This window comes from Pedobacter sp. JY14-1, from assembly GCF_029269825.1.
Classification (GTDB): Bacteria; Bacteroidota; Bacteroidia; order Sphingobacteriales; family Sphingobacteriaceae; genus Pedobacter.
Map to the genome: position 1 here is coordinate 575761 of NZ_JARJHU010000005.1, position 57671 is coordinate 633431.

Here is a 57671-nt window from a genome sequence, read left to right on the forward strand (position 1 = left end):
AACCCAATGAAACAGTCGGATATAGCCGTAGAGGGGTATTGCCCGAAGGAGGTACGATCGCCACGGTAAAGATCGGCTATGCAGATGGCTACACCCGAAGGTTTGGCAATGGCGTGGGGCAAATGCTCATTAACGGCATAAAGGTTCCTACCGTTGGCTCTATTTGTATGGATATGTGCATGCTCAATGTAACGGGCCTGGATGTGAAAACGGGCGACGAGGTCATCGTCTTTGATGGCAGGCATACCATTGCCGACCTGGCCGAACAAATCGGAACGATCCCTTACGAGATCCTGACCAATATTTCACAGCGGGTGAAAAGGGTCTATTTTTATGAGTAGTTCCTGCTTTGCTGCAGATTGATTAATTTCGCAGAATCAACTAAATCATGCCATGAACAAGATCGGAAGGACCTTACTGAACTACTTTATCAAGGGTTTGCTGATTGTACTGCCGGTCGCGGTCAGTGTGTTCATTGTAGTATGGGCCGTAACTACAGTTGACGGCTGGCTGAACATCAATAACATTATCGGCGATCACCCGGAACTGGGCGAAAGCAGGAATATTCCCGGGCTCGGCCTTTTCCTGGTTATTTCCATTATTGTACTGGCAGGTGTGATCGTAACCAATTTCGTAACTGCACCGATGTATGACTGGTTCCAGCGAATCCTGGACAGGTTACCGCTGGTAAAGTTCATTTATTCTTCCATAAAGGATCTTACTGAGGCCTTTGTAGGTGATGAAAAAAAATTTAATCACCCGGTGCTGGTAGAAGTGGAAGGCGGCCTTAAAAAGATCGGTTTCCTGACTCAGTCAGATCTGCAAAAGATCGGGCTCCCCGGCGAGGTTGCGGTATACTTTCCCTTGTCCTATTCTTTTGCCGGCCAGCTTTGCATTGTCCGGCGCGAAAAAGTGACCGAGCTGAATATGAGTGCGGCCGATGCCATGAAACTGGTAGTAAGTGGCGGCGTAAGCGGTCTTTAAAACGCGATCTGACTTCAATTTCTGAAAATTCTTCAAAGTCTGAGCCTCACAGTAACAAAAAATCCTGCCATCAGACCAGTACCCGTTGCGGGATAAAAACTACGGTCTTTTAGTAAATTCAGATGCCTGTCCGGTTAATTAAAAAAATTATTTAAAAAAAGTATACCAAATTAGTAGACTTTATATATATTTGTACTGTCAGCGCCGGATAGCCTGATCTTGTAAAAAAAGAGTCATGTGGCCGAGTGGTTAGGTAAGGGTCTGCAAAACCTTTCACGGCGGTTCGAATCCGCCCTTGACGTCCAACAGTACAACGAAAGTTGGCTGAATTTTCTTTAGATGTTTGGTTAGATCTAAGTTTTGTTTAGAAAAGCCAGGTTGGATGACCTGGCTTTTTTTTATTCCGGTGCCGGCTAACGGTTGATGAGCAATTGATAGATCTCGCCCTTATTGCCTGCAAGCAGGATAAGACTACCCTTTTTGCTTTTCTGGACAACATTGAAACTGATACCGGAAAGTTGATGCCAGTTCAGCCCACCGTCTGAGGAAACATCGGTACCTGAAGTACCCGTTGCCACGAGGACGCTCTTACTGATGTAAGTCACGCCAGACCGGTAACCAGCTACAGGAAGCTGTGGTTTCGTCCAGGTTTTGCCACCATCAGCGGTAAGCAGCACATTATTACCGTTTTCCTTGTCTTTCAAATAATTACCCCCTACTACTACCCCGTGTTTATTATCATAAAATGCCATGGAGAAAATGCCGGTACTGCTCTCGCCCTGGATAATTGGGCATTTGAAGACCTTCCAGGTATAACCATAGTCGGAAGTGAAATATACATTGGAAACTGCACCTCCGGTAGCGATCCAGGCCAGTCCTTTACCGTACGTCCGCAGGCTGGTACCGCTGGCGGCAAACCCGGCTTCTCCCACCGCCAGTTCGTTCCTGAGGTTTTCGGAAACATTTTGCCAGTTTAACCCGCCGTCAGTTGTCTTCAGGAGTTGCAGTTTGTTATGGATCGGGTCTCCGAATATAAGGCCGCTCTGCCTGTCCCAGAAATCCATGCCGTCAAGGAAAATGGCGGAGTCGGTATTCTTATAGCATTCACGCCAGTTTTTTCCGCCGTCCGTGGTCATGAGTATATAGGCCGGTGATCCGGCATTGACCACAATTGCCTTGCTGGCATCAAAGGCTTCGATATCCCGGAAATCGAGCTTTTCGTAACCGGCAGGTTTGGTCCACTGCCAGGTTCTTCCACCGTCAACCGTTTTACCGATACTACCTTTGCTGCCACTGATCCAGGCAACACTGTCTGACACAATGGATAGTCCGCGCAGGCTGGCATCTTCCCCCGAAGTAAGCGGTTTAAAGGTATAGCTTTGCCCCAGACTTAGGTTGCAGCTTGTAGCCCAAAGAAAAAAACCGGCAAATAACGTGCGTATCATCTTACCCGCTTCCATGTTTCTGAACGTCCGATAAGAGAAATACCGATATATCCGCGCATACTGAGGTCACCATTGCCTCTGAGCGTCATATTGCAACTGTAGGTCTTGCCCGATTTGGGATCGTAAATGGTTCCGCCGGTCCATTTACTGCCGTCATATATAAAATCCTTCAGAATTTCCAGCCCCAGTACCGGTTTCTTCCTCAGGCTTACCTCCGGATTCTTTTCATCCGTCTTAGGGTTACCTTCAGGCGTGCTGGGTTCCTTAAGCCAGCTGATCTTGCCGTAATACTTATCATTCCGTTTGCTGATATCGATATGGGCCTCACCAGTGGAATTGATCCATTTTCCGAGGATAGCATCTTTGTTTTGTGAAAATGCGTCGACGGCAAAGAAAACAAAGAGCAGGCTGAACAACAGTTTTTTCATGACAGAGACTTTCTCATTTATACAATAATGATACACAAATTGTTCTTCCGCTCAAAAAACAATTTAATTTCCTATCCGGTCGTGTTTTCCGCACCGGAGCAAGCGCTGGGGATTTAAACTCAAAACAAAAAAAGGATTGTTCGTTATGAACAATCCTTTCGAATTTTCTGACCAGAATCTGGTGAGTGCCCAGGAGCAGATTCGAACTGCCACGCCTTGCAGCGCCACCCCCTCAAGATGGTGCGTCTACCAATTTCGCCACCTGGGCTTATTTGCCTGCAAACATAGGTTATTCGCAGAACAATGTCAAGCCATCATAAGCTAATTTTATATTATCGGGTAATTCCTGTTCTACATCGGCGTGCAGGCCAAGATTATGACTGATATGGGTAAAATAAGTCATCTCCGCATTGATCTCGGCTGCAAAGTCAAGTGCTTCGTTTAATGTGAAATGAGAGATATGGTCTTGCCGCTGCAAAGCATTGATTACAAGAATCTTTGTACCCTTGATTTTTCGGATAGTATGTTCCGGCACCGTTTTGGCATCAGTGATGTAGGTAAAGTCCCCGATCCGGAAACCAAGGATAGGTAGCTTGTAATGCATAATATCCAGTGGTTCTATCTTTGTACGGCCCACAAAAAAAGAATTATGACCAATAGTGTGCATTTCAATCTGCGGGAGACCATGATATTTTACTTCTGAAAAAATATAGGCGAACTCTCTTCTCAATCCCTCCTGGACGCGTTCTGTCGCATAAATATCAATGTTCTTTTTCAGCAGATAATTAAAGGGCCTGATGTCATCCAGTCCGGCTACATGGTCCTTATGTTCATGGGTATACAAAATGGCATCAAGATCCTTAACTCCGGCCCGGAGCATCTGGTAGCGAAAATCCGGTCCGCTGTCGATTACTAATGTCTTGTCTGATGTTTCTATTAAAACGGAAACCCTGAGCCTTTTATCCCTGTGGTCTGCAGACTGGCAGACCGGACAGCTGCAGGTAATGACCGGAATGCCCTGGGAAGTACCTGTACCTAAAAATGTGATCTTCAAAACAGCCGGATTAGTATAGCGTACCAAACATAGCCAAACTACCTTAAATCAACAACTTCAACGCCGGGATATTTTTTGGCGTCAAAGGAAAAAGTGCTTTCGGGCACTTTCACGTTTGGTGTCAAAACCTTGATGGCATATCCGTATTTATTACCGTTCTTATCAAAGATAGTGAAGTTTTGTATCTGACTGGTAGCTTTGTCGATGCTCAGCCTGATCTTAAAGTAGGGCTTTTTAATATCCAGGGGAGACAGATCGATGACCTGCACTACTTTATTTCCCGATCTGGCTTCTCCGGTATAAATGTATTTAAAGCCCTTTTCATAGAACGTGAATAACTTTGCAGGACCAATATTATCTTCGCCGTTGTCCGCATCCGACACCTGCACCTCTTTGTTTTCTTTCTGATATACCCAGACACTTTTCCCGTCACTGATCTGTTCCTGCCCGGGTAACTGCACCCGGTACTTATTTTCGGACGGCCGCGTATACAATTCTCCCTCTTCCCTTTCCTTGAGGCTGGCCTGAGGGTTATCTGTAGTAAAAATAAAACTGGCTTTAATGGTTTGGTAAGACCGGTATTTTTTTCCCACCTGTGCAAGTATCGCCTTTGCCTTCGCATCGGTCTGGGCAACGGAAAACTGAAGCTGCATCATGAGCAGCAGGAACGGCAAAAGTATTCTTTTCATCTTCTTGATCTTATGGTCAACTGTTGTTGAGGTCATTCAAGAATTGTTCCAAAGCATAATCATCAGGGATCAGTACCTCTCTGGCCTTGCTGCCCTCAAATGGCCCCACTACTCCGGCAGCTTCCAGCTGGTCAATAATGCGCCCCGCACGGTTATAACCAAGTTTCAGTTTGCGCTGGATAAGTGAAGTGGAACCCTGCTGGTGCATGACGATCAGCCTTGCTGCATCCTCGAACATGGAATCGCGGTTATTAGGGTCAAATTCGGTCTTGCCGCTGCCCTCTCCGTTCTCGTCCACATATTCCGGCAAATGATAGGCATCCGGGTAGCCGCGCTGCACACCGATAAAATCGGAAATCCGGTCTACTTCCGGCGTATCCACAAAGGCGCACTGCAGACGGATCAGGTCATTACCGGTAGACAACAGCATATCGCCCCTGCCGATCAGCTGATCGGCACCTCCACTGTCCAGAATAGTACGGGAGTCGATCTTCGACAAGACACGAAACGCCAGTCTGGCCGGGAAGTTGGCCTTAATGGTACCTGTAATGATATTGACAGAAGGCCGCTGGGTGGCCAGCACCAGGTGGATACCTACTGCACGCGCAAGCTGGGCCAGACGTGCGATCGGGGTTTCTACTTCCTTACCTGCCGTCATCATGAGGTCCGCAAACTCGTCGACCACCAATACGATATAGGGCAGAAAGCGATGTCCGTTATTAGGATTCAGTTTCCTGCGAATGAATTTTTCATTATACTCCTTCAGGTTTCTGACCTGCGCGTCCTTAAGCAGGTCGTAACGCTGGTCCATTTCTATACAAAGCGAATGCAAAGTATGAATCACCTTCTTGGTGTCGGTAATAATAGCATCTGCTTCACCTGGCAGCTTAGCCAGGAAGTGTCTTTCAATCTTATTGAACAAGGTCAGCTCTACTTTCTTGGGATCTACAAGTACCAGCTTTAGCTGAGATGGATGCTTCTTATACAGCAGTGAGACCAATATAGAGTTGATGCCTACAGACTTACCCTGTCCTGTAGCTCCGGCCACCAGCAGGTGGGGCATTTTAGAGAGGTCGGCTATGTACACCTCATTGGAGATCGTCTTTCCCAGGGCGATCGGCAGGTCCATGGTAGTTTGCTGGAATTTATCAGTTGCCAGGATACTGCGCATTGCGACCATCTCGGGATGAAGGTTGGGTACTTCAATACCAATGGTACCTTTACCGGGCATAGGCGCAATGATGCGTATGCCCAATGCAGCCAGGCTAAGAGCAATGTCATCCTCGAGGTTCTTGATCTTTGATATCCTTACGCCGGGCGCAGGGATGATCTCATAGAGGGTCACTGTCGGTCCTATTGTAGCCTTGATCTTATCAATCTCGATATTGTAATGGTTCAGCGTTTCAACAATCTTATTCTTATTCGCTTCCAGTTCATCGGCATTCACCGAGATCTTGCCAGTACCGTGGTTTTCCAGCAGGTCAAGATGCGGATATTTATAGCTTGCCAGGTCAAGCGTCGGATCGTATTGTCCAAACTGCTCTACCAGTTCTTCCGATTTCTTTTCTTCCTCAGTCTTTTCAATAGTGAGTTCCGGCTCGTGCTTCAATGCACCTGCTCTGATATCTTCCGGTGTATTTTCAGTTTCCAGTATCACCTCGTGTGCCAGTGGTGCAGTCATCACGTTCACGACGGGCGGCATAACAGGTGTCGGCAGAATATCTTCTGCCTCATTTTCCTCATACCTTGAAGGTTGTATGACGATATTTTGCCCGCGCTTTTTCTCCGCACCGAGACGGTCATTGAGGGTAAACTCTACCGGTTCGGAACGTACTTCGTTCTCCATGATGATATTTTCAGGAACATCAGGTAACTGGTCATCTTCCGTTTCCGACAATGCAGGCTTCCGCTCCGGAAGCTTAAAATCGATATTATAGGCGATGATCAGTACGGTGAGACCAAGGAAAATGACCAGGCCACCGACTCCAGCATTACCAATCTGGGCGGTCAGCAGTTTATTACCCCAGTAACCAAATTCACCTTCTAGAAAATGGGGTGTATTTCCAAAGAAAGCATGTCCAAACCCAAGTGTAAGCGAAATAAACAACAGAAAGAATAAGCTATAACCAAAGGTTTTTTCCAGAGGGAATATTTTGACCTTAAACAGCAGGCGGTAACCAAGTATAAAGAAAATGAAAATGAAAAGGAAGGACGCGACACCAAACCACTTGTAAATAAACTGGTGGGCCAGCAAGGCACCTACCTTGCCGAGCCAGTTCTGAACGACAGGATTAATGTTAACTTGCTGCAGTTCCTCGTAGGTCTTAAAAAGATTGGCCCAGCCCCCATTTGCATCTGAAACGTAGCTGTAGTCATCTTCCCAGGTAAAAAGGTATGAAGTAAAGGCGATGAGAAAATAAAGCGACAGTACAATAAAAACAAGACCGGCAATCTTTACAAGTCTTCCGTCCTGCAGGTCAAACCTGGGCATTACGTTAGCGCTTTCCCTGAATTTTCCGTTTTGTTTGGCTCTTGGTCCTGGTTTGTCAGTGATCTCGTTTTTAAATGAATTGGATCTGAATTGATTTCCCCTTACCGACATCTTCTTCTGAAATTAATGATCAACAAACTTAGAAAAAAGTGCGTCAAATATCCCATATCTGCTTCCGAATTCTTTTGATGTAGTGTCTCACGTCAAGTACAAGGGCAGCAAGTACATAAAACACAATGGGGAAGCCCACTGCCAGAAATGAGGAATAAATAAAAAAAAGCCTGATCTTACTGATAGACATATTCAGGCGCTCTGCCAGGTAAGTACAAACGCCAAAACTCTGCTTTTCGAAAAAGGTGATGATCTTTTGAAACATTTTGAATTGCAATATCCAGTTCTGTTACCACAATTTAATTATTTTTTCCGAACAAAGGACGAATTATTTTAACATGACCGGCTGGTTCAGACAAGTCCCGCAACTACCAGTATCTGTTCCATCTCCTGCTGCAGCTTCAGCGCCTCTTCCCTGGCCCTTTCCGCAAAGTCCTCACCCTTACCTGCATAGATGATACCTCTGGAAGAATTGACCAGCAGACCGCAATCTTTGTTCAGCCCGTATCTGGCAACTTCTGACAAACTACCGCCCTGTGCACCCACTCCAGGCACCAGAAAAAAACTATCGGGCACGAGTTTACGGATATTGGCCAGTTCAGACGCAACTGTAGCACCTACAACATACATCAGTTGTTCACTATCCGCCCATTCGGAAGAGGTACGGATGACACGCTCATAAAGCCTCTCTTCACCAGACTGCCGCAACTGAAAATCGCCGTGCCCGGTATTCGATGTAAGGGCCAGCAGGATCACCCATTTCCCGGGATGATCCAGAAAAGGGCCCACAGAATCCTGTCCCATATAAGGTGCCACTGTAATTGCATCAAAACCCAATCCCGACTTTTCTTCATTGAAAAAAGCCTCTGCGTACATAGATGAAGTATTGCCGATGTCACCCCTTTTTGCATCAGCAATGGTAAATATGTCCTCAGGTATGTATTCCCAGGTCTGGATCAGCGTTTCCCATCCCTTTAACCCCATCGACTCGTAGAAAGCCGTATTCGGTTTATAAGCCACACAAAGGTCGCTTGTGGCGTCAATAAGCTGCTTGTTGAACTCCAGCACCGGGTTTTCATATTTCAACAGGTGCTTAGGTATATTTTCGAATACCGGGTCCAATCCGACACACAAAAACGAACGCTTCCGCTTTATTAGTTCAACAAGTGCTCTCTTATCCATTATTAAGGTAAAATTTATAAGGACAAAGATGTCAAATTTTTATTTTTTTCTTGGAGATTAAATTGCAAATACATACAATTGCAGCATAATTCTCAAAAAGCATTATCTGACCATTCCGGAATACCCCAAAAAATTTTGTTTCCATTAAATTTTATCATGGCTCTTCTGTCTGGTTGACTGGTAAATGCTTTCATAAAAATTCTCTACAAAGACATAAATGTTTAACAAAACAGAATTAAACGAAAAACTCACGGCTGAATTGCGTGAGATAGCAAAATCAAAAGGCATATTGAACGCAGAGGAATTACGAAAGGCTGAACTTGTTGAGATCCTTGCTCAAATCCAGGAACTGGAAGAGGTACCAAGTGCTCCGGAGCCTGCCGCTAAACCCAAAACCGCAAGAGCGCGTGCAGCTACGGAGAGTAAAAGCGAAGCGGAAGCTGCCTCGTCTGAAAAACCTGCAAGAAAGCGTATACGTATTGGTTCAGCTCCCAGGGAAAAGGACGAAGAGGGACCGACTCAGCGGCCTTTCAGTAAAGCGTCTTTATTTGAGCCCCAGGCGACCAGAACTGAAGAGGCTACTCCCGAACCCGTTCCTGCCGAACAAAAAAAGAAAAACGAAGATATTCCCCAGGCTACACCGCAGCCAGAACCTGTTCCCTCTTTGCCATCTTTTGACAACAGGAAGAAACAAACGCCAAGAGAGGAACCGAGGCAAAAAAATCATGCGGGCAATCTTCCAACCAGTAAGCAGTTGGAAAACAGTTATTCTAATTTGGATTTTGACAACACCATCATTAACGAAGGTGTTATGGAGATCATGCCTGACGGATATGGTTTTCTGAGATCTGCAGACTATAACTACCTATCGTCTCCGGATGACATCTATGTTTCCCAGTCGCAGATCAAACTTTTCGGACTGAAAACAGGCGATACGGTAAAGGGAAGCATCAGACCACCTAAGGAAGGCGAGAAGTATTTTCCACTCGTGCGGGTAGAAACCATTAACGGCCGTTTGCCTGCTGACGTAAGGGACCGTGTCCCTTTTGACTATCTGACCCCTTTGTTCCCAACGGAAAGGCTGAACCTGTTCACCCAGCCAGGCAATTATTCTACAAGGATCATCGATCTTTTTACCCCTATTGGTAAAGGTCAGCGTGGTTTGATCGTGGCGCAGCCTAAAACGGGTAAGACCAACCTGCTGAAGGAAGTAGCCAACGCCATTGCTAAAAACCATCCCGAGGTTTACCTGATTATTCTGCTGATCGACGAACGCCCGGAAGAGGTGACCGATATGGCGAGAAGTGTGAGGGCTGAGGTCATCGCATCAACTTTTGACGAGCCGGCTGACCGCCATGTAAAGATTGCGAATATCGTACTGGAGAAAGCTAAGCGGCTGGTAGAATGCGGACATGACGTGGTTATCCTTCTTGATTCTATTACCAGACTGGCGAGGGCCTACAATACGACTGCCCCTGCCTCAGGAAAAATACTCTCAGGAGGTGTGGATGCCAATGCCCTGCATAAACCAAAACGTTTCTTCGGAGCGGCAAGGAATATCGAAAAAGGCGGTTCGCTGACCATTCTTGCTACCGCACTGACCGATACCGGATCAAAGATGGATGAGGTTATCTTTGAGGAATTCAAAGGAACGGGCAATATGGAACTGCAACTGGACCGCAAACTGTCCAACAAGCGCATTTTCCCTGCGGTAGACATCACGGCATCGAGTACCAGGAGGGACGATCTGCTGCATGATAAGGATACCCTGCAGCGCGTCTGGATACTGCGCAACCACCTGGCCGATATGAATGCACAGGAAGCAATGGAGTTTGTACAGGCACAGCTTAAAGGCACTAAATCCAACGAAGAGTTCCTGATTTCCATGAACGGATAAATATGATCAGAAGACATATTCCAAATGCGATCACCTGTGCCAATTTGTTCTCCGGCAGTATCGGGATCGTATACGCATTTAACGGGCAGCTGGAAACAGCTGCCTATTTTGTGCTCCTTTCAGGGATATTTGATTTTTTCGACGGTCTTGCAGCAAGGGTACTGAACGTAAAATCGGCTATCGGTAAGGAACTCGACTCCCTTGCAGATGTGATCAGCTTTGGTTTTCTGCCCGGAGTGGTCATGTACCAGTTGTTGATCCAAAGCGACTATACCAGCACCTGGCTCCCTTATTCAGGCTTTTTAATTACTGTATTTTCTGCATTGAGACTTGCCAAGTTCAATATAGACACCCGGCAGAGCGAAGATTTTATTGGCCTTAACACGCCAATGAACACCATCTTCATTGTATCTTTGGTCTTCATCAGGGCAGATTATCCGGTATTGACCGGATCCGCTGGTCTGTTGATCGGCATCACAGCTCTATCATGCTGGCTGCTCATCAGTGAGATCAGAATATTTTCTATGAAACTTGGATCCACAGGTTGGAAGGAAAATAAATTCAGGTACCTGTTCCTGGTCCTTTCATTGATACTGGCTGCAATATTTCAATTTATAGCCGTACCTCTCATCCTGCTGCTTTACATCGTATGCTCTGTATTTCATTTCAGAGGCAGGCAGACTGTGGCACCTTAACTACAATTGTTTTTCCAGCTCAGCTCTGGTTGCATCCAGTTGCCGGTACAATACATTTTCAATAAAGGCCACAATTTGGTTGCAATCTGATGCTACCTTGTCCAGATCTTTCCCTTCTTTGGCATTGGTTTCGATCTGCTGCATAAACTCCTTGGCATCTTCTCTGCCGACGTAAACGAATGTCGGTTTTATCTTATGTGCGCCTGCAGCTACCTTTGCCCAGTCCTTAGCTGCCAGGGCATCCTGCATCTCCTGGATATAAACAGGGGTCTGGATCTTAAAGAGATCAATCATTTCAATAATGAACGCTGCATTGTCCCCGCACATATCTTTAAGATAGGAAAGATCCAGCGGCTGGTTGTTTTTCTGTTGGTCGATCATGAGCACAAAACTAAAAATTAAATCTTTGATACCATCAGGTCATCTGCCAAATCAGCTAACAAATCTGACACCTTTTGATGGAGTACAGGGTGCAGGTGATCAGGGGCTATCTCTGCCAGGGGTTCCAGAACAAATCTGCGGTGCTGCATATGCGGATGCGGAATGCTGAGGTCCTGCTCCCGGATAACTTCGTTGCCATAGAAAATGATATCGATATCAATCAGCCTGGCGCCCCATTTATCGGTTCTGTTCCTGCCGAGGCTACGTTCTATTTCAAGCGCGTGACGAAGTACGCTAAAAGGATCTAATGCGGTTTCTACACCGAGCGCAATGTTCAGAAATGCCGGCTGGTTTTGGTTACCCCAGGCCGCGGTCTGGTAAACGGAAGACCTGGCAAAGACGACCCCGATTTTCCATCCGATCTCCACCTCTGCTTTCCGAAGCAATTCCTGCCTGTCGCCCAGGTTACTGCCCAGTAATAAATAAACTTTTTTGCAATTCAATCCCATATGTCCCCGGAGGCTTTTTGTTATATTTACAAATTAAATATTTACCCCTCACATGAGAGAATTTTTTAAGCAGGTTCTTGCAAGTTTCCTGGGTTTTATCCTCGCTGCAGTTATCCTTGGTGCCTTGTCGGTCGGTATGCTTATCGGCATAATATCGTCAATGAACAACGAAAAGACTACAGTGGTCAGCGATAATTCTGTACTTTACCTGAACCTCGATCAGACTATCCTGGAACGTACGCCCGACGACACCTTTGCCAATCTTCCTATCGTAGGTTCGGAAGGCGAAAAACACATCGGCTTTTATGATGTCATCCGCTCGCTGGAAAAGGCAAAGACAGATAAGCGTATCCGTTGCATCTATCTGGATGTTTCTGCTCCGGATGCCGGGCATGCTACCCTGAAAGAAATCCGAGATGCCTTGGTTGACTTCAGATCTTCGGGTAAAAAAATCATAGCCTACAGTGAGGTCTATTCCCAGAAAGCTTATTATCTGGCTTCAGCAGCCAACAAGGTATACCTGAACCCGGAGGGCAACCTTGAGTTCAAAGGACTAAGCAGCCAGCTGATGTTCTTTAAGGGAGCCCTCGATAAATTGGGTATCGAAGCTCAGGTTATCCGGGCGGGCAATTATAAAAGTGCGGTCGAACCTTTTATGCTGGACAAGATGAGCGACAAAAACCGTGAACAGGTAAGCGCTTATATGAACGGATTGTACCAGAACATATTACAGGCAGTATCCGAAAGCCGGAAGCTTAGCATAGATGAGTTGCATCAGATCGCCGACGGGTACCAGATCCGCCGTGCCTCCGATGCACTGTCGCTGAAAATGGTAGATGGGCTCAGATATAAGGATGAAGTCCTTGATGAACTGAAACAATTGAGCGGAAAAAGTAAAAAGAAGAGTATCAATTCGGTAAGCATTAATGAATATGCAAAAAGCCTTGACGATGAGAATGAGGGCAATGGTAAAGATAAAATAGCTGTGGTTTACGCTAATGGCGACATCATGGGTGGTGAAGGTAATAACGAAACCATCGGATCCGCTAAAATATCCCGTACCCTCCGCAGGCTGCGGGCTGACAGCAGTGTCAAGGCCATCGTATTGCGTGTGAACTCGCCGGGCGGCAGCGCCCTGGCTTCCGACGTGATCTGGCGGGAGATCATACTGGCTAAAAAGTCAAAACCGGTGATTGCATCCTTTGGTGACGTGGCAGCTTCAGGAGGGTACTATATCGCCTGTGCCGCCGATTCAATATTTGTACAACCCAACACCATCACAGGGTCAATCGGGGTTTTCGGGGTTATCCCCAACCTGCAGCACCTGCTGAATGACAAACTGGGCATCACCTTTGACGGAGTGAAGACTGCCCGGTATGCTGACATCATGAGCATGAACCGTCCGCTGACCGCCGGTGAGCGGCTGATCATCCAGAACGATGTGAACCATGTATATGATACCTTTATCGGGCACGTAGCCGATGGCCGTAAAAAAACGAAGGCGGAAATAGACAGCATTGGCGGCGGGCATGTGTGGGTAGGTTCAGATGCCGTAAAGAACGGTCTGGCCGACCGGATTGGCAATTTCCGTGATGCCATCCGCGCTGCAGCCAGCAAGGCAGGAACACAAAACTACGAAGTCGTCTTTTATCCTGAACTCCTCAGCCCGCTCAAAACCTTGATCCAGGACGGCTCCGACAATTTTACCCGCAGCAAACTGAAGGCAAAACTGGGCGAAAGCTACCTGATCTATCAGCAGCTGGACAAAGTAATTGGATTATCAGGCATCCAGGCCCGGCTGCCTTTTCAGGCCATATCCGAATAATGGCAACCAATATAACTATGGAAAACAAAACCATTGCCCGTACACTCCGGCTGCTTTCTCAGCTGATGGAACTTCATAGCGAAAATCCATTTAAGATCAAATCGGTAGCCAATGCGGCCTTTAAGATAGATAAACTACCCTATGCCATCGCCGGCAAAAGCCTGGAAGAGCTTAGTGTCATAGATGGCCTGGGCAAGAGTATTTCGGCCAAGGTCTGGGAGCTCCTTCAAAAAGGCAGCATCACCGAACTGCAGGACCTGCTCGGCAACACACCGGAAGGCATTGTAGAAATGCTGGGCATCAAGGGTATAGGCCCTAAGAAAATCCTGACGATATGGAAGGAACTGGGCATCGAAAACATTGGCGAGCTTTATTATGCCTGTAATGAAAACCGCCTTATTGAAGCTAAAGGATTCGGGCTTAAGACCCAGGAAGAGATCAAAAAAGTGATCGAGTTCCAAATGGCCGGCCACGGCAAATTCCTGTACGCACAAGCCGCTCCCCTCGTGCGGAAGCTGCATGAAGACCTTTCATTATGGCTTGGCATTTCTGAGCCTGCCCCCCTGCTCAGCATTGCCGGCGCATACCGCCGGGGCCTGGAGGTCGTGGATGAGCTGGTTTTTGTGGCAGGCCTGGCACAGCCGGAACAGGTCAAAGCCGGTATTTCCCGATTTACTCCTCTGCAGTTTGACGCGCAGGAAGAAGGCTTCTTAATAGCCATGAGCCCGTTTGGATTGAAGATCAGGCTTTACCTCGCTCCGGCAGATGACTTTTACCGACAGCTATTTATACATACCGGTAATGAAGCACATGTGGAAGCAGTGCTGGAAAATGCAGGGCAGGGACCGTTTAAGAGTGAAGAAGCGATCTACCGCCAGGCAGGGCTGGATTATATTACCCCTGAGCTCCGCGAAGCACTCGGCGAAATCGAACAGGCTGCAGCACATCAGCTTCCGGTACTGATCACGGACGAAGACCTCAGAGGCAGCCTGCATAACCATTCTACCTGGAGCGATGGTGTCCATACCATAGAAGAAATGGCGCTTTATTGCCGGGACACCCTTAAACTGGAATATCTCGGCCTGTGCGACCACTCCAGGTCCGCATTCTATGCCAATGGCCTCAACGAACAGCGCGTGTATGCCCAGCATCAGGAAATCGATGCGCTCAATGCACGGCTTGCGCCTTTTCGCATCTTTAAGGGTATTGAAAGCGACATCCTGAACGATGGCTCTTTGGATTACAGCGACGATATCTTAAAGCACTTTGACTTTGTCGTCGCATCTGTACACAGTAATCTCCGCATGGACGAACAGAAAGCAACAGCCAGGCTCATTAAGGCGATAGAAAACCCTTACACCACCATATTGGGGCATCCTACAGGCCGCTTGCTGCTCAGCCGCAAAGGTTATCCAATCGACTACACCAAAGTAATCGATGCCTGCGCGGCCAACGGGGTTGTCATAGAAATCAATGCCAATCCCTTGAGGCTCGATCTTGACTGGCGCTGGCACCGGTATGCCCTTGAAAAAGGTGTTTTGCTTTCCGTAAACCCGGATGCTCACCGTATCGAAGGTTTTCACGACATGCAATATGGAATTCTGGTCGGCAGAAAAGGTGGGCTCCAGGCAAAGCAGTGCCTTAATGCCTTCTCGCTGACAGATATTGAACAACACTTCAGCAATAAAAAAGCAGGAATCCTTAACTTTGCCAGATGATCAGTGAACTTTGCAACCGGATATTCGAGAAAGCGATCGGCGATTATCATGTTTATGACAATATTGAGCAACCCATCCGGAATCCTTATGGAATTGGTACCCTTGAGCACCTACTTTATCTGAAATGCTGGATCGATACTGCCCAATGGCATATGGAAGACGTGGTACGCAATCCTGAGATCGATCCCGCTGAAGGCCTGCAATGGAAACGCCGCATCGATGCCTCTAACCAGGAGCGGACAGATGTGGTAGAATATATCGACAGCTATTTCCTGGAGGAATATAAAAACGTAACCCCGAAGACAGATGCAAGGATAAATACCGAAAGTCCGGCCTGGGTGGTAGACCGCCTGTCTATACTGGCGCTTAAGATCTACCATATGCAGGAAGAAACTGTAAGGCCCGGCAGTTCAGAAGAGCACCGGCAAGTCTGCACAAACAAACTGTCTGTGCTGCTGGCACAGAGAACAGACCTTTCCCATAGCCTGGACGAACTCATGACCGATATCGCTAACGGGGACAAATACATGAAGGTGTATAAACAGATGAAAATGTACAACGACCCTAACCTCAATCCGATACTTTATAAAAACAGGTAAACCTGCATGGCAGAAAAGGACAAAATACTGATCATCCGTTTTTCTGCCATGGGCGATGTCGCCATGACCGCACCGGTCGTCAGAGAATTCAGGGAGAATTACCCGGGGGTTGAACTTGTTGTCGTTAGCCGGGCCTTCTTTGCGCCCTTTTTTAAGGGTATCCCCGGTCTTCATTTCTGCAATTTTAATCCCGGAGAGCAGCACAAAGGTCTTGGTGGCATTTTCCGACTTTATAAAACACTTTCAGCTATGGGCATCACCTGTGTGGCCGATCTCCATGATAACCTGCGCAGCAGGATATTGTGCAGCTTATTCCGGTTCTCAGGTATCCGTATAGCCCGCCTGGACAAGGGCCGTACCCAAAAGCGCAGGCTTACCCGGAAAAACAATAAGATACTGGTTCCCCTCAAACTTACCGTACACCGTTACGCCGAAGTGTTCGGAAAACTGGGTTACCCCTTTACACTTAAGAATGAATTAAGTAAGTCTAAAAAAGAACAGAACATTCCGAACGTCCAGGAACAAAAAAAAATAGGTATCAGTCCATTTGCGCAACACCAGCAAAAGGTATATCCCTTTGACAAGCTTGAAAGAGTACTGCTGGAACTGGCCGAAAAAGGACATCAGCTCTTCATCTTCGGAGGTTCAGCAGAAGAACAGCAACAGGCCGAAAAATGGGAGGCTCTCCACCCCGGCATCAGATCAACGGTTAGAAAAATGACACTCGATGAAGAATTGAAATTCATTTCAGACTTGGATCTTATGCTAAGCATGGACTCTTCGGGAATGCATCTGGCTTCTCTGCAAGGCATACCCGTCGTATCGGTATGGGGAGCTACCCATCCTTACGCGGGTTTCCTTGGCTACGGTCAATCCCTCAGCAATGCTGTACAGAACACACTCTATTGCAGACCTTGTTCTGTTTATGGCAACATTCCCTGCTACCGGGGCGATTTTGCCTGTATGAACAATCTGGCACCCGAAATTGTTATTGATCGAGTAATTGCACAACTCAATGGCTAAACAGCTGCTCATCGTCAGACACGGAAAATCGGAATGGGGCAATGCCCGCCTTCCGGATTTTGAAAGACCACTCAACCCGAGAGGCCACAGGGACGCTCCCGGAATGGCCGCAAGGATTGCGCATAGAAATCTTATCCCTCAGCATGTGGTCAGCAGTACTGCTTTAAGGGCCCTGACCACGGCAAAACATTTTTGCCAGGTATGGCAATTCCCATCCGGGCAGATTCAGCTGGAAGATGGTATTTACGAGGCCAATACCAGGACTTTGCTGGACATCATCAATCAATTCGACAATCAGTACGACTATATTGCGGTCTTTGGCCATAACCCGGGTTTTACCGATCTGGTTAATTACCTGAGCGACAGCAATATTTATAACATGCCCACCTGCGGCACCGCATTGATCAGGTTCGACATCGACGACTGGAATGCCATTAGCGGACATACCGGTACACTCAATGCATTTGACTACCCGAAAAATGAGACTTGAGTCAAACCAAAGTCTAAAAATGCAGGTGTTTTACTGTTAAGCCATTATTGACCAGTTGCATCAGCGAATCAATACCAATTTTCAGATGCGTTTCTACATAACTGCTGGTCACGCTGCTGTCACTCTCTGTAGTTTTTACACCCTCAGGTATCATCGGCTGATCAGACACCAGCAGCAACGCACCAGTAGGTATCTTATTGGCAAAGCCAGCCGTAAATATAGTAGCAGTCTCCATGTCAACGGCCATCGCCCTCAATGTTTTCAGGTATTTCTTAAATTCCTTATCATGCTCCCACACTCTTCTGTTGGTCGTATAACAGGTTCCGGTCCAGTAATCCCTGGAATGATCACGTATCGTCGTGGAAATGGCCTTTTGTAAAGCAAAAGCCGGTAAGGCCGGTACTTCAGCCGGCATATAGTCGTTAGAGGTTCCTTCGCCCCTGATTGCTGCGATCGGCAGGATCAGGTCTCCCAATTGATTCTTCTTTTTCAAACCTCCGCATTTGCCCAAAAAAAGCACTGCCTTAGGGTTTATCGCGGAAAGCAAATCCATCATTGTCGCTGCCATAGGGCTGCCCATGCCGAAGTTAATGATCGTGATACCGTTTGCAGTAACACTTTGCATAGGTTTGTCCAATCCTAAGATCGGGGCATTACCGTTCCACTCGGAAAAAAGCTGCACATATTTACTGAAGTTAGTCAGCAGAATATACTGTCCGAAATCTTCAAGCGGGCGTCCAGTATACCTCGGCAGCCAGTTGTTCACAATATCCGTCTTAGTTTTCAAACCCTTCCGCACCGGAGTATTTACCTCCTTCACCTTTTTAGCCTGAGCCACAATATCGTTATCCTTCTTTACATCCTTTTCTTCATTCATGTTCTTTCCTCCTTTCGGCCGTTAGTACTTTCCTGAAAAGCGGACATCCGGCCATCATCAAATTACAAGTTAAAAAAAATCCCCGGCGTTTGCCGGGGACCATTCTCTTATGCTGCTTTTAGCTTTTTAAAATCCGCCTTCTCAAATTTTTCCATGGCATAATCCAGGTTAATCACCAGTTCCCTCACTCCGCTTTCAGATGGGATCTCAAACATTGCGTCCAGCATGATCGCCTCGCATATCGAGCGGAGCCCCCTTGCCCCCAGTTTATACTCCATTGCCTTGTCCACGATAAAATCCAACACCTCATCCTCAAATACCAGTTTCACATCCTCAAATTCAAACAACTTCACATACTGACGAAGCAGGGAATTCTTGGGCTCAGTGAGAATATTGCGCAAAGCATCCTTATCCAACGGGTTCAAGTGCGTCAGCACAGGTACACGACCAATCAGCTCGGGGATCAGACCGAAAGATTTCAGGTCCTGAGGAGTGATATATTTGTATAGATTCTTCAGGTCAAGTTCAGCCTCGTCCCGTTTTACCTTGTAACCAACCGCCTGTGTACGCAGTCTGTTTGCAATCTTACGCTCGATACCATCAAAAGCCCCACCGCAAATGAAAAGAATATTATTCGTATTCACCGGGATCATCTTCTGGTCCGGATGCTTCCTGCCCCCCTGGGGCGGTACATTTACAATAGTGCCCTCCAGTATCTTCAACAAGGCCTGCTGCACGCCCTCGCCAGATACATCTCTGGTGATGGACGGGTTGTCGCTCTTACGTGCCACCTTGTCTACTTCATCAATGTAAACAATGCCCCTTTCTGCAGAAGCTACATCATAATCAGCAGCCTGCAGCAAACGCGTCAGAATACTTTCCACGTCTTCGCCTACATAACCCGCCTCAGTAAGCACCGTAGCATCACAGATGCAAAAAGGCACATGTAATATCTTTGCAATCGTTTTAGCAAGCAAAGTCTTACCGGTACCCGTTTCACCGACCAGCATAATGTTCGACTTCTCAATCTCTACCTCATCGCCTTTGTCGAGTTTCTGGCTCAGCCGTTTATAGTGATTATATACTGCGACTGACAATACCTTTTTTGCATCATCCTGACCAATCACATACTGGTCCAGATGAGCCTTGATCTCCGTAGGCTTTAGTAAAGTCACCGAAGTATCCAGCGGTTTGCCTTTTTTCGTGCTTCCCAATTCCTGCATCAGCAGCTGATTAGCCTGGGTTACACATTTGTCGCAGATATAAGCATCTAACCCTTCGATCAGCATTAACGTATCCTGCTTTCCGGAACCACAAAATGAGCAGCGTGAATCTTTACCTTGTTTTGCCATCCTTATTTTTCTTTCTTATCACCTCCAAGCACCTCATCGATCATCCCGAAGCCCTTCGCCTCTTCAGCCTTCATCCAATAGTCACGGTCTGAAGCCTTTTCCACCCATTCGTAAGTTTGACCGGAATGCTGAGAGATAATATCATATAGTTCCTTTTTAAGTTTCAGCATCTCCCTCAGGTTGATCTCCATATCTGAAGCTACTCCCTGCGCACCGCCTGAAGGCTGATGGATCATCACCCGAGAATGCTGCAGCGCTGCACGTTTACCTTTCGCGCCCGCCACCAGCAGTACAGCACCCATAGAAGCCGCCATTCCTGTACAGATCGTAGCTACATCAGGACTGATATATTGCATGGTATCATAAATGCCCAATCCGGCGTATACCGAACCGCCCGGCGAATTAATATAGATCTGTATATCCCTGTTACTATCCAGCGATTGCAGGAAAAGCAGTTGTGCCTGGATGATGTTCGCGTTGCCATCGTAGATCGCATCACCCAGAAAGATGATCCTGTCCATCATCAAACGCGAAAAAACGTCCATCTGCGCTACGTTCAGCTGACGCTCCTCAATAATATATGGCGTCATGCTCCTTGGTGAATTATTCGTAGCCCCGATAAAACGGTCAACATTCAACCCATTAATGCGATGGTGCTTAACAGCGTATTTTCTAAATTCGTCCTTATCGATTTTCATCTCTTTATATTTATTATTTTCAATTAAATTATAAGATGCTTCTTTGATTATATATACTTTTCATCCTTAGCGTCAAGTACTGCGCCAAAGTAGTCAGACTAAGTTGATAATTTATTGTGGTATTGTAAAATTTAATCAGCTTATACAAATAAGGCGGCCTCAACAGAAGCCGCCTTACCTTTTCTATCTTTTCTAATAAGAAATGTCTGGCCTGACGGCCGTTCATTACCTTACTTCAACTCAATAAACTTGTTGTAAGTAATTTCCTTTGGTTCGATGGTAGCCAGAGATTTGATCAGTTCAAAAACCTTCAATGCCTTTACCTCTTCAAATATACGGTTTGCATTATCCCGTTCCTGGAGAAATGTAGTCGTATACTGGGCCAGCTGGTCTTCAGGCAGTGGAGAAGGACTATACATTCTGAACTGTGCATCCAGGCGCTGTTTGGCAGTCTGGAACACATCTTCATATTTGATCTCGATATTGTTGTCCTTGATCAGCTTGTTTTCAATCAACGTCCATTTCAGGTTTTTCGCAAAATCATCATAGCCTTCAGCCAATTCCTCGTCGGTCAGCTTCTCATTGGTTGCCTTCAGCCATTTGCGCAGAAACTCGTCAGGTAGGCTGATCTTTACGCTGTCTACATATTTCGTATAGATATCGTTCTGAAGCCTGCGGTCAGCATCCTGTCCAAACATCCCTTCAATTTCCTCTGTGATCTTAGCTGTAAATCCAGCTTCATCAGTAACTACACCTGCACCAAACAATTTATCAAAGAACTCCTGGTTCAGATCAGCCTCCTCCAGACGGTTGACATTCTTCACCTGTACCTGAAACTTAGACTTCAGTTCAGTTGCATCCTCTTCGCTGATGTTCAGCAATTTGGCAATGACATCTGCCTTCTTGTCAAAGGCCTTCTGAACGTCCAGTTCCACGAGGTCGTCCTTTTTAAGGCCGACCAGCGTTTTCAGGATCTTTTTGTCAGTCACCTGGTCTAAACGAATAGAGCCGGTAGCATTAATGCCTCCTTCAAATACCGAACCATCAGCGGCAAGCTGTGTTAATTCGGCATAAAGGACATCACCTTCTGACGAAACTTCCGGATTTGTCATTTTGCCATAACTCTTACGGATGTTAGACATCCTTGAAGCCAGCGTTTCAGGATCAGCCTTTACATCATATCGGGTGAATTTATCCTTTGAGGTAATGTTGATGTCAATGGCAGGTGCAAGGCCGATCTCATAATCAAAATCAAACTCATCGGTAAAATCCCACTTAAACTCCTTCGTGTCATCCAGCTTTGGAAGCGGTTGCCCGAGTATCTCGATCTTATTGTCGGTTAAATACTTATTCAGACTTTCACTCAACAGGTTGTTGATCTCCTCAACAAGGATGCTCCTGCCATACATCTTTTTGATGTGTGCAGCAGGCACCATTCCCTTACGGAAACCCGGAAGGTTGGCCTTCTTAGCTTGTTCCTTAATCGACTTTTCAACTTTAGCAGTATAATCTTCCGGCGCGATCTTAATATTCACAACGGCGTTCAGATCATCAATTTTTTCCTGTGTAATGTTCATTTTTGTTTCTGAATATGTAAAAAAACAGCCCTTTTCGGGCTGTTTTTGTTTTATTGTGCGGAAGAAGGGACTCGAACCCCCACGCCGTGAAGCGCCAGATCCTAAGTCTGGTGCGGCTACCAATTACGCCACTTCCGCATTGGGACTGCAAAGATAGGTATTGTTTTCAATTCTCAAAACTTTTCTTAAAAACGCTTTCCACAGCGGATTTGCATGCCCACATGTTCTTCATCAGTATTTTAAATGACCGCTATCACTATTTTCCAGGAATACCAAAGGGAACTTTACAACAGTTCTTCAAAACAAAAATAAACTCCTGACAATGATCCGCAAGATTATAGTACCCACAGACTTCTCTGCGCCTGCAAACGGCGCAGCCAGCTATGCCCTGCACATCGCAAAATACCTGAAGTGCAACATGGCGCTTTGCCATAGTTTTGTCGTCCCTGCCGATCTTTCAAATGCAGATACAGTTAGTTGGCCGCTTTATGATTACGGCACCTTGAAGGAAGAAGCCTCTGAAGAGCTTGCCAGCCTATCCAGAGAACTGATCAGGAAAAATGCACTGCTGAAAACCCCGAATACGTTCAAACCCATCGTAGACTACTACGCCGAAGCCTTACCCGTTCCGCAGTTGCTGAATCAACACACTGAAGATACAAACCCTGCACTGGTAATCTTAGGCAGCTCAGGCACTGGCGCAGTAACACGCTTCTTCACCGGAAGTACCACCCGCAAACTGATCGAAGCCGCAGCCTATCCAGTATTGGTTGTTCCGCCAAAATATCCTTTCAAGCCCATTCATAAAATCGCATTCGCATCCGACCTGGATCCTGCAGGCATTCAGCATATCCATGTTCTGGCCGGCTTTGCCCGGCAGTTCGATGCAGAAATTGTGATCTCGCACATAGACCCGCTGAAAGAAGATGCAAAAAAAGCCCGGGATTTCCTGTTGGAAGTAACTTCGAAGATCAACTACGACAAAATTTACTACAGGGAAATAAACGCATCTGCATTAAGCGAGGGGCTGGACCAAATCGCTGAAAACGGATGGGCTGACCTGCTCGTAATGGTACATAAGCACAGCAGTCCACTGGAAAGGCTTCTGAAAGGCAGCTACACCAAAAGACAGATCAGTCATCTTAAAATTCCTATGCTGGTACTTCCCGAAGACACAAACCACATTTTCGGTATATATTGACTATGGAAAAACCCGATATCGTGTTCCTGGATGGACCCCAATCCAGATGGAAAGAATTTAAGTTTACACTCAGCACAATGCAGCAGCTGATCAAGGGCTTCAGGGCGATGCATTTTTTAGGCCCCTGTATCACTGTATTCGGATCTGCGCGCTTTAAGGAAGACCATCCCTATTACCAGCTCACGCGCAGAGCTTCTGCAGAATTTGCGAAACTGGGCTTTACCATCATGACGGGTGGTGGTCCTGGACTGATGGAAGCCGCAAACCGCGGCGCGAAAGATGTAGGCGGACGCTCTGTAGGCTGCAACATCGAACTTCCCCACGAACAGTTGCCCAACCCCTATCTTGACAAATGGGTCTATCTTAAACATTTTTTCATCCGCAAGGTCCTGCTTGTAAAATATTCATTCGCTTTTGTGGTCATGCCTGGCGGCTTCGGTACACTGGATGAGTATTTTGAAGCCCTTACACTCATACAAACCAGAACCATTCGTAATTTTCCCATCATCATATTCGGGAGAGAATACCATAAGCATTTGATCGAACACATTGAGCTCATGGCTGCCCAGTCTACCATAGGACCCAATGACACCGGTCTGTTCCTGGTTACAGACGATATTGAAGAGGCAGTCGCGCTTATCCGAGAAAAAAGCATTAGAGAGTACGGGCTAGGTCCAAAAAGACCGCGTAAACCACTCCGCTGGCTTTTTGAACGCAGGTAATCATAAACAAAAGCCCCGCCTTTTTGTTAATTTGCCTGCAATGGAAGTAATGGATATCTGTATTGTAGGCGCAGGGCCGATCGGACTGGCCTGCGGCATCGCCGCCAAACGCGCGGGACTCTCTTATGTAATCCTGGAAAAGGGTTGTTTGGTCAACTCATTGTATAATTATCCGCAGAACATGACTTTTTTCTCCACCTCGGAAAAGCTGGAGATCGGCGGGGTGCCTTTTGTTTCCAACAATACCAAACCGGTGAGGGCCGAGGCGCTGGAATACTACAGAAGAGTAACACTGAAGTTCGATCTGCAGGTCCGGCTGTTTGAAGCCGTCGAAAGTGTCAGTAAGCGTGAATATGAAGCGGTACAGCTTTTCCAGGTAGAGACAAGTAAGGCCACTTATCTTGCCAGAAATGTAATCGTTTCGACTGGATTCTATGACCTGCCCAATGTCATGGGTGTACCCGGCGAAGAACTACCTAAAGTAACCCACTATTACAAAGACCCGCATTACTATGCCATGCAGGATGTACTTGTCGTAGGCGCCAGCAACTCATCCGTCGATGCCGCACTGGAAACCTACCGCAAGGGCGCCAGGGTCACCATGGTCGTCCGCGATTCAAAGATCAGCGACCGCGTAAAATATTGGGTACGTCCCGATGTGGTAAACCGCATCGAGGAAGGCAGTATCAAAGCATATTTCAATTCCGAACTGGTCCGTGTCGGCCCGCACGACGCGGAGTTAAAAACTCCTGAGGGCAACATTACCATTCCGAATGATTTTGTCCTGGCACTAACAGGCTACTGCCCCGATTTCAAACTGCTCCGCAAACTCGGGATCAACCTATCTGAAGATGATAAGCTGCTCCCGGTACACGACCCCGAAACAATGGAGACCAATGTGAGCGGCCTTTATCTTGCCGGCGTAGTATGCGGGGGAATGGACACACACTTATGGTTCATTGAGAACTCAAGAGACCACGCCGACAAGATCATCAGCCATATTTTAGCAGAGAGCGCCCACTAAACTGCCGACTTACAGACTGAAACTAGTCGTTCCAGCCCGGGTTCTGCCAGTTTATTCCAGTCTGGTTGCTCATTTTTTCCACTTCCGTCCGGTCAAGCGGGTACATAAGATACTTATCAGACCACGCATTCCGGCTCATTTTGAAACGTTCATAAGACCATACACTTCCGCTTTTGGTGATGCGCATGCCCGTAACCACTTTATCCGTCTGGTCCAGTATCTTCCACCTGCGCACATCGAAGAAGCGGTGCTCCTCAAAGGCCAGTTCTACACGGCGCTCGTTCCGGTACCGCTTCTCAAAAGCTTCTTTGGACAGGCCGACCGGAAGGGACGGCATGTTTACCCTCGTCCTCACTGCGTTGACCGCATCCCTAGCCGACATATTCAATCCGCCTGCGCTGACTACCCCATCCGGACCGTCCGACTGATAGGCAGATTCAGCAAAATTGAGATAAAGCTCTGCCAGGCGGAACAGGCGGATTGCCCCATCAGCGTTATTGTTCTGACCAGATTGATAATTATTGAATTTTCTCAGGTAATAACCCGTCCGGGTGTTGGTCCGCAAAGTCGAAGAGATTTGCTCCCTTCCGCCGACGAAAGTTTCCACCAACGGATTGGAGGGAGTATTGAGCCTGCGGGCCGCGCCATTATAATAAATTGATGCATAAAATCTCGGATCCCGGCCCGCATAAGGATTCGTTGGGTCATATCCTGAAGCCAGATTGATGATTGGCACCAGCTTTTCTGCATCCGCATAACCGGTCACCGGCATTTCACCGTTAGCCATCTCATAACTATCCACGAGTTCCTGGCTGGGCGAAGGCCCGGCTTTCACCATACCCGTATTGCTGGGCAATCCTGCATCACGCCAGATTTGCAGCTGGCTTCCGCCCTGATAAATGGTCTCCTTATCCCGCGAACGCTGATCGTTGGAGGTCACAAAGTGGTATAATGCGTAAGCATTCTGAGCAATATTGGCTGCGGGGGCTTCATTGAACAACTTGTAATCGTGCGCCAGGCATTGTGCCAAGGCTTCTGCATTAATAGCGGTAGCATCCGCCCAGCTATATTTGCCATCCGACCACAGCGGACTGGCTGCATAGGTGACCGCCTGCGACTTAACGGCATAAGCGACGGCACGGGTCATGATGCCAAACTGATTCTCATAAACAGCCCAGGAAAATCCTTCCTGGTTATCCGGGTAAGACAAGGCCTTATCACAATCAGAAAGGATGAACGCCACCACTTCGCTGAAGGCTGCACGCTTATCCGCCGCGAAATTGTGATCGAGGGCGAGCGGTTTGTCAAATACAGGAACGGCTCCATATCTTTTGATCAGTTGAAGATAGTAAAGGGCTCTCAGCGCATGTGCCTGTGCCGTCCAGCCTCCTTTTATGGCTTCTGATGCGACGATATTGGCGGTTTTGATGTTTTCGATAAAGACGTTGCACTTCCGGATGCCCTCATATAGCCTGCCCCAGGGACTGCCGTCAGTTGAAATACTGGCATAATTGGAAGCATTAAGGCCGCCCGCGTACCAATTGCTGAATCTGGAATCGGCCAGGTTATCGTCGGCATCTTGCGCCTCGTCGGTAAACGAGGCCCTGTCTATGCTGAGTGCAGGAAGATATCCGTAACACGAGTTAAGATATCCCCTGGTACGGTTGTCATCGCTGAAAATTTCCTTCATGCTGATCCTGCCATCGCTCGGCAGGTCAAGCTGCTTATTGCAGGATAAGGTACAGACAAGTGCGGTTACCGCTATGCTGAGTTTAATGGATCTGTTCATTTTTTAATGCTTAGGGTTAAAAGATCACGTTGAGGCCAAGATTGTAAACACGATAGACGGGAAATCCGGAATATCCTCCGCCTTCCGGACCGAAATCACCGGATTTCATCTGATCCCAGGTGATCAGGTTCTGCCCGCTCAGGATAAACCGCACCTTTTCCGCACCGACCGATTTGGAAAGCCTTAAAGGCAGCGAATAAGAAAGTTCCACATTTTTTAGCCTGAGGTAAGAACGGTCATACAGGTAATAATCGCTGCGCTCATGGCTGACACTTTTCTTCATTGATAAGGCTGGCGATGTAATACGTTGACCACTGGCATATCGTTCTGCGGTCCAGGCATTTTCGTGCAGACTTCCGTAAACGCCATCATTATCGGTTTCAAACACACCTGTGCCCGTATACACGGTCGAGTACTTGCCTATTCCCTGGAAAAGAAAGTTAAGGTCGAAGTTTTTGAAGGTAAGCCCTCCTGAAAAACCATAGGTATACAGCGGTAAAGTACCATTGCCGATCGGCGCCAGATCAGCCTCATCAATGCGGCCATCTTTGTTCAGGTCCCGGTACTTCAGATCGCCCAGCCTGACGGCAGTCTGTATGTCCATCGGCAACCGGCTGTTCAGCTCTTCAATGGTATTATAAAAGCCGTTTCCATTGCTGTAATCCACCAGGTAGCCAAAGTCCTGGCCATACGAAAAGCCTTCCTGCCGTTTACGGTAGGCAAAATCCGGATCGCGGAGAGGTTCATTAATATTGAGCACCTTATTTTTTGCATAGCCGAGCTGTCCCCCGAGGTGTACCGTTAGATTGCTACCGATGGGTTTGTCAAACCCTAGAGTCAGCTCATAGCCCTTGTTCTCGAAGGAACCGGTATTGGTTGCGGGATAGTAGCTTAGTGGAATCCCCTGATAAAGTGGGACCTGAGTAGCCTTTACCGCCATGTTATCCATTTTCTCACGGAATACGTCTACGCTAAGTGAAAGTAAGTTAAACAGGCTGAGGTCCAGGCCATAGTTTTGCTTCAAGGATACTTCTGCACGAATGGCCGGATTACCAAATTCCCGCTCGTTGACAATGTACTGGAGATAGCCCAGGGGACCACCCTTAGTAACATTGACATTATCGGCGTACGCAAACCTGCCCAGGCCACTTTGGTCATTAGCAGTACGGCCATACGAAGCCCTTAGCTTCAGTTGGCTCACCCAATCGCGGCTACCATTCAAAAATGACTCATTGGAAAGAACCCAGGCAGCGGCTATTGCCGGTGTAAACGTAAACCGGCTTCCCCTCGCATATTGCTCTGATCCTGAATAGCCCAGATCAAACTTAACGAAGTACCGCTCGTCATAATCGTAATTCAGCTCAGCACCCGAACTGACGCGGTTGTAAGGCAGCAGGCCCGGCGAACCGGTATCCGTCTTGGTCAGGTTCTGATAGAACATGTATCCCATACCGCCCACATGGTGCACCCCAAAGTTCCGATCATAATTCAGCACAGCGTTATACGTCAGGTGGTAATAGTAGGAACTGCTTTTTCCGTACGCCAATGGACTGTTGACCTCCCCGCCCTTCTTGGTAAATTTCAATTCATCAAAGTTATTCGTCCTCACCCACCGCTCATAATTCTGCGTAGTACTCAGGCTTCCTACTGCATTGGTCTGGTAAGCGATCACGCCATTCAGCTTCAATCCCTTTGTGAGGAAGTCCATATCCAGGTTCAGGCCAAACTGAGATGCGATGTTGGTCACCGTATGCCGTACATAGCCGGATCGGTTCAGCATTCCAAATGTCGGCGAACCGACCGTAGCCGTAGTCACTACCTGTCCGTCGGGAGTAAGCGGACCGGAGACCGTGGGCGGCATCTGGAAAAAGCTGCTGTAGACGGAAGCGTTGGAAGAACCGGGCGTGCGCTCCCGCTTGATGTTTCCTGCCAGGCGCACGTAAGCGCTGAGGTAACGGTTCAACTGCATATCTACGTTACTGCGGTAATTGACCCAAACGTTATTGGCGTCCGATTGATAGTTGTCCTGATCAGTAATGAACTGCCCGCCCTGGTGCATGAAGTTAAGGTTGGAATAGAAAACCACTTTATCGTTACCGCCGGAAACGCCAACGTTGGCACGCTGCATCTGGGCAAAATCCCGAAAATAGCGATCATACCAGTTGTTGTTTGGATAAAGCTCGCTATCGCCCGAACGAAAGCTTTCGATCTGCTGGTCCGTAAATATAGCTTTTCCCCCGTCGTTCAGCGAGGCCTGGTTTCTGAGCCCGGCATACGCTGCCGAACTATAGAACATAGGTTTGGTGGTGACCTCCTGGAAAGCCTGATCTACCCGGGCATCAATCCTGATCTTACCTTTCTGTCCCCGCTTCGTCTTGATGACAATTAGGCCGTTGGCCCCCTGTATGCCATACAGCGCCTGCGTAGAGGCATCCTTGAGAATAGTGACCGATTCGATCTCATTGGCACTGATGTATTCAAGTGACTGGGCGCTGTTATAAGAGGTAATGATCCCATCGATCATCACCAGCGGGCCATTGCCCCTTGCGGCAGATACACCCCTAATGTACAGGTTGGTCGTGGTTCTGGACAGTTCCGATGAGGTCTCTTGTGTGGTCAGACCCGCAAAACGCCCAGCGAAACTCTGGCTGAGATTGGCCACGGGCGACCGTTCGAGCTCTTTTCCGCTAACGGTAGCGACAGCACCAGACACCGCAATCCGGCGCTGGCTGGTATAGCCCAACTGTACTTTATCTTTCTGACCGGACTCTAGCGTATCCGTGGCTTCCTGGGCCAGCACATTGCTGCCAGACCATAGCAGACAGGCAACCGCAAGGCCCAATCTTATATTGTATTTCATGTATACTGACATTTTGTTGAATTCATTTGAAGCGTGAACATTGAACATTACCATCCCGCACTTTGCCACTCCTCGCCAGTTACTGCTTTCAGGCGATTGGCCTCGCTAAGCGGTATAGGCACCCACAGAAATTTATTGGTATAATTGCTGCGTTCGGTAGCTCGAACCGGACGGCGGTTGTAGGTGTAGCTGCCATCCGCATTCCGCGTGATGGCCATCGCCGTGATCCATTTGTCGGTTTTGGAAAGATCGCCTCCCGGCTGCGTCCAGCGCCGCACATCAAAGTAACGCGCCTCTTCCATCGCCAGTTCGACACGGCGCTCGTTGCGCAACCGCAGCCGGAGCTGTTCCTGGTTCAGTTCCAATGGAAGTTCCGGCATACCAGCCCGGAGTCTGATCTCATTAATGGCCTGCCGGGCCTCATCCAGCCGGTTGGTTTCCAGGGCGGTTTCCGCGAAGTTGAGAATCACCTCTCCCAGCCGGAAAAACTTCCAGTTGGCTCCGCCTACGACATTGTCATTGCCCGAGTTGGGGTGAAGGAACTTGCGTTCGAAATACCCGGTGCGTGTGGCCTTCCTTGTAGTCGGATGAATACCGGTTTGCGGTTCACCGACGTAGGTCGCAATGATCCGGGTCCGATTACCCATTGCAGCAGGATAGTTCTCATAAGATTCCTTTTCTTCCGAGAAGCCCCATAAAGCCTTTCTCTTCGAACCATTGTAATAGATCGACGCGTAAAACCTTGGGTCCCGGTTGGCATACGGATCCCGTTCGTCGTACAAGGAATTCGCAGGATTGTAATTGGGCTGCGTATGCTTTTCGTCGGCATAAGGATTGGCCAGGTCAAGTACGGGTTGACCGTCTTTGGTTTCATAGGCATCTACCAGTTCCTGGCTCGGACAAGTTCCGGATTTATACCCGTCCTGTGCACCAATGCCATCGATATTCCAGATATTCCCCTGTCCATCCCGGCTCTGGTAGATCGTCTCTTTATCGACAGGGCTCCCGGAATACTCCATCGTGCGCGTAAAATACTCATTGTAGACAGCCGAGTGAACGTTTTTATCGGGGCCTAGATAGGCAACGTCAGAAAGATAGGTCTGCGGAAAGTTGACCTTGTTGTACAATTCATAGCCATTTGCACGGAGATTTGCCAATGAAGCTTTATTGATCTCGTACGCTTCCTCCCAATGATTGACGATACCGGTATTCAGGGGGCTCGCCGCAAATAGCATCATCCTTGATTTAACGGCTTCAGCCATTGCCTTGTTTACCCTGCCTGCCTCACCTGCGCTGGTAATGCGCCAGGGTAAATCAGCGCTCGAAATTGCGGCATCACAGTCTTCCATAATAAATTTGACCAGTTCATAATATCCTGGTCTTTTCGTCTGCGAAAAGTCGCCGTCAAACTGGTAGGGTTCACGCTGAATAGGCAGCGAAGGTCCAAACCATTTCAGCAACTCTGCATAATAAAAAGCACGCAACAGGTGTGCTTCCGCTTTATAACGGCTCTTTTCAATATCTCCCAAGGGGGAGTCGCCTACTCTGCTGATGAAAATCGTGCAATTGCGGATGGCAGCCCAGTAACGCGCCCAGTAATTTCCGTTACCACTGTCCTCACTCACATTGGTCACCGGGTGGTTGCCACTCGAAGCATTGCCATTGTACATACGGCCGGCCATGAGCCCGGATTCCGCTTCGGCATCGGTATCCCAGGCTTCATCGCTCCAGACGACAGGCCCCCGTGACCAGAAAAAATAGCGTGTGCCCTTGGTGGGCATATTGGCGTAACAACTGTTGAGGAAAGCGCCGGTCTTCACCGGGTCACTAAAAACATCGTCCAGGGACAATTTGCCGTCAGGTGCGGAATCCAATGCCTTTTTACAAGCGGAGGTTAGGCACATCAGGATAAAGGCGAATAAAATATAATTGATTTTCATGATCATGCGATGGGTTAGAAAGTTACGTTCATACCGAAATTGAGCATCCTGGTCACCGGGTAGCCAATGGCGTCGTTATTTTCCGGATCAAGATGACTCAAACGCAGGTTGTCCCAGGTAAACAGGTTCTGACCGCCCACATAGACGCGCATACGGCCTACCCCTACCGTTTTAAGCAGGTTTGCAGGCAATGTATAGGCGAGTTCTATGTTCCTCAATCTGATATACGAGCGGTCCATGATGAAGAACTCATTGGCATTGTGATTGGTGTTGGTCAGCGTGCTAAGCGCCGGGTAGGTGATCTTCTCACCACCGGCATAGCGCTCCGGGGTCCAGGCATGCCTGTGATAGTCGAAATAGGTGCCCAGCTTAATGGTCTCATATACCCCCTGTTCCGAATAATTGGAAGAATACTTTCCTACTCCCTGGAAAAAGGTGGTAAGCTCAAGGTTCTTATAGTTGAGACCAATGGTAAAACCATAAGTGACCCTGGGGATACTGGCATAACCGATGGGTACGATGTCCTTATCGTTGATGGTGCCGTCACCGTTTACATCGACATATTTGAGATCGCCAAGTCTTGGCGTACCAAATGCATAGGTAGTACCCGTGAGGTAACTATCCAGTTCCTCCTTTGTATTGAAAAAGCCATTCCCATTGCTGTAGTCTACCCGGTAACCGAAGGCCTGGCCCAGCGCATAGCCCGTAGTAAGGTAGCGCGAGGCATAAGTCTCGTCACGGATCTGTTCATCAAAGAATTTCACCTTATTGTGATTATAACCGTAGTTAGCCCGCACATTCATTGAGAAATCCCTGAAAACAGGTTGATTATAGCTCAGTTCCAGTTCATAGCCCTGATTGTCTACCTTGCCCATGTTCACCTTTGGAATATATTGCAGTGGTACCCCCTGAAATTCGGGGACGGTATTCCTGGAAATCAGTATCTGGCTCCGGCTTTCATAAAATCGGTCAAAAGAGAGGTTAAGCTTTTTGAAAAGCTGCAGGTCCATGGCATAGTTTTGTTTTTTTGCGAGTTCCCAAGATATGTTGACATTGCCCAGCAGCCCCTGCCTTACGGTCTGGCCAAGCCCAAGACTTCCCAACGGACCGCCGCCGGCGACAACGATATCACTCTGGTAAAGGAAGCGTGCTGAGCCGATCTTGTCATTACCGACCTTTCCGTAAGAGGCGCGGAGTTTCAGGTTGGTCAGGATATTGCTTCCCTTTAAAAATTCTTCGTTGCTGACCACCCATCCAACTGATGCGGCGGGGAAAAAACCATATCGCCTGCCGGGCGCAAACTGCTCCGATCCATTGTAGCCGACATTCACCTCAGCAAGGTATTTACTGTCATAAGCGTAAGTGGCCCTTGCAGCAATCCCCAGAACATTGAAAGGAATCTCTCCTCCGGTAGACTCCCAGTAGTCACGCTGCGCTAAAATCAATCCGCCTACATCATGCTTCCCGAAACTCCGGGAATAATTCAGCGAAGCCTGCATATTGATGTTATACCTGGAATCCGCCCCCCTGGTGAGCGAGAGCATTTCTTCATCTCCACGTTTAACGGCATAGCTCAGCGCATCTGTTTCCGGATTAACTACAGCCAAGTATAAGCGTTCCTGCTTACGCCCCTGGGTCGCAGTGGTTGAACGGGAATCGTAGGAGATCATGCCTTTGAGACTCAATCCACTGGTCAGGAGCTTACTGAGATCCCATTCAAGCCCCAATGAAGAATTCAGGTTGGAGCGCACCTCATTGCGGTAGCCCATGCGGTTCATGATTTCAAATGCGGAACGGTCTAGATACCCAGGATCTACGATCTGCCCTGGCGCGACACCAAAACCACCCAGCGTGGTCGGCCCCGGTGTAATGGGCAGAATGGTCTGAGCCTGGTAAAGCAAATCGCGCATCATCCAGTTGGTATCGTTGTTATAAAGCCATGCTGCGGGCATATTCACCCGTTCAATGTAACTGCCAACGTTCAGAAAGGATTTAAGTGCTTCAGTAACCTTAAAATCAAGATTGGCCCTGAAATTGAACCGGTCCAGTTTTGAGGAAGGGTTATAACCTAATACCGATTCAGGTTCAGTTTTCAGATTGCCGCCCTGGTTCAGATATGCAGCATTCACAAAATATGTCGCCCGGTCACTGCCTCCGGTCGCACTGGCATTGAGCCTGGTCTGCGGTGCGTAACGGGAAATGAATTCCCTGTAATAATCATGATTCGGATACATGTATTGTCGGATGGCCGCTTTCTGCTGATAAGCAGCTGTATTGGGGTCCAATCCCTCAAGCGGATTGATATATCGATTGATGGTTTCCTGGCTGAACGGTATTGGAATGTTATCGTTCTTTGAAGCCTCGTTACGCAGCAGCATGTAGTCGACGGAAGTCAATCGATCGGGCTCTCTGGTAAAAGAAGAATACGACTGGTCAAGGTTAAGCGAAAGTTCGGGGCTGCTCTGTGAGCCGCGTTTAGTAGTGACAATGATGACGCCGTTCGCACCGCGAACCCCGAAAACCGCAGTAGCAGAAGCATCTTTGAGAATAGATACAGACTCCACTTCATTCGGGTCGATGGTGCGAATGTTGTCACGGGGCACTCCATCAATAAGAATCAGCGGATTCTGGCCGTTTGTAGTCGCAGCACCGCGCAGGTAAAGCGTAGCATCGTCACGTCCCGGTTGTCCGCCGCCGGATTGTATCGAGGTGAGACCCGACAGCCGCCCGGCCAGTGCATTGGCGAGGCTCGCCGACGAGCTTTGCTTTAGTTCTTTGCTCTGTACGGTCGAGATCGCGCCCGTTACGGATATCTTCTTTTGTTGTCCGTAAGCCACAACGACCACTTCGTCCAGATTTTCATCGGAGGCAGAAAGGCTGAGGTTGATCGTGTTTTGCCCGCTGACAGTGACTTCCCGCTTACGGTACCCAATGTAATTAAATTCAAGGACTGAGTTTGCAGGAGCACTAATGACGTAGTTGCCCTGTGGGCTGGTCTGGACCCCCTTTTTAGTTCCTTTGATCATCACGGTAACACCGGGTAGCGGTTGAAGGTCGACCGAATCGGTAACGGTTCCCCTGACGGTAATGTCTTCCTGGGCACAAAGCCGGCCCATGCCAAGGAAAACCATCAGCAATACCGTCCATAACCGGTGACCGGCTGGTTGGATTTTGTTCATAGTAAGGTTAATTAATTTAGTTAGTGTAAGAAAGCAGTATTGCGCGAAGCACAAGACGGGATTAAGAGAATGACTTTCAGGTATCCGGAAAAATTGGACTGACGGGATGACTCATAAGATTTTAATATTTGGTTTTATATCAATATTAGCGATCCCGGTTGCGGACGGCAACCTGCACTATCATGCGAACCATCCTGTACTTTCCTGAAAAAAACCATTCATTCCGAGGTTCATGGCATGCTTAAAACGCTTTAGCAAAAAATAAAAAAAACAGCGAATTCCTATTCAAATCTCATTCTTCCATCATGCTTACCAGCAGTACCGGGGCAGCTTCGGAGCAGATGCATAGCCTGTTCGGAAAAAGATACCCGTTTTCCGAAGCTACTGCGCTGTTGGACGGGGTTTGCCACGGTCCTACCCGGAGCAATGACCGTTCCAGGAGTTTACAGTGGTTGAGCTGACCTTAGCTTTAGTTCCCTCCCTACCTTAGTCGGGATTGCTCCAGAACTTCTGCGGGACTTCTTCACAAAACAGGTACCCTTTTGTGAGCAAATCATGGTTTAATCCTGGATCATTCACTATTTAGGTGGGGACTAAACTTGGCCATCACCGGTACAACCATTTATCATACTAACTACTCAATCATAAAACAGGCATCAACATTCCTATGATGACAGAGCTTAACTGCCGATTTAAGGTGCGTTATGGGCAAAAGCACAGGTAAGTAATTGATTGTGAGAAGCTAGCTCACAGAACATGGATAAATCCGCTTTTTTTTGCAGCAAACCGCCAATATTTTATTTGCGTCGATATGTTTTTTTTATATCTTTGCGTCCCGTAGCAATTCAGGCTACAGCAAAGGTACCAGTTCGGGGTGTAGCGTAGCCCGGTATCGCGCCACATTTGGGATGTGGAGGTCGTAGGTTCGAATCCTGCCACCCCGACAAAAAACACTCGGAAGCGTGTTTGATATTATTGAGAAAAAGAAGATACCAGTTCGGGGTGTAGCGTAGCCCGGTATCGCGCCACATTTGGGATGTGGAGGTCGTAGGTTCGAATCCTGCCACCCCGACGAAAGCCACTGACTATTAGTGGCTTTTTTGTTTAACAGCATTTAAGAATGGAAATTGTCACCCATAATATAAATGACATCAAAACTGCAGAAATTGTCGCAGATGAAACCATCTTAGCCTCTGTTGAGGACGGACTGGATTTATTGGGAGATCTATATTATCAGGGTTATGATTGTATCATTATACCTGATCAGAATATCTCAGAGAAATTCTTTGATCTCAAGACCAAACTGGCAGGAGAGGTATTGCAGAAATTCGTGCAATATCGTGTTTCGCTGATCATTATCGGCGATTTCTTAAAATATACGAGCAAGAGCTTGAACGACTTTATATACGAAAGTAACAAGGGTAGGCATATTAATTTCGTGACATCGCTATCTGAAGCCTTAGCGCGCGTACCAAAAAGTAAACCTTAGTATCGGGCAATTAAGAATAAGTTCGAACTTTGTACTGTCACCCCGACTTAACCGGACAAAGGAGAAAACTCTATTGCTATGAAAAACACAAGCATTCCACGCCTCGACCTGCAAACCTTTGCTGAACGCGGCTATCAGGCACCGTTCCTGGATGTCCAGCACTATCCAATCGAATCCGCCTATTTCGTAATAGAGAATCGCGATAATTATCCGGTCCATGATTACATTTCGCCGCATCGTCGCAAGTTCTATAAGATTTTTCACATGACACGCGGCACCGGCGTGCTCACGATCGGATTACACCGATACGAAATGGGGCCAAACGAAATTGCGTTCCTGCATCCAGACGAGATCATGTCCTGGCAAACGACGTCTAGCGACACCGGGGGTCATTTTTGCCTCGTGCATCCAGAATATTTTGGGCATGATGCTGACCATGTGCTCCAGCTTTTCCGTCAATTTCCAAATTTTGAGACAGACAAGGCCGTAGTCCAATTGACCGACACCCAGTCACAGCAGATCAACAACTATTTCGAGACCATGTATCGCGAAGACCGGGGCAACAGCGAGGACAAGAAACAAGCGATCTTATTGCAACTGCAACTGTTGCTGCTGGAAAGCAAACGCGCCGGTAAAAACCGACCTCGTATAACGCCGCCAGAGAGCTACGGCCACTTTTACCGTTTTCTGGCGCTTCTGGAGTCATCGTTCCGGGTACAGGAGCGGGATGCTTATGTCAAGTTGAAAACAGCAACCGAATTTGCCGACCAGCTACACGTACATCCCAACTATCTGAATGCTTTGGTGCGCGGCCAGACAGGAAAAACCCTACGGGAACACATCCAGGACCGACTGCTGCATGAGGCCAAGTCGCTGCTGGTGCAGACTGACTGGGGCATCAATGAAATCAGTAGTGCTTTAGGCTTTTCAGGTCAGGCGGCCTTTACTTCATTCTTCCGAAAAAAGACAAACGTTTCACCCTCTGTCTTTCGAAAGGAGGCCCCTGTTCCGGTATATATTTGAAAGTCACAAATATCCCTGTGTTTTGAATAAGGCCCAGCGGGCCTTTTGTCCTCAACTTTGTATCAATAAAATGATCAAAGATATGAAAACTCAAAAAGTATGGCTCGTTACAGGAGCCTCAAAAGGACTAGGATTAACATTAGTGAAACATTTACTCGCTGGTGGTTATAGGGTAGCCGCCACTTCGAGAGATGCTGAAGCGTTGCGCAGCGAGATTGGTCATCAGGGTGATGGCTTCCTGCCGCTGGAGGTAAACCTTACGAGCAACACTGCCGTAGCTGAAGCGGTGGCAAGCATTGTAGCTCAGTTTGGCACGATCGACGTTGTGGTGAACAATGCAGGATATGGTCAGTTAGGCACCCTGGAAGAATTAAGCGATGAAGAAGCGCGCGAAAATTTCGATGTAAACGTATTCGGATCGCTGAATGTGATCCGCAATGTAATGCCGGTTTTCCGGGAAAAAAGATCAGGCGCATTTTTTAACATCTCGTCTATTGCAGGGTTTCTCGGGTCGTTTCCAGGCTGGGGCATCTATAATGCCACCAAATTTGCAGTAGCTGGTTTCACTGAAGCGCTCTCCGCAGAAGTAAAATCATTGGGCATCAGCGCCACCATTGTCTACCCCGGTTACTTCAAGACCAACTTCCTGCATCAGGGCTCTTTACGCACCGCAAAACACCCGATCGCTGATTTCAAAGAAGCGCGCGATCTGGAGGTTATCCACAACGAAAAGATTATTGGCAACCAGCCTGGTGATCCGGAAAACGCTGCCGAGGCTTTCATCAAAGTCGCAGAAATGGAAGAACGCCCACTGCACCTCTTCCTGGGATCTGACGCTTTCGGTATGGCGTACAACAAGATCGAAGCTGTTCAAAAGGACCTGACCGCTTTTGAGACCATCAGCAAATCGACTGATTACCAGCAATAATCGGGAACGCCAACGGAGATTTCCCTTTGACTTGGAAACCAATTGTCAAAGGGAAATCCCTGCAGGCAAGCCATTGCCAGCAGAAATGCAGCGAGCGGTATAATTTTTTTAAACATAAGATCTTCATTTTACATTTTCAGCTTCTGCCCCTGCTTCAGCAAGGCTTCACTTAGTTTGCCATAGCTTACCTCCTGGACAGTTACATTTGCGTCAATGGCCAGCGCCGCTGCCGTTGCTGCTGATTCGCCAAGGATCATAAAGACGGGTTCCATTCTTGCAGAGCCATAGGCGATGTGTGAACTTGACAAACACACCGGTACAAGCAGGTTGGCACACTGGCTGGCTTTAGGAACGATCGCGCCATAACCGATGCTGTAAGGCCGCGGTGGATGAACACCAATATCCCCCTCGTTCTGAACATACCCCTTTTCTGTGACGTAACGTTGCGTATTGTGAGAATCCAGTGAATATGAGCCCATTCCAATTGGTTCAGCAACCTTACGCTTTCCGAGCACTTCGTGTTCTGTCATGACATAATCGCTTACCATCCTTCTCGCCTCCCGGATATACAGCTGATGCGGCCAGTTGCCGTTATCTTTAAACTCGTCCTTTGAAAGTCCCCAGGTCTTCAGCCGTTCCTGCAAGGCAGCAGGTACCCGACGATCGGTGATCATAAAATAATACAAACCTTTCTGATAGTCCTCATGTGCCTTGATGATTTTGCGCCGGTCCTCATATGAGGCTTCGGGATAGCCATAGTTCATACCTATATAATCGGTACTGAAAGGTCCGTGGTTGTTTGTATCGGTCTTTCTATTGGGAATATCATCAAATTTATCGAACAGTTCGGTCCATCCGCTTTGAAAAACCCTTGCCAGCAGCTCATAGTCCATCGGGTCATAATTGTCGGGCTTTGGAAATGCGATCCGGTTTTCCGGTTTATTGGTCAGGCACATCCGGAAGCAATAGGCCTGAAGCTTGCTGTCGCCACTGCCCTTTTCTCCGGGAGCTTTAGCTGAAATACCTTTCAGCAAGCCGCTAGCCTTGTTTCCGGAAATACGGTAAGGATCGACTGCTTGCTTGAAATGGTGCCCGTGCTGGAACACACCGGTCTGCACGCCATTCCAGGTTTCGCCATATACGGAATTGGCTTCCCGGCCAATGTGATAGCTTACACCGGCCGCTGCCATTAGATCGCCTTCGTAAGTGGCATCAATGAATACCTTCCCTTTATAGACATTGCGGTTAAGAGTCCTGAAAGAAATGATCCTGCCGTTCTTGACAGAAACACCTTTCTTCCGGTCCAGCCATTCATCGCGGCGTATATCAAGTTTATACTCCCGGGCAAAATCCTCCATAATCTGCTCAGCAACATGGGGTTCAAATATCCACATCGTCCTTTCGGTTCCATCAATTGCAGGGGTGCCCTGTCCCTTGTTGCCGTATTCGGAGGGCTTCTGCCACTTCCAGGCACTGTCTTGCTGGTAATGCAGGTAAACCCGGTGGTAAAATTCCCTGGACAAGCCTCCGATTACCTCTTTATTTCCCGTATCGGTAAAGCCAAGGCCGCCGGACGAAAGTCCGCCGAGATGCTTGTCCGGTGAGACCACGATGACCGATTTACCGGCGCGTGAAGCGGCAACCGCGGCAGTTACCGCAGCAGAAGTGCCGCCATAAATAACAATGTCTGCGCTGTAGGTTTTTGCAGGAGTACTTGTAAGGTTCCCGGGACCTGATATCGGAGCAGCATGTAAGGCCGCGGCGTTGTACACCATCATAACCGCGACCAGGATACAGTAAAGTTGCTTCACAGTGATCATAATTTGGTTTGATCACCAATATCGTCAATTAATCCCGGGAAACCGGAGCGTGAAGAAATTTTCACACCCGGCTGGCCCATCAGTTCGCGCTCAGTTTATAAGTTTTGCCTGCCTGGGTATTGAACCTGTAAACATGGTCATCTGCATTACCAGTCTGTTTGACCGCAAAACCTGCTTTAAGTGCATTTGGGCTATGGACTATGCAGGGTCCTCCGGAAAGTGATTTCACAGTAACGGAAACGACCTTGCCACTCTTCCACTGCAGATCAGTAACTTCAAAATTACCCCTGGCCCGGAGTCCTTTTACGTACCCGTCTGCCCAGGCATCCGGCAAGGCCGGAATGAGCTGTAGCTCTCCGGTCTGGCTCTGCAGCAGCATTTCTGCTACACCAGCCACATAACCGAAATTCCCATCGATCTGGAATGGCGGATGCGCACAAAGTAAATTGGCGTATACGCCGCCGCCTTCATTGTAATCTACACCGCTGCCACCTACAGGTTTAATAAAGTTCTGTATAATCCGGTAAGCGTGATTGCCGTTCTGTAACCTGGCCCAGAAATTAACCTTCCAGGCCATGGACCAGCCGGTTGACTCATCGCCTCTTGCCTCCAGGCTTATCTTTGCCGCCTTAGCGAGTTCAGGCGTCTTTATCGTGCTGATCTGCTTTCCGGGATGCAGCGCAAATAAATGTGAGGCATGCCTGTGTCTGTCATTCGGGTCATCCCGATCGGTCTCCCATTCCTGCAATTGTCCCCATTTACCAATCTTAGGTCCCAGCAGATGTGCCCTAAGGTCTGCTATATGGTCACGATAAGCTTTGTCCACTTTCAGCACGTCAGCGGCGGCAATATAATTGGTAAACAAATCATAGATGATCTGCTGGTCATAGCTGACGCCGTCTTCTGTGGGTCCATGTTCAGGTGACCAGCCATTTGGCGCTACCAGCACGCCATCAGGGCGTCTTTTCAGGTGGTCATCCCAGAATTCCGATATTTCCTTCAGCAAGGGATACCCATATTGTTTCAGATAAACCAGGTCTTTGGTAAAGGCATAATGTTCCCATACATCCTGCACATACCAGGCACTGCCCGGTGTGTTCCACAAAAAGCTCTCTCCGCCAAAAATATTGTTCTCCGTCTTCACGGTCCAGCCCCTTCTACCCGGGTATTCCTTCTGGGTATTGGCTTTTTTAACCTCGCGCATACTATTGATATAGTCGAGGTAAGGGAAATGACATTCAGAAAGGTTCGTCGGCTCTGCCAGCCAGTAATTCATCTGGATATTGATATTCGAATGATAATCGCTTCTCCATGGCGGCGTATTGCTGTTGTTCCAGAGTCCTTGCAGGTTTGCCGGTAAGCCGCCTTTTCGAGAAGAACTGATCAGCAGGTATCTTCCGTAATAGAACAGCATTTCTTCGAGTCCATGGTCGGTCGCCTGCTTATATTGCGCGAGACGCTTATAAGTAGGTAACGATTGTTGCGCAGAAGCCGTCTGTCCCAGACTAAGCGAGACCCTTCCGAAAAGCGACTGGTAATCCTTCAGGTGGGCAGCTTTCAAAACCTCATATTTTTTGGATGACGCCACCGCGAGTGCTGCTTTCACTTTAGGACCGGGCGCTGCGCCACGCCAGAATTGGCCACGCTTATTGCTGTAATCGGTTCCGGCTGTCAGGAATACGGTAAAAGCGTTTGCATTGCGGATATTCAGCTGAAAGCCTCCTTTGCCGTCCGGTTCTACAATATGTGTACCGCCTTCTACCTTCACGCCAAGATTGGCCTGATAGGTAAGCCCGTTTTCAAGTCTTCCTCCGATCTGCAGGCCAAGCCCGGAGGCTGCAACTACGGCGCCATGCGCATCCTTTAACCTGATCTTTACCGAATAAGCATCCTTTGTGCCCGAAGTGTACCTGAGCACCATAGCCTTGTCAGGAAAGCTGCAAAAATATTCTCGTTTGTAGGGAATACCGCTGAGTGTATAGCTAACTGTCTGTATGGCCTGCCCCAGGTTCAGTACCCTTTTATAATCCCCAGGTACCGCCAGCCCTGAATCCAGGCCTGCAAAATCAATATAGATGTCGCCGAAAGCCTGGTAAGCACCTGTTTCCTGCTCATCTCCAGTCCAGAGGCTCATCTCATTAAACTGAATATGCTCCTGGTGCAGTCCGCCGAAAACCATTCCTCCCAGACGGCCGTTACCCATTGGATAGGCATCTGTCATCCATTGCCGTGCAGGCTTGTCATCCCATATGGTCTTGTTCTGTGCGAGGGCGCTTTCATGCAACGTCCACACCACAAAAAAAATCAAGGCAAAAAGCCCTTTAATAAGCGAAAATGTCTTTGGTTTCATTGTGTATCAGCAGGTTTAATTTAATATTCAAGGATAGCCAAAGATTTTTGACTGATATTAAGTGATTTTAACAAGCTCATCAATTTTTTTGACATTATTTGGTTTTAACTTCCTATCTTCCGCTAATTCAACAGACTTACATCTTCATCAGAAAATGCAGACCAGACTGGAACTTTATCAAAAGGTAACACCTTTGGCCAGACTTGGAATTTGGGAACGAAAATTACAGACCGGAGAGGTGTTCTGGAACGAGGTCATCAGGGACATTTACGAAGTATCGGAAGATTTCAATCCTGTATATGAGATCACGCTGAGTTTTTACCAGGACCAGAGGCAGCTTACTGAAATGATAGACCGGGTGATCCGAACCGCGGGACCTGAGACCGGCAACTTCCTGATACGCACCGCAAAAGGTAATTACAAATGGGTAAAAATAAGGGTCAATGCCTGCCATGACCAGGGACAATGTACATCCACATTCGGCACGCTGGAAGATGTGACCGATGAGGTCAATACACTGCGCCAGCTCGACAATATCATTAAGAGCACCCGGGTAGGCACCTGGGAATGGAACATAGAGACCGGTTTCATGACCTGCAACAAAAGGGCTGCGGATATCCTCGGCTATGATCATGAAGCCATACAGGGTGAAATGCTACAGAACTGGCAGCGGCTGCTCCATCCCAGGGACATGGACGTCTTCAATGCCCAGTTGCAGATCTGCTTCAACCGGGAAAAAAAATACTTTGCGGCCGAATGCCGGATGCGCCATGATTCCGGAAAATGGCTTTGGATAGAGATCAGGGGAAAAGTCGTCCAATGGAATGGCAATACACCTGTATATATGCTCGGGACCTTTGCGAACATTCATGAGCGTAAGATCCTGGAAGAAGAAAGGGAACAAACACTAGGTATCATCAGAGAACAAAACAACCGCCTGATGAATTTTGCCCATATTGTTTCCCATAATCTCAGATCGCATACCGGCAATATCCAGATGCTCCTGGAGGTCCTGGATTTTGAAAAAGATGAAGCAGAGAAGGAAAAACTGCTCGGTATGCTGCATACCAATGCCACTAACCTGCAGGAAACGCTGTCCCATCTCAACGACACGATCAAGATCTCAGATACCGGCGCCAGGTATGTAAAAATCATCAATCCACACAGTGAGATCAGAAAAGTGACCACCGTATTGTCGCAATCGATACATTCATCAGGAGCGGAGATCAATATCGACGCGGACCCTGAGCTAAATATAAACTACGATCCGGCTTATTTCGAAAGCATACTGCTTAACCTCATCAGTAATGCCATTAAGTATCGTGACCGGAGCAGACAGCTCAGGATCCGTATCCGTTGCCGGGCATCTGGCGGCAGCTATCTCCTGGAAGTAGAGGATAACGGCCTGGGGATCGATCTGGAAAAAAACGGGCATAAACTCTTCGGCATGTACAAAACCTTTCATGGCAATGAAGATGCACGGGGTATCGGCCTGTTCCTGGTCAAAAACCAGATTGATGCCATGGGTGGCAGTATACACATAGACAGTACACCAGGGCAAGGCACCAGATTTAAAATCCATATCATATGAACATGAAGCGATTACCTTCCATGTTTATTGTAGACGACGCCCGCAAGCAGCCGAATATCCACAAGTGAGTAATTTTTATATCAAACCCATCTCACAGGCAACGCTTGTCGAAATCCTGCAATTGTAGTAACTTGCCGTATGGCCAATAAACTACCCACACTGAAAGAAATTGCTAAAAACCTCGGTTTATCGGTATCTACTGTATCCAGAGCCCTGCACGACCATCCTACCATAGGGCTCACGACCAGGCAAAAGGTAAAGAAGATGGCAGAGGACCTTAACTATGAGCCCAATCAGAGCGCAATTTTCTTCCAGATGGGGAAAACATTTACTATAGGTGTCATTCTTCCAGAGCTGTCAGAAGCATTTTTTTCCGCTGTGACTACGGCTATTGAGGAAACCGCCTATAAAAAAAACTATACAGTATTGCTGGCCCAGTCTCATGATGACGAAAAAAAAGAACGGGAACTGGTAGAAAAAATGAAAAACAACCGGATTGACGGACTACTGGTTTCACTAGCCAAAAGCACCAGTTCTTTCGACCATTTCGAGAGACTTCAGAAATATGACATACCCGTCGTTTTCTTTGACCGTATCCCCCCCTTGCCTAATATCCACTCGGTTTCCTGCAATATTGAAACCGGGACCGTCGAAGCGGTGAATTACCTGCTCAAAAAGGGCCATCGTACCATTGGCATGATCAACGGGCCAAAGACCCTGTTTGCCTCCGGTGAGCGTAAGGAGGGTTATATTAAGGCTATGCAAAAAAACCGGCTTAAATTTGACCCCACGCTTGTACTTAATTGTGATCTTACAGAAACCGGAGCGTCAGGTGCTTTGAATACGCTGCTGAACCATAAGCGAAAAGTAACGGCCATTGTTACTTTTAACGATTATATTGCGCTGTTTATCATGAAGCACCTGCGCGCCCTTAACCTGACCGGACAGGAAAAACCTGAAATTGTCAGTTATGCCAACCTGCCGCTCATCCACTACATTGAGCATGTACCCGTAGCTACGGTAGAACAGTTCCCCTATCTTCAGGGACAACGGGCTACCGAAGTTCTTCTGGACCTGCTATCCAGAAAGGACAGGAACGATCAGCAACCCGCCGCCTATTACAATATCGTTATAGAGTCCCAGCTTATTGAGTCTGGAAAGACCGATCAATAATCGTCGTTTAATGCAAAGACAGGCTTTCTGGTCATCCAGGCCCCACTCGTAAAATCCGGGAATTCTACCGTTTCGTTACCCATTTCTATAGACTGCTCGCTCAGGGGAGTTATTGCACTCCAGGCTGCAGCGTCATATACATCCATTGGTGTAGCGACACCACGCTTCGCAGATTCAATGAAGGCATGTATCACAAAAAAGTCCATGCCACCATGCCCGGCCCCTTCCGCATCCTTACTATACTTTTTCCACAGCGGATGGTCATATTTTTCCAGCCACGCCTTCGCATCTTCCCACTGGTGCGGCTTGCTGATACCTTCCACGTAAATACTCTTATTCACGTCCATCCACAGGCCATGCGTACCTTGTACTCTAAAGCCGAGTGAGTAAGGCCTGGGCAGATTCGTATCGTGTTGTAAGATCACAGTTTCACCGTTGGCACAGTCAATCGTGGTCGTCACAATATCACCAAGCCTGAAATTTACTTTTGTATTCGGATGGTCTGCACCACCTTTATCTACAATATAGTTATGTAACCCCCTGGATTTCGTGGCAAAGGAATTGAGTTTCAGGAAACGGTTACCCCGGTTAATATTAATGTAGTTGGCGACAGGGCCAATACCGTGTGTAGGGTATAGGTCGCCATTACGGTGCACTGAATGGTTGGTACGCCAGCGTGCCTCCGAAAAGCCCTTTTCATCAAACTCCACACCGCCTCCATAAGGTTTAACCCCGTCATTGAATTTCACCTCCCTCAGATCATGCTGGTAGCCGCCCTGCAAATGGATCAGTTCACCGAAAACTCCCTGCCTGACCATATTCAGAACAGCCATGACATCACGACGGTAACACACATTCTCCAGCATCATGACATGGGCATTATGCTGTTCCGCAGCGTGAACTACGTCCCAGTGGTCCTGAAGCGTGATGCCCAGCATTACCTCGGTAGCAACATATTTAAGCCCGGCATGAAGTGAAGCAATGATCATCGGCTTGTGCCATTCCCAGGGTGTGGCGATGAGCACAGATTGCAGTCCCTTCACCTCCAGCAGCTTATTCCATGCATAATCGTCTCCGGTAAATACCTTCGGCATTGGCTTGCCGCTTTTAGTGATCATTGATTTCGCTGTGTTCAGCATCCGCTGGTCTACATCAGCAATAGCAATCAGCTCCACATCATCCCGGTCCAGCAGCAACGCGAGATGATTCTGCCCCCTCAATCCTGTACCAATCAGTCCCACCTTTAATTTGGTCGCGGTTCTTTTCGCAAAAAGTTCATGCCCGGGTACGAGTGTAATTCCTGCAGCTGTAAGTCCTGTGCTCTTTAAGAATTCACGTCTCTTCATATGACTGTCCTTATTTAGTATATATTTAATCGTTTAGTTTGACAGGTTGAAAATAGCCATTACACCCCTCTCTGTTATTTTGATTTTTACACAATCGTTTGCATATCCATTAACTGGTTTTATTTTTTAGGTTTACGTAAAGTATAAAAGACTCACACAGAAAAAGATGCCCGAACAGTTATTGCCACTATATGGGATCAGTCAGGAGAATGCAGTCATTCAACCATACGGAGCTGGTCTGATCAACCATACCTGGCGAATCAGTACAGATTCCCGCACCTATATCCTGCAACGCGTGAACCAGGCAGTATTTAAGCACCCTGAAGCAATCGACAAAAACCTCAGGATGCTTAAGGCACATGTAGCAGAAACGTATCCTGGTTATCTCTTTGTCGCTCCTTTGCCGGCATTATCTGGCGAAACCCTGGTGGTTCACGATGGTGATCATTACCGGCTCTTCCCGTTCATTGACGGCACCCACGCCATTAATGTAGCGGGGAAACCTGATGAAGCCTTTGAGGCTGCCCGTCAGTTCGCACGTTTCAGCAGGCTGTTTAGCGATTTTGATGCCAAACGGCTGAATGCAACCCTTCCCGATTTCCATAATCTGAACCTCCGCTACAGGCAATTTCTGAAGGCCTGCAAGACCGCTGGTCCGGAAAGGATGTCCAAAGCATTAAACTCAATAGAATTTGCAAGGAAAAACGAGCATATTGTCGATGTCTTTAACGACATCGTCGCCAATTCCCGCATTCCCCTCCGTGTCGTCCATCACGACACCAAGATCAACAATGTACTATTTGATAAGTATAACAAAGCCATTTGCGTCATCGATCTGGATACAGTAATGCCTGGTTATTTCATCAGCGATGTGGGCGATATGATGCGCACTTATCTTTCACCAGCCGGCGAGGAAGAACAGGACACCACGCAAGTCCAGGTTCGTCCGGATTATTTTAAGGCCATTTATGAAGGCTATATTGAGGAAATGGGTGACATCATGACCCATATTGAAAGATCAAGCTTCATTTATGCCGGCCGCTTTCTGATTTTCATGCAGGCACTTCGCTTTTTGACCGACTATCTCCAAAACGACGTTTATTATGGAGCAAGATACGAAGACCACAATCTGCGCCGGGCAGAAAATCAGTTCACCCTGCTCAAAAGATATGTGGAGCATGAGGCAGAATTCAGGCACATTGCTCCTTAGATATTGCTCCATAAATAAAAGAGCGGCTGTCCCAGTTTATGGAACAGCCGCTTCGTTTTTGTAGTGCGTGATTACTTTTTGGTAACCATCAGCTTCAATTCGTAAATGTACTTCCCGGGTACATTGAGCTTCGTATTGAACCTGATATTGATCTTCACCGGCTGGGCAGTATAAGTCAGGTATTTGGGTAGGTTTGGCGGGTTCCAGCTTGTTGCATCTGCATAATCGATCGAAGCGATCCATTTTTCATAAATGCGGTAATAGCAGTTCAACCCATTGCTCTGCGAATCCCAGTATACATCCGGGAACCTGGTTTGCGCATAGTCATACAACACTGCTGTATCGGTCACCGTTGTCTTATAAGCAAATGTAGATAGCGTTTTCAGATAAGTATTGCCGCTTGGCCTGCGTTCCAGCGCCGCCCCAGGAAAGACCGCACCATTTTTGTCGATCACTTTCAGTACGATCTGGTTGGGTGTATTGGCAACCTTCCGGATGGTCAGCTTTACATTAGTAGACTGGCCGGCAGATTCATTCACCCATTGATCATCATAAGGAAACCTGACCGCCGTCTCACTGTTTACCGGCAGCGCAAGGAAATAGGGTGTATTTACATATTCATACTGCTTTACCGGGTTGATCACGATACTGGTAATGCCGGTATATACCTTCGTTCCATTCGGGTTTTCTACCTTTAGGTCAATTAAGTACTCGCCCGTTGGTACACTGTCTGTTGCCTGAGTGAACATGAGTTGCCCACTGCGCTCAAGCACAGTCAGCGGTTCCTTCCGTTCCACACCTCGTTTTGCGTTGATTAGTTCCAGCGTAGTATCCGTCAGTGGGTTATAGGCCTGTTTCCAAACATTTACATTGTATTGCTTAAAAAAGGATGCTTCCCGCAGTCCCGTCTCCTTATGCCGTACGTCCAGTAAAGTAACCTTAAGCGGCGGCGTGGAATCATCGGTGATCAGCCCGTTAGAGATCAGGAATACCCCCTGACTCACAGTCAGCGGGTTTGCGGCATACCTCAGGTTTTCACTCAGAAAGCCCACCGTAACTTTTTTGCAGGACAGTAGCCCGCAAAGCAGCAGCAACAATAGCGGCAGATATATTTTAATATTGGTCTTCATATCTAGTTCAGTTTAAATCAGTAATCACCTTATTAGTCTTGTTGCTTGAATATCCAGCTATGATAATTGGCCAGTACATGCACTACACCATTGGTCGTCAGTATGCCAGTCGTCTGGCAAATGGTCATCTCATCTTCCAGGTCCTCATCGCCGGAGGGATCTGTATGTGTATAATCGCTGTTATTGAAAATATCCTTCTGTCCCCTTACCTTCACCAGGTAAATATATTTCGGTTTTGTGCTGATGACCCCGTCTTGCTGGTATTCATTCCGTTCCTCCAGCACCACGTTCAGGCTGATGCCGGGTGTACTTGTCTGGTAGTCCTTACCGGCACTGTTCAGCACATCCCGGGTAATCCGTTCCTGGAAAAAATACATGCCCATAGAGTCCCGAAGCATCTGAGGGGTATAGTTCAGCAGCGAATCCAGTGTAAAGTTATTGCGTTCGTCTGTGCTCCTGGCCTCCGCTTGCTTAATGGCAAGGTAATTGGCAATTGCATAATCATTGGGCACAAAGAAAGTCCCCGGTCCGTTGATCAGGTCCTTCATACCCGCCTTATCTATGATCATCAGCGTCGTATCGAACATCTGCCTTGGGTGCGACTTCAGGTAGTCATAAGTTGTCATGTTCACTTCAGCCTGGCTCAGCCCTCCGTTAACCACTGCGTCTTTCTTACAGGAAGCTGCAGCGATCAGTATGGTCGTCATTACCAATGCACTATTTATTAATTTCTTCATGTTTATTCCTATTTTATTAAACCTTACAATTTACCCATCCACCATGGGTTCTGGCTGATCAGCCGGTTGGCATTCAGGATTGAGTTTGCAATCGGCCACAGGTATCCCTTTTGGTTGTATCTGTCTGCAGACATAGACCATGAACCGATGATCTGTCCGAAAAAAGCAGGACTGTTTGAATTCACTGCATTGCGCACCACATCGAAATAATTGTGTCCTTCTCCCACCAGTTCGCGTTCACGCTCCTGCATGATCTTTCTTTTCAATGCAGAACCATAATCCGTACTGATGTCAAATCCCGCTACGCCCGCGCGCGTCCTTACAGGCAGTGCCGCAGCAATAGCTTCCTGGTCATTTCCGAGGGCATTCAAAGCCTCTGCCTTCAGCAGCAGCATATCTGCAAGTCTGAAGATCACGAGGTTACTCTCTGCAAGCGGATTGGCCGAACTTGCCGCATTCTTGTAAGCGATATTCGCATACTTTTTCAGCGAAAGCTTCTGTTTCAGTGTACCGCTACCATTGCTTTCATAAAAAAACTCCGTTTTGCGTGCATCACCACTTTCATAGAGTGTATTGGTCATTTCTACAGGTACATAGTAGTAAGCAGGATTATAAGGCATCCCCGCCTTCTGTTCCGAGCTCACCGTAAGAAATGCCACATTGGCGGTAAATATGTAATCTGTATAGGCAGCAGCCTCATTGTCAGAACTTTTCGCCGTAAGCACAAATATATTCTCCGGAGCGGCCGACTGACTGAATACGTCCAGTATCGCTCCCTGAGGTTGCAAATGATAAAGATCTGTACGGTTGATCAGCGAATCCGCATAAGCGATTGTTTTTGTATAATCATTGGCCCAGGCACTTGCATGTGCAAGCAAAGCCAGCGCGGCTCCCTTGCTCGCCCGGCGCTTTTGATAGGTGCTGGCCTGCTCAAAAGTCAGTAGTGAGGAAGCTTTCTGTGCATCGGCAATTACCTGTTTAATGATCGTAGCTGCTTCGGTACGTCCAAGCTTCTGGGCCTGGTCAGCGGATGTCGTCGCCGTGAGCTGCAAAGGCACATCGCCCCATACTTTGGTCATGTAAAAATAAGCCATTGCCCTCAGGAAATAAGCTTCGCCCAGATATGCATTCTTTGCCTGCGGGCTTGAGAACACATCATCAGACATCCGGTTTACATTTTCGATGACCAGATTACTGGCATCCACTACGCGATACCAATTCGTCCAGTTGTGTGCGCCCTCTTCCCAGTAAGGTACCGTAAAACTCCCCGTAGTGACCAGATTGGTCGCCAGTGTACCCTGATCAGAATTGAACATCCCTACTGGTACATCACCCCAGATAAAGAAACAACTGTTTTGGTGCAGACTCTTCCTGAAAAGCCCGTAAGCCCCCAATACAGCGGACTGCACATCATTTTCTGATTTCCAAAACGAATCTGCATACGTATCATTGCTCAATTCGTTTTCCAGTGCCTTTTTACAGGAAACTACTGTCCCCATCAACATGCCCAGCACCACCACCAGGGCAAGGGTTTTGTATTTGATATTGTATATTTTCATGATTTTTTCCCCATTTAAAATTCAACCTGCAAACCCAGTGTATATTTTGTCGGTAGCGGATAACCGTCGCCGTAATCATAGCCCTGGCCATCTACACGTTCTGCATCAATGCCCGAAAACTTCTGGAACATAGCAATGTTGTCAATTGTCCCGTAAAGCCTCAGCCCGTTAATTTTCGCGCTTTGCATCCATTTGTGTTTCTGCGCCTCAAACCGGTAGCCCAGGTTAATGTTCTTGATGCGGATGTACCAGCCTGGTTCCTTAAAGAGCGACTGTCCGCTTCGCCATGCATACAGCCCCATAAAAGGGTTCAGCGCAGGCAGCGTGGCATGGTCACCAGCCTGTCTCCAGTAGTTATACTGGCTGATATCGGTAATGGATGCCTGTGCGAAATCAGAAGCACTGCCATAGAAGAGTCCGTTAGAGAGCCGTTGTGCCAGTGTATTGTTCATAATATCCCTGCCAAACGTGAAGGTGGTCAGTATTTGTACGGAGAAGTTTTTGTAGCTGAAATAGTTGGTAAAACCACCTGTTACAAAAGGATTGGGATCGCCAAAGAAGGTCTGGTCCTGCGCCCCGGTATTGTCTGAGATCATATAATCTCCGTTCACATCCCTCCAGTTTGGATAGCCAAGGCCCAGCGTACCCCATTTGGTAGAGCCCACTGCTCCCGTGTACGGGTTTACGATCAGGTCACTTTCCGAGTTGATCACCCCGTCTACGATATAACCATAGTACATATTTAGCGGTTTGCCCACTACATATACGGCATTGCCGTAATACAAGTCCCGGTTACCATTGGGCAGTTCCGTAACCATATTGCGGTTAAACGACATGTTCAGCGAGGGGTTCCACTGAAAGGCACTCTTCTCCGGCATCATTCTGGCATTCAGCGTAAACTCAATACCCGAGTTACGCACCCCTGCAGCGTTGGTAAAAGTACTGGTGTACCCGGTATATTCCGGGATGAGTATCCTCAGCATCTGTCCGGTCGTATTTCGGGTATATGCGTCGACCGAGCCACTCAGCCTTCCTTTCCAAAGCACGGCATCGATACCAACATTCCACTCTTCGGATTGCTGCCAGGTAATATCATCGTTGGTAATGCCATTGTAATTAGGGATGACCGCAGTGCCACCACCATAAGTAGTGGCATCGGAACCTGCATAATTGGCATTACCGGAAAGATAGGCATTGTAACGGTCTACATCACCAATACTACTTTCATCTCCTGCCCTTCCCCAGCTTCCCCTTAACTTCAGCTCATTGATCCAATCTGCCTTTTTAATGAATTCCTCTTCAGATGCCAGCCAGCCCAAAGAGGCGGAAGGGAAATACCCCCACTTGTTGTTCTTTCCAAACCTTGAAGAAGCATCAGCACGCCATACTACATCTAACAGATATTTATCTGCATAATCATAATGAAATGAACCCAGGTAAGAAAGCTTTCCATAGGTAGACAGATCGGAGTAACCGCTCAGGTCGGCACTGGCCACACCTTTAACCACCTTAATGTTATCATTCGGGATACCATAACCAGACAAATAAATAGCCTCATTTCTGCGGCTTTCAAATTCCTGCACAAAGTTCGCGTTCAGGTTGTGCTTTTCTCCGATAGATTTTATCCATAACAAACTGTTTGTCAGCACATATTTACGATACTGACTGTAATTAGACCTGGCAAATGCCCGTCCGTCGTCAGACAAGATAGAAGGCGTAGCGTAATCGTTCTTATTGGTAGAATAATTGATCGCTCCCCTGCTGCTCAACCGGAAACCTTCCAGAAAGCTGTACCGTAACTCACCGTTGGCACTGATGTCCGTGTTAATATTGTCGTTTCGCTGGTAAGCATAAGGATTGAGTATGCTTTCCAGATCATTTTCGGACATCTGCAACAATGAAGAAGGCATTGATATCGGGCTGATGGTAAAGATATCCCTGTACAGCGACGGCCGGCTATTTCCACTAAATGTAGAACCTTTGCCATTCAATCTCTTACCTGTAGAGGCCCGGATACTGGTGATCAGCTCGAGTTTCTTTGAAAAGTTAATGCCTACGTTGCTGTTCAGCGAATATCGTTTATAACCCGTATTCAGCACTACACCCTTCTCATCATACAATCCGGCACCGATACGATAATTGACAACCTCTGATCCACCCGATGCGGAAATGTCATAATTCTGGATGGCGCCCGACTGGTAAAACAAGTCCTGGTAATTGTTATTGTTATTGAAAGCCGGATTCAGACTATCCGTCAGCATAATGGGTATATTGTTGGCGATCTGTGCGTCGGTACCATAATTATAGATCAGGTCCATCTTCTGGCGACGTTCGGCGGCACCGATCAGCGTGGACACCTTTTGCGGCTTTGCGGTATAACCCTGATACATATTGAAACTAATGCGGGGCGCACCGATCTGACCACGTTTCGTTTTGATCAGTACCACACCGTTCGCAGCCCTGGATCCGTACATGGCGGCCGCAGATGCGTCCTTCAGAATATCTACCGATTCTACATCGTTTGGATTGAGGCTGGCCAGGAAGTTGGTACCGGTCTGATCAAAAGCCCTCACCTCATCGTCAGAGATTGGGATACCGTCGATAACATATAGTGGATTGCTGTACAGGTTATCGCCATCAAACCCGTCAGATGAAGCAGATATCTTGGTATTCCCCCTTATGACCAGTGATGTTTTGACACCTGGTTGCCCGGTAAAATTCTGTACATTGACTCCTGAAAGCTTACCCTGCAACAATACATCCAGACTGGCTGCCGGAAGATTTTCAATTTCCTTACCGGTAATACTGGAGATTGCCGAAGTGGCCTTCCGGCGCTCAATATTCTTATACCCCGTCACGATGACCTCGTCCAGGCCATTCTGAGACTCCGCAATTTCTACGTTGAGATCAGTCCTGCCCTTCAGCGCAATCTCTTTGATCTCGTAGCCCAGCATTCTAAAGATCAGCACGTCATTTTCTCCGGCTGGCAATGCATAGTTGCCTTGTGCATCTGTGATCGTACCCGAAGTAGTTTTACCCTTAATCTGGACCGTCACACCGGGCACAGGACCACTTTTGTCAGTTACCTTTCCGGTCACCCTCGTTTGGGCATAAGCAGCAGAAGCCAGCAGGAAAAAAGCAAGCACCGCAAACAGCTTAAAACCTCCTGTTCGATTGTAGAGTTTTACATTCATAAATTGTTTGGTTTTTTTAAGTTTAGTTAAATAAAGCAGGCGTTACCTGTTCACAACACAATATAGAGCACCAAACCATTAATAAATCCGACGTCATTCACACAAACGGTTGCGAATTCCATTCGTTAACTCCACAAAAAACCCAAACAACAACAAAAAATCCCAGAAAAACACTTGAAACAGAGAAAAAACACTCATCCAGACACAAACTAAAACAAAAACGCAATCGATTGATTATCTACACAGCAAAAATCACTGAATAAATTACAAACGATTGCGTAAGAATTGCCTCGAAAAGGCAAAAACATTGTTTAATCGGCCAGCGGCCTTACCTTAATATCTTTATAAAAAACCACGCTGCCCGGGTCATGCCCCTGCAGGGCAAAAGTTCCACTGGAAATTGCCCTGCCACCGGCATTCTTCCTGCCTATTTCCTCTGGCTCAGTGAATTCCACTACGGTTTTCCCATTGATCTTGATCGTAATGTCCTTGCCTTTGACCATGATGTACTCTTCATACCATTCATTGTCCTTCACATAGGTTTCCTTTACGTCCTTAATCCCATAAAGACTTCCGGTCCGGCGCCAGTCGCCATGAGAGTTGTTCACCTGCACCTCATAGCCTTTATCTGGAAAACCCTCCTGCTGAAATGCAGTATGAAAATAAATGCCCGAGTTGGCACCTGGTTTGGTCATGACCATTGCCTTAAATTCGAAATTCTTAAAATTGTGCTGCTTTACCGATCCGTCATAAAACAGGTGCGAAATTGGTCCGGCAACCTTGATCGTGCCGTTCTCTACACTGAATGTCTGTGGGTTCTGGTTCTTTTTCCAGCCGTTCAGGGTCTTGCCGTCAAACAGGCTGATCCATTTTCCACCTTGGTCCTGTTTCACACTGGAGCAAGAGAGAAACAAAGGGAGCGCACAGATTGCAAATAATTTCTTCATGATTTTAGGTTAAAAAAGTGTGTCTGGTTTTTTGTGTTATATTATTCAACCCATAAAGATAGTAAAACAAGTGAACAAGCTTGTAACTAAGGCGCATTCGCCCTATCTTTCGGCTGTAAACACCAAATAGCAACCTTAAACCCATGAAGCCATTCCTGAAAACGGCACTGGTCCTGGCGCTGGCCTTCGGCTATACCGCCAAAGCGCAGCAGAGAGACCTGGTCCAGTATGTAAATACTTTGCAAGGCACCGATTCCCACTGGGGGCTTTCCTACGGAAACACCTATCCCACTACCGGCCTGCCCTTCGCTACCCATTTCTATTCTGCGCAGACCGGTAAGAACGGCGACGGCTGGAAATATCAATATGCCGCAAAAACCATACGCGGCTTCCAGCAAGTACACCAATGCAGTCCCTGGATGGGCGACTATGCCGTATTTTCCCTCATGCCCGGCATCGGAAAACTAAAGGTAAATGAAAATGAGCGCGGGCTACCGTTTAAACATGCCAACGAGACTGCCAAACCACATTATTATAAAGTAGGCTTTGACAATGGTGTGGTGACGGAAATGTCTCCGGTGGAACATGGCGCGCACCTGCGTTTCTCCTATCCCGCCGGACAAGAACCCTACCTGGTACTCGACGGTTATACCAAAGCGAGTGAGGTAAGGATCGACCCAAAAACACGTACCATTACCGGCTGGGTCAATAACGGACGTTTCATCCCGGACAACTTCAGGAGCTATTTCGTCATGGTATTCGACCAGCCCTTTGAAGCCTTTGGCACCTGGGAAAACAAAAACAATACCACTGCCGCCGGCCAGAAGACGGCAAGCGGTGACGGCGCAGGTGCTTACCTTAAGTTCAGAAAAGGGGTAAAAGTGCAGGTCAGGCTGGCCAGTTCCTATATCAGCCCTGAACAGGCACTTCTCAACCTGGAGCGGGAACTCGGTAAGGCGAAAACACTGGAACAGACTAAATACGCCGCAGCGGACATCTGGAACAAACAACTGGGCCGGGTGCTGGTAGAAGGTAGCACAAGGGAAGAACTGGAAACCTTTTATTCCTGTCTGTTCAGGGCCAACCTGTTCTCCAGGAAGTTCTACGAGACCGGAAAAAATGGTAAGCCATATTACTATTCTCCCTACGACGGAAAGATCCATGATGGCTATATGTATACCGACAACGGATTCTGGGATACCTTCCGTGCGCAGTTTCCGCTCAACAACATTCTGCATCCTGAAATGCAGGGACGTTATATGCAGTCGCTGCTGGATGCTCAGCAGCAAAGCGACTGGTTTCCGACCTGGTCAAACCCAGGTATGTCCGGCGTGATGCTGGGCAACCATGCCATCAGCCTCCTGGCAGATGCCTGGGTGAAGGGAATCCATACTTTTGACCCGGTAAAAGCCCTGGAAGCTTATTACCATGAGAGTACCAACAAGGGGCCTTTCGGGGGATCCAATGGCCGTGAAGGCTGGAAGGATTACTATACCCGGGGCTTTATTCCGCTTGGCGAGGTGCATGAAAGCACAGCCAAGACGCTGGAATACGCTTACGATGATTTCTGTGCCTATAACCTGGCCAAAGCTATCGGCAACCAGCATTTCATGAACATCTATGAGCGTCAGATGTACAATTACCTCAATGTATTCGATCCTTCGGTGGGCTTCATGCGCGGCCGTCAGCCATCTGGTGAATGGATTCCCGGTTTTGACCCGATCGAATGGGGCGGGCCGTTTACAGAAGGCAATTCCTGGCAGTACAGCTGGTCGGTATTCCATGATATAAAGGGCCTGATCGCGCTGATGGGTGGCGACCAAAAGTTCAATGCCAAACTGGACAGCCTCTTTACCATGCATTCTAAATTTAAAGTGGGCTCCTATAAACAGGAGATCCATGAAATGACCGAAATGGTCAACGCCAACATGGGCCAGTATGCCCACGGCAACCAGCCGGTACAGCATGCGCCCTACCTGTATTGCTTCGCCGGAGAACCGTGGAAGACCCAGCAAAGGGTAAGAATCATTATGGACAAGCTTTACAATGCCACTGAAAAGGGCTATCCTGGAGATGAAGACCAGGGCCAGATGTCTTCCTGGTACGTGATCAGCGCCATGGGACTTTACAGCGTATGCCCCGGCACCGACCAGTATGTACTGGGCAGCCCGGTATTCCGCAAAACAACCATCACCCTGGAAAACGGTAAAAAGTTCGTGGTCAATGCACCGGCCAACAGCAGGGAAAATGTCTATATTCAGTCGGCCAGGCTGAACGGAAAGGAACATTCGCGCAACTGGATCAGTTATAACGACATCGTGGCCGGCGGTACGCTTGACCTCGAGATGTCTGCCACACCGAACAAGCAGCGCGGCACTACTGAAGCAGACAGGCCTTATTCTGTCTCGGCAGTTACGGGAAAGCGCGGTACACA

45 protein-coding genes and 5 tRNA genes (2 of these 50 only partly in view) are annotated in these 57671 nt (G+C 47.8%); 23 read left to right on the forward strand and 27 right to left on the reverse strand.

The features are described from left to right. From P2W84_RS13035 to P2W84_RS13045, 3 genes are all read left to right on the forward strand, one after another. A protein-coding gene (locus P2W84_RS13035; protein WP_276090580.1) for a bifunctional UDP-N-acetylmuramoyl-tripeptide:D-alanyl-D-alanine ligase/alanine racemase crosses the window boundary here: on the forward strand, window positions 1-341 show its 3' portion. 2119 nt of this gene lie to the left of the window's left edge; the window shows 341 of its 2460 coding nt (coding positions 2120-2460); its start codon lies off the left edge, out of view; it ends in the stop codon at window positions 339-341. A gap of 52 nt (window positions 342-393) precedes the next feature. Beyond that, complete coding sequence (locus P2W84_RS13040; RefSeq protein ID WP_276090581.1) at window positions 394-984, forward strand: DUF502 domain-containing protein; 591 nt, start codon at window positions 394-396, stop codon at window positions 982-984. A 231-nt stretch (window positions 985-1215) separates the two neighbouring features. Further along, window positions 1216-1289: transfer RNA gene (locus P2W84_RS13045), tRNA-Cys, on the forward strand. A gap of 108 nt (window positions 1290-1397) precedes the next feature. Here P2W84_RS13045 and P2W84_RS13050 read toward each other — a convergent pair. The 8 genes from P2W84_RS13050 to pyrF all read right to left on the reverse strand — a co-directional run bounded on the left by P2W84_RS13050 (window position 1398) and on the right by pyrF (window position 8384). Next, complete coding sequence (locus P2W84_RS13050; protein ID WP_276090582.1) at window positions 1398-2429, reverse strand: YCF48-related protein; 1032 nt, start codon at window positions 2427-2429, stop codon at window positions 1398-1400. Continuing rightward, window positions 2426-2857: a DUF2147 domain-containing protein gene (locus tag P2W84_RS13055; protein WP_276090583.1), complete on the reverse strand. Its 432-nt coding sequence runs from the start codon at window positions 2855-2857 to the stop codon at window positions 2426-2428. Before P2W84_RS13055 ends, P2W84_RS13050 begins: the two co-directional genes overlap by 4 nt. A 186-nt stretch (window positions 2858-3043) precedes the next feature. Continuing rightward, window positions 3044-3125: transfer RNA gene (locus P2W84_RS13060), tRNA-Leu, on the reverse strand. 21 nt (window positions 3126-3146) lie between these two features. Further along, window positions 3147-3911 carry an MBL fold metallo-hydrolase gene (locus P2W84_RS13065; RefSeq protein ID WP_276090584.1) on the reverse strand — a complete coding sequence of 255 codons (765 nt, stop codon included), beginning with the start codon at window positions 3909-3911 and terminating at the stop codon, window positions 3147-3149. Between the two features lie 38 nt (window positions 3912-3949). Next, the gene (locus P2W84_RS13070) at window positions 3950-4600 is read right to left on the reverse strand and encodes an outer membrane lipoprotein carrier protein LolA (protein ID WP_276090585.1); all 651 of its coding nucleotides are present in this window, start codon (window positions 4598-4600) and stop codon (window positions 3950-3952) included. A gap of 16 nt (window positions 4601-4616) precedes the next feature. Beyond that, the gene (locus tag P2W84_RS13075) at window positions 4617-7202 is read right to left on the reverse strand and encodes a DNA translocase FtsK (protein ID WP_276090586.1); all 2586 of its coding nucleotides are present in this window, start codon (window positions 7200-7202) and stop codon (window positions 4617-4619) included. Window positions 7203-7245: 43 nt separating this feature from the next. Beyond that, entirely contained in the window at window positions 7246-7467 is a 222-nt protein-coding gene (locus P2W84_RS13080) for a PspC domain-containing protein (RefSeq protein ID WP_276090587.1), read from the reverse strand. An 86-nt stretch (window positions 7468-7553) separates the two neighbouring features. Next, window positions 7554-8384 (reverse strand): orotidine-5'-phosphate decarboxylase, encoded by an 831-nt coding sequence (gene pyrF / locus P2W84_RS13085; RefSeq protein WP_276090588.1) that lies wholly within the window; start codon window positions 8382-8384, stop codon window positions 7554-7556. A 217-nt stretch (window positions 8385-8601) separates the two neighbouring features. Here pyrF and rho point away from each other — a divergent pair, with 217 nt between their 5' ends. Together rho and pssA are read left to right on the forward strand one after the other, a co-directional pair. Beyond that, window positions 8602-10281: a transcription termination factor Rho gene (gene rho / locus P2W84_RS13090; protein WP_276090589.1), complete on the forward strand. Its 1680-nt coding sequence runs from the start codon at window positions 8602-8604 to the stop codon at window positions 10279-10281. 2 nt (window positions 10282-10283) lie between these two features. After that, window positions 10284-10976, forward strand: coding sequence for a CDP-diacylglycerol--serine O-phosphatidyltransferase (gene pssA / locus P2W84_RS13095; RefSeq protein ID WP_276090590.1), 693 nt, complete (start codon window positions 10284-10286; stop codon window positions 10974-10976). On the opposite strand, the gene P2W84_RS13100 is transcribed toward pssA, so the two are convergent. Both P2W84_RS13100 and folK read right to left on the reverse strand, forming a co-directional pair. Further along, complete coding sequence (locus tag P2W84_RS13100) at window positions 10977-11357, reverse strand: Hpt domain-containing protein (protein ID WP_276090591.1); 381 nt, start codon at window positions 11355-11357, stop codon at window positions 10977-10979. A 17-nt stretch (window positions 11358-11374) separates the two neighbouring features. Further along, a complete protein-coding gene (gene folK, locus P2W84_RS13105) occupies window positions 11375-11866 on the reverse strand; it encodes a 2-amino-4-hydroxy-6-hydroxymethyldihydropteridine diphosphokinase (RefSeq protein WP_276090592.1) in 492 nt (163 codons plus the stop codon). Between the two features lie 52 nt (window positions 11867-11918). On the opposite strand from folK, the gene sppA reads away from it, so the two are divergent. The 5 genes from sppA to P2W84_RS13130 are packed head-to-tail and all read left to right on the forward strand — an operon-like array spanning window position 11919 to window position 17521. Next, entirely contained in the window at window positions 11919-13691 is a 1773-nt protein-coding gene (gene sppA, locus P2W84_RS13110) for a signal peptide peptidase SppA (RefSeq protein ID WP_276090593.1), read from the forward strand. Window positions 13692-13708: 17 nt separating this feature from the next. Beyond that, complete coding sequence (locus P2W84_RS13115; RefSeq protein ID WP_276090594.1) at window positions 13709-15409, forward strand: DNA polymerase/3'-5' exonuclease PolX; 1701 nt, start codon at window positions 13709-13711, stop codon at window positions 15407-15409. Beyond that, the gene (locus P2W84_RS13120) at window positions 15406-16008 is read left to right on the forward strand and encodes a DUF4254 domain-containing protein (RefSeq protein ID WP_276090595.1); all 603 of its coding nucleotides are present in this window, start codon (window positions 15406-15408) and stop codon (window positions 16006-16008) included. The genes P2W84_RS13115 and P2W84_RS13120 overlap by 4 nt, the downstream gene beginning before the upstream one ends. Before the next feature lie 6 nt (window positions 16009-16014). Beyond that, window positions 16015-17031 carry a glycosyltransferase family 9 protein gene (locus P2W84_RS13125; RefSeq protein ID WP_276090596.1) on the forward strand — a complete coding sequence of 339 codons (1017 nt, stop codon included), beginning with the start codon at window positions 16015-16017 and terminating at the stop codon, window positions 17029-17031. Then, complete coding sequence (locus tag P2W84_RS13130) at window positions 17024-17521, forward strand: histidine phosphatase family protein (protein ID WP_276090597.1); 498 nt, start codon at window positions 17024-17026, stop codon at window positions 17519-17521. Before P2W84_RS13125 ends, P2W84_RS13130 begins: the two co-directional genes overlap by 8 nt. Before the next feature lie 13 nt (window positions 17522-17534). On the opposite strand, the gene P2W84_RS13135 is transcribed toward P2W84_RS13130, so the two are convergent. From P2W84_RS13135 to P2W84_RS13155, 5 genes are all read right to left on the reverse strand, one after another. After that, window positions 17535-18398, reverse strand: a complete 864-nt coding sequence (locus P2W84_RS13135; RefSeq protein ID WP_276090598.1) for an AMP nucleosidase — start codon at window positions 18396-18398, stop codon at window positions 17535-17537. A gap of 107 nt (window positions 18399-18505) precedes the next feature. Further along, window positions 18506-19750, reverse strand: a complete 1245-nt coding sequence (gene clpX, locus P2W84_RS13140; protein WP_276090599.1) for an ATP-dependent Clp protease ATP-binding subunit ClpX — start codon at window positions 19748-19750, stop codon at window positions 18506-18508. A gap of 2 nt (window positions 19751-19752) precedes the next feature. Further along, complete coding sequence (clpP, locus tag P2W84_RS13145; protein ID WP_276090600.1) at window positions 19753-20448, reverse strand: ATP-dependent Clp endopeptidase proteolytic subunit ClpP; 696 nt, start codon at window positions 20446-20448, stop codon at window positions 19753-19755. A 230-nt stretch (window positions 20449-20678) separates the two neighbouring features. Continuing rightward, window positions 20679-22025, reverse strand: a complete 1347-nt coding sequence (gene tig, locus P2W84_RS13150) for a trigger factor (RefSeq protein ID WP_276090601.1) — start codon at window positions 22023-22025, stop codon at window positions 20679-20681. A gap of 56 nt (window positions 22026-22081) precedes the next feature. Beyond that, a tRNA-Leu gene (locus P2W84_RS13155) sits at window positions 22082-22163 on the reverse strand. A 184-nt stretch (window positions 22164-22347) separates the two neighbouring features. Between P2W84_RS13155 and P2W84_RS13160 the strand changes: the two genes are divergently transcribed. The 3 genes from P2W84_RS13160 to P2W84_RS13170 are packed head-to-tail and all read left to right on the forward strand — an operon-like array spanning window position 22348 to window position 24972. Beyond that, complete coding sequence (locus P2W84_RS13160) at window positions 22348-23226, forward strand: universal stress protein (protein ID WP_276090602.1); 879 nt, start codon at window positions 22348-22350, stop codon at window positions 23224-23226. Between the two features lie 2 nt (window positions 23227-23228). Next, window positions 23229-23948 carry a TIGR00730 family Rossman fold protein gene (locus P2W84_RS13165; protein WP_276090603.1) on the forward strand — a complete coding sequence of 240 codons (720 nt, stop codon included), beginning with the start codon at window positions 23229-23231 and terminating at the stop codon, window positions 23946-23948. 40 nt (window positions 23949-23988) lie between these two features. Beyond that, window positions 23989-24972 (forward strand): YpdA family putative bacillithiol disulfide reductase, encoded by a 984-nt coding sequence (locus P2W84_RS13170; protein WP_276090604.1) that lies wholly within the window; start codon window positions 23989-23991, stop codon window positions 24970-24972. Window positions 24973-24994: 22 nt separating this feature from the next. Here P2W84_RS13170 and P2W84_RS13175 read toward each other — a convergent pair whose 3' ends face one another. The 4 genes from P2W84_RS13175 to P2W84_RS13190 are packed head-to-tail and all read right to left on the reverse strand — an operon-like array spanning window position 24995 to window position 34740. Continuing rightward, window positions 24995-26761, reverse strand: coding sequence for a RagB/SusD family nutrient uptake outer membrane protein (locus tag P2W84_RS13175; protein WP_276090605.1), 1767 nt, complete (start codon window positions 26759-26761; stop codon window positions 24995-24997). 16 nt (window positions 26762-26777) lie between these two features. Further along, window positions 26778-29621 carry a SusC/RagA family TonB-linked outer membrane protein gene (locus tag P2W84_RS13180; protein ID WP_276090606.1) on the reverse strand — a complete coding sequence of 948 codons (2844 nt, stop codon included), beginning with the start codon at window positions 29619-29621 and terminating at the stop codon, window positions 26778-26780. A gap of 47 nt (window positions 29622-29668) precedes the next feature. Continuing rightward, window positions 29669-31567: a RagB/SusD family nutrient uptake outer membrane protein gene (locus P2W84_RS13185; protein ID WP_276090607.1), complete on the reverse strand. Its 1899-nt coding sequence runs from the start codon at window positions 31565-31567 to the stop codon at window positions 29669-29671. Window positions 31568-31575: 8 nt separating this feature from the next. Further along, a complete protein-coding gene (locus P2W84_RS13190; RefSeq protein WP_276090608.1) occupies window positions 31576-34740 on the reverse strand; it encodes a TonB-dependent receptor in 3165 nt (1054 codons plus the stop codon). Window positions 34741-35045: 305 nt separating this feature from the next. Here P2W84_RS13190 and P2W84_RS13195 point away from each other — a divergent pair, with 305 nt between their 5' ends. The 6 genes from P2W84_RS13195 (at window position 35046) to P2W84_RS13220 (ending at window position 38180) form a co-directional block, all read left to right on the forward strand. Further along, the gene (locus P2W84_RS13195; RefSeq protein ID WP_276090609.1) at window positions 35046-35201 is read left to right on the forward strand and encodes a hypothetical protein; all 156 of its coding nucleotides are present in this window, start codon (window positions 35046-35048) and stop codon (window positions 35199-35201) included. Window positions 35202-35610: 409 nt separating this feature from the next. Continuing rightward, a tRNA-Pro gene (locus P2W84_RS13200) sits at window positions 35611-35684 on the forward strand. 54 nt (window positions 35685-35738) lie between these two features. Beyond that, window positions 35739-35812: transfer RNA gene (locus P2W84_RS13205), tRNA-Pro, on the forward strand. Between the two features lie 48 nt (window positions 35813-35860). Then, on the forward strand, window positions 35861-36229 hold the full coding sequence (locus tag P2W84_RS13210) for a DUF4180 domain-containing protein (protein WP_276090610.1): 369 nt from the start codon (window positions 35861-35863) through the stop codon (window positions 36227-36229). Between the two features lie 78 nt (window positions 36230-36307). Then, a complete protein-coding gene (locus P2W84_RS13215; RefSeq protein WP_276090611.1) occupies window positions 36308-37252 on the forward strand; it encodes an AraC family transcriptional regulator in 945 nt (314 codons plus the stop codon). Between the two features lie 82 nt (window positions 37253-37334). Beyond that, entirely contained in the window at window positions 37335-38180 is an 846-nt protein-coding gene (locus P2W84_RS13220) for an SDR family NAD(P)-dependent oxidoreductase (protein WP_276090612.1), read from the forward strand. 128 nt (window positions 38181-38308) lie between these two features. On the opposite strand, the gene P2W84_RS13225 is transcribed toward P2W84_RS13220, so the two are convergent. Together P2W84_RS13225 and P2W84_RS13230 are read right to left on the reverse strand one after the other, a co-directional pair. After that, complete coding sequence (locus P2W84_RS13225; protein WP_276090613.1) at window positions 38309-40000, reverse strand: FAD-dependent oxidoreductase; 1692 nt, start codon at window positions 39998-40000, stop codon at window positions 38309-38311. 79 nt (window positions 40001-40079) lie between these two features. Next, on the reverse strand, window positions 40080-42350 hold the full coding sequence (locus P2W84_RS13230) for a glycoside hydrolase N-terminal domain-containing protein (protein WP_276090614.1): 2271 nt from the start codon (window positions 42348-42350) through the stop codon (window positions 40080-40082). A 154-nt stretch (window positions 42351-42504) separates the two neighbouring features. Here P2W84_RS13230 and P2W84_RS13235 point away from each other — a divergent pair, with 154 nt between their 5' ends. Beyond that, window positions 42505-43941 carry a PAS domain-containing protein gene (locus P2W84_RS13235; protein WP_276090615.1) on the forward strand — a complete coding sequence of 479 codons (1437 nt, stop codon included), beginning with the start codon at window positions 42505-42507 and terminating at the stop codon, window positions 43939-43941. Window positions 43942-44079: 138 nt separating this feature from the next. After that, window positions 44080-45114 (forward strand): LacI family DNA-binding transcriptional regulator, encoded by a 1035-nt coding sequence (locus P2W84_RS13240; RefSeq protein ID WP_276090616.1) that lies wholly within the window; start codon window positions 44080-44082, stop codon window positions 45112-45114. On the opposite strand, the gene P2W84_RS13245 is transcribed toward P2W84_RS13240, so the two are convergent. Then, entirely contained in the window at window positions 45108-46460 is a 1353-nt protein-coding gene (locus tag P2W84_RS13245; protein ID WP_276090617.1) for a Gfo/Idh/MocA family oxidoreductase, read from the reverse strand. The genes P2W84_RS13240 and P2W84_RS13245 overlap by 7 nt on opposite strands. Window positions 46461-46626: 166 nt before the next feature. Here P2W84_RS13245 and P2W84_RS13250 point away from each other — a divergent pair, with 166 nt between their 5' ends. After that, entirely contained in the window at window positions 46627-47670 is a 1044-nt protein-coding gene (locus tag P2W84_RS13250; protein WP_276090618.1) for an aminoglycoside phosphotransferase family protein, read from the forward strand. Window positions 47671-47741: 71 nt separating this feature from the next. Here P2W84_RS13250 and P2W84_RS13255 read toward each other — a convergent pair whose 3' ends face one another. The 5 genes from P2W84_RS13255 to P2W84_RS13275 form a co-directional block, all read right to left on the reverse strand. Further along, window positions 47742-48800 carry a DUF5007 domain-containing protein gene (locus P2W84_RS13255; RefSeq protein WP_276090619.1) on the reverse strand — a complete coding sequence of 353 codons (1059 nt, stop codon included), beginning with the start codon at window positions 48798-48800 and terminating at the stop codon, window positions 47742-47744. Window positions 48801-48832: 32 nt separating this feature from the next. Next, window positions 48833-49537 (reverse strand): hypothetical protein, encoded by a 705-nt coding sequence (locus P2W84_RS13260; RefSeq protein ID WP_276090620.1) that lies wholly within the window; start codon window positions 49535-49537, stop codon window positions 48833-48835. Between the two features lie 23 nt (window positions 49538-49560). Next, entirely contained in the window at window positions 49561-51096 is a 1536-nt protein-coding gene (locus P2W84_RS13265) for a RagB/SusD family nutrient uptake outer membrane protein (protein ID WP_276090621.1), read from the reverse strand. Window positions 51097-51110: 14 nt separating this feature from the next. Continuing rightward, window positions 51111-54290, reverse strand: a complete 3180-nt coding sequence (locus P2W84_RS13270) for a TonB-dependent receptor (RefSeq protein ID WP_276090622.1) — start codon at window positions 54288-54290, stop codon at window positions 51111-51113. A 311-nt stretch (window positions 54291-54601) separates the two neighbouring features. Further along, a complete protein-coding gene (locus P2W84_RS13275) occupies window positions 54602-55237 on the reverse strand; it encodes a DUF1080 domain-containing protein (protein WP_276090623.1) in 636 nt (211 codons plus the stop codon). Window positions 55238-55380: 143 nt separating this feature from the next. Between P2W84_RS13275 and P2W84_RS13280 the strand changes: the two genes are divergently transcribed. Next, a protein-coding gene (locus tag P2W84_RS13280; protein ID WP_276090624.1) for a GH92 family glycosyl hydrolase crosses the window boundary here: on the forward strand, window positions 55381-57671 show its 5' portion. The gene runs 16 nt beyond the window's last position; only the first 2291 of its 2307 coding nucleotides appear in the window; it begins with the start codon at window positions 55381-55383; the stop codon falls past the right edge of the window.

Bases quoted from the DNA above. Each gene is read 5' to 3' on its own strand.
- P2W84_RS13115 (WP_276090594.1), top strand. From the start codon at position 13,709: ATGGAAAACAAAACCATTGCCCGTACACTCCGGCTGCTTTCTCAGCTG.
- P2W84_RS13100 (WP_276090591.1), bottom strand. From the start codon at position 11,357: ATGATCGACCAACAGAAAAACAACCAGCCGCTGGATCTTTCCTATCTT.
- P2W84_RS13225 (WP_276090613.1), bottom strand. From the start codon at position 40,000: ATGATCACTGTGAAGCAACTTTACTGTATCCTGGTCGCGGTTATGATG.
- P2W84_RS13260 (WP_276090620.1), bottom strand. From the start codon at position 49,537: ATGAAGAAATTAATAAATAGTGCATTGGTAATGACGACCATACTGATC.
- P2W84_RS13175 (WP_276090605.1), bottom strand. From the start codon at position 26,761: ATGAACAGATCCATTAAACTCAGCATAGCGGTAACCGCACTTGTCTGT.
- rho (WP_276090589.1), top strand. From the start codon at position 8,602: ATGTTTAACAAAACAGAATTAAACGAAAAACTCACGGCTGAATTGCGT.
- P2W84_RS13245 (WP_276090617.1), bottom strand. From the start codon at position 46,460: ATGAAGAGACGTGAATTCTTAAAGAGCACAGGACTTACAGCTGCAGGA.
- P2W84_RS13075 (WP_276090586.1), bottom strand. From the start codon at position 7,202: ATGTCGGTAAGGGGAAATCAATTCAGATCCAATTCATTTAAAAACGAG.
- P2W84_RS13230 (WP_276090614.1), bottom strand. From the start codon at position 42,350: ATGAAACCAAAGACATTTTCGCTTATTAAAGGGCTTTTTGCCTTGATT.
- P2W84_RS13130 (WP_276090597.1), top strand. From the start codon at position 17,024: ATGGCTAAACAGCTGCTCATCGTCAGACACGGAAAATCGGAATGGGGC.
- P2W84_RS13190 (WP_276090608.1), bottom strand. From the start codon at position 34,740: ATGAACAAAATCCAACCAGCCGGTCACCGGTTATGGACGGTATTGCTG.
- P2W84_RS13240 (WP_276090616.1), top strand. From the start codon at position 44,080: ATGGCCAATAAACTACCCACACTGAAAGAAATTGCTAAAAACCTCGGT.
- P2W84_RS13165 (WP_276090603.1), top strand. From the start codon at position 23,229: ATGGAAAAACCCGATATCGTGTTCCTGGATGGACCCCAATCCAGATGG.
- P2W84_RS13055 (WP_276090583.1), bottom strand. From the start codon at position 2,857: ATGAAAAAACTGTTGTTCAGCCTGCTCTTTGTTTTCTTTGCCGTCGAC.
- P2W84_RS13215 (WP_276090611.1), top strand. From the start codon at position 36,308: ATGAAAAACACAAGCATTCCACGCCTCGACCTGCAAACCTTTGCTGAA.
- P2W84_RS13080 (WP_276090587.1), bottom strand. From the start codon at position 7,467: ATGTTTCAAAAGATCATCACCTTTTTCGAAAAGCAGAGTTTTGGCGTT.
- clpX (WP_276090599.1), bottom strand. From the start codon at position 19,750: ATGGCAAAACAAGGTAAAGATTCACGCTGCTCATTTTGTGGTTCCGGA.
- clpP (WP_276090600.1), bottom strand. From the start codon at position 20,448: ATGAAAATCGATAAGGACGAATTTAGAAAATACGCTGTTAAGCACCAT.
- P2W84_RS13275 (WP_276090623.1), bottom strand. From the start codon at position 55,237: ATGAAGAAATTATTTGCAATCTGTGCGCTCCCTTTGTTTCTCTCTTGC.
- P2W84_RS13195 (WP_276090609.1), top strand. From the start codon at position 35,046: ATGCTTACCAGCAGTACCGGGGCAGCTTCGGAGCAGATGCATAGCCTG.
- P2W84_RS13135 (WP_276090598.1), bottom strand. From the start codon at position 18,398: ATGAATGAAGAAAAGGATGTAAAGAAGGATAACGATATTGTGGCTCAG.
- P2W84_RS13125 (WP_276090596.1), top strand. From the start codon at position 16,015: ATGGCAGAAAAGGACAAAATACTGATCATCCGTTTTTCTGCCATGGGC.
- P2W84_RS13250 (WP_276090618.1), top strand. From the start codon at position 46,627: ATGCCCGAACAGTTATTGCCACTATATGGGATCAGTCAGGAGAATGCA.
- pssA (WP_276090590.1), top strand. From the start codon at position 10,284: ATGATCAGAAGACATATTCCAAATGCGATCACCTGTGCCAATTTGTTC.
- sppA (WP_276090593.1), top strand. From the start codon at position 11,919: ATGAGAGAATTTTTTAAGCAGGTTCTTGCAAGTTTCCTGGGTTTTATC.
- P2W84_RS13050 (WP_276090582.1), bottom strand. From the start codon at position 2,429: ATGATACGCACGTTATTTGCCGGTTTTTTTCTTTGGGCTACAAGCTGC.
- folK (WP_276090592.1), bottom strand. From the start codon at position 11,866: ATGGGATTGAATTGCAAAAAAGTTTATTTATTACTGGGCAGTAACCTG.
- P2W84_RS13120 (WP_276090595.1), top strand. From the start codon at position 15,406: ATGATCAGTGAACTTTGCAACCGGATATTCGAGAAAGCGATCGGCGAT.
- P2W84_RS13220 (WP_276090612.1), top strand. From the start codon at position 37,335: ATGAAAACTCAAAAAGTATGGCTCGTTACAGGAGCCTCAAAAGGACTA.
- P2W84_RS13160 (WP_276090602.1), top strand. From the start codon at position 22,348: ATGATCCGCAAGATTATAGTACCCACAGACTTCTCTGCGCCTGCAAAC.
- P2W84_RS13040 (WP_276090581.1), top strand. From the start codon at position 394: ATGAACAAGATCGGAAGGACCTTACTGAACTACTTTATCAAGGGTTTG.
- P2W84_RS13270 (WP_276090622.1), bottom strand. From the start codon at position 54,290: ATGAATGTAAAACTCTACAATCGAACAGGAGGTTTTAAGCTGTTTGCG.
- pyrF (WP_276090588.1), bottom strand. From the start codon at position 8,384: ATGGATAAGAGAGCACTTGTTGAACTAATAAAGCGGAAGCGTTCGTTT.
- P2W84_RS13210 (WP_276090610.1), top strand. From the start codon at position 35,861: ATGGAAATTGTCACCCATAATATAAATGACATCAAAACTGCAGAAATT.
- P2W84_RS13185 (WP_276090607.1), bottom strand. From the start codon at position 31,567: ATGATCATGAAAATCAATTATATTTTATTCGCCTTTATCCTGATGTGC.
- P2W84_RS13170 (WP_276090604.1), top strand. From the start codon at position 23,989: ATGGAAGTAATGGATATCTGTATTGTAGGCGCAGGGCCGATCGGACTG.
- tig (WP_276090601.1), bottom strand. From the start codon at position 22,025: ATGAACATTACACAGGAAAAAATTGATGATCTGAACGCCGTTGTGAAT.
- P2W84_RS13265 (WP_276090621.1), bottom strand. From the start codon at position 51,096: ATGAAAATATACAATATCAAATACAAAACCCTTGCCCTGGTGGTGGTG.
- P2W84_RS13235 (WP_276090615.1), top strand. From the start codon at position 42,505: ATGCAGACCAGACTGGAACTTTATCAAAAGGTAACACCTTTGGCCAGA.
- P2W84_RS13255 (WP_276090619.1), bottom strand. From the start codon at position 48,800: ATGAAGACCAATATTAAAATATATCTGCCGCTATTGTTGCTGCTGCTT.
- P2W84_RS13180 (WP_276090606.1), bottom strand. From the start codon at position 29,621: ATGAAATACAATATAAGATTGGGCCTTGCGGTTGCCTGTCTGCTATGG.
- P2W84_RS13070 (WP_276090585.1), bottom strand. From the start codon at position 4,600: ATGAAAAGAATACTTTTGCCGTTCCTGCTGCTCATGATGCAGCTTCAG.